Annotated in this window: 52 protein-coding genes and 1 riboswitch (1 of these 53 cut by a window edge); of the genes, 24 read left to right on the forward strand and 28 right to left on the reverse strand. The window is 64.1% G+C overall.

Going from position 1 to position 56,242, the window contains the following annotated elements; translation table 11 throughout:
- A partial coding sequence (locus WCJ41_RS06150; RefSeq protein ID WP_336904961.1) for a DUF2794 domain-containing protein occupies positions 1 to 320 on the reverse strand: 320 nt, incomplete at its 3' end.
- Between the two features lie 389 nt (positions 321 to 709).
- On the opposite strand from WCJ41_RS06150, the gene htpG reads away from it, so the two are divergent.
- On the forward strand, positions 710 to 2,593 hold the full coding sequence (gene htpG / locus WCJ41_RS06155) for a molecular chaperone HtpG (RefSeq protein WP_336904962.1): 1,884 nt from the start codon (positions 710 to 712) through the stop codon (positions 2,591 to 2,593).
- Positions 2,594 to 2,806: 213 nt separating this feature from the next.
- Here htpG and efp read toward each other — a convergent pair whose 3' ends face one another.
- Positions 2,807 to 3,379, reverse strand: coding sequence for an elongation factor P (gene efp / locus WCJ41_RS06160; RefSeq protein ID WP_336904963.1), 573 nt, complete (start codon positions 3,377 to 3,379; stop codon positions 2,807 to 2,809).
- 95 nt (positions 3,380 to 3,474) lie between these two features.
- Here efp and epmA point away from each other — a divergent pair, with 95 nt between their 5' ends.
- Positions 3,475 to 4,509, forward strand: a complete 1,035-nt coding sequence (epmA, locus tag WCJ41_RS06165; RefSeq protein WP_336904964.1) for an EF-P lysine aminoacylase EpmA — start codon at positions 3,475 to 3,477, stop codon at positions 4,507 to 4,509.
- A 167-nt stretch (positions 4,510 to 4,676) separates the two neighbouring features.
- Here the strand turns inward: epmA and WCJ41_RS06170 are convergent, their stop codons facing one another.
- Genes WCJ41_RS06170 through WCJ41_RS06180 form a run of 3 tightly spaced genes read right to left on the reverse strand, consistent with a single transcriptional unit; the run spans position 4,677 to position 7,082 of the window.
- Entirely contained in the window at positions 4,677 to 5,726 is a 1,050-nt protein-coding gene (locus WCJ41_RS06170) for a MaoC family dehydratase (protein WP_336904965.1), read from the reverse strand.
- A gap of 10 nt (positions 5,727 to 5,736) precedes the next feature.
- Positions 5,737 to 6,225: a hypothetical protein gene (locus tag WCJ41_RS06175; RefSeq protein ID WP_336904966.1), complete on the reverse strand. Its 489-nt coding sequence runs from the start codon at positions 6,223 to 6,225 to the stop codon at positions 5,737 to 5,739.
- Positions 6,222 to 7,082 carry a CoA ester lyase gene (locus WCJ41_RS06180; RefSeq protein WP_336904967.1) on the reverse strand — a complete coding sequence of 287 codons (861 nt, stop codon included), beginning with the start codon at positions 7,080 to 7,082 and terminating at the stop codon, positions 6,222 to 6,224. Before WCJ41_RS06180 ends, WCJ41_RS06175 begins: the two co-directional genes overlap by 4 nt.
- A 129-nt stretch (positions 7,083 to 7,211) precedes the next feature.
- On the opposite strand from WCJ41_RS06180, the gene WCJ41_RS06185 reads away from it, so the two are divergent.
- From WCJ41_RS06185 to WCJ41_RS06205, 5 genes are read left to right on the forward strand one after another with little or no spacing between them, the layout of a single operon-like run.
- Positions 7,212 to 8,384 carry an FAD-binding oxidoreductase gene (locus tag WCJ41_RS06185; RefSeq protein WP_336904968.1) on the forward strand — a complete coding sequence of 391 codons (1,173 nt, stop codon included), beginning with the start codon at positions 7,212 to 7,214 and terminating at the stop codon, positions 8,382 to 8,384.
- The gene (locus WCJ41_RS06190) at positions 8,384 to 9,151 is read left to right on the forward strand and encodes a PfkB family carbohydrate kinase (RefSeq protein WP_336904969.1); all 768 of its coding nucleotides are present in this window, start codon (positions 8,384 to 8,386) and stop codon (positions 9,149 to 9,151) included. The genes WCJ41_RS06185 and WCJ41_RS06190 overlap by 1 nt, the downstream gene beginning before the upstream one ends.
- Positions 9,148 to 9,849, forward strand: a complete 702-nt coding sequence (locus WCJ41_RS06195; RefSeq protein WP_336904970.1) for a DUF429 domain-containing protein — start codon at positions 9,148 to 9,150, stop codon at positions 9,847 to 9,849. Before WCJ41_RS06190 ends, WCJ41_RS06195 begins: the two co-directional genes overlap by 4 nt.
- A 33-nt stretch (positions 9,850 to 9,882) precedes the next feature.
- The gene (locus tag WCJ41_RS06200) at positions 9,883 to 10,821 is read left to right on the forward strand and encodes a bifunctional 5,10-methylenetetrahydrofolate dehydrogenase/5,10-methenyltetrahydrofolate cyclohydrolase (RefSeq protein ID WP_336904971.1); all 939 of its coding nucleotides are present in this window, start codon (positions 9,883 to 9,885) and stop codon (positions 10,819 to 10,821) included.
- Positions 10,818 to 11,750, forward strand: coding sequence for a threonine/serine dehydratase (locus WCJ41_RS06205; RefSeq protein ID WP_336904972.1), 933 nt, complete (start codon positions 10,818 to 10,820; stop codon positions 11,748 to 11,750). The genes WCJ41_RS06200 and WCJ41_RS06205 overlap by 4 nt, the downstream gene beginning before the upstream one ends.
- Here WCJ41_RS06205 and WCJ41_RS06210 read toward each other — a convergent pair.
- The 4 genes from WCJ41_RS06210 to WCJ41_RS06225 all read right to left on the reverse strand — a co-directional run bounded on the left by WCJ41_RS06210 (position 11,743) and on the right by WCJ41_RS06225 (position 15,426).
- On the reverse strand, positions 11,743 to 13,020 hold the full coding sequence (locus tag WCJ41_RS06210; protein WP_336904973.1) for an FAD-dependent oxidoreductase: 1,278 nt from the start codon (positions 13,018 to 13,020) through the stop codon (positions 11,743 to 11,745). The genes WCJ41_RS06205 and WCJ41_RS06210 overlap by 8 nt on opposite strands.
- 24 nt (positions 13,021 to 13,044) lie before the next feature.
- Entirely contained in the window at positions 13,045 to 13,239 is a 195-nt protein-coding gene (locus WCJ41_RS06215; RefSeq protein WP_336904974.1) for a hypothetical protein, read from the reverse strand.
- A 335-nt stretch (positions 13,240 to 13,574) separates the two neighbouring features.
- Complete coding sequence (locus WCJ41_RS06220) at positions 13,575 to 14,792, reverse strand: TRAM domain-containing protein (protein ID WP_336904975.1); 1,218 nt, start codon at positions 14,790 to 14,792, stop codon at positions 13,575 to 13,577.
- Entirely contained in the window at positions 14,785 to 15,426 is a 642-nt protein-coding gene (locus WCJ41_RS06225) for a thiamine diphosphokinase (RefSeq protein ID WP_336904976.1), read from the reverse strand. The genes WCJ41_RS06220 and WCJ41_RS06225 overlap by 8 nt, the downstream gene beginning before the upstream one ends.
- 57 nt (positions 15,427 to 15,483) lie before the next feature.
- A riboswitch (TPP riboswitch) is annotated at positions 15,484 to 15,590 on the forward strand.
- Positions 15,591 to 15,635: 45 nt separating this feature from the next.
- Here WCJ41_RS06225 and thiB point away from each other — a divergent pair.
- From thiB to thiQ, 3 genes are read left to right on the forward strand one after another with little or no spacing between them, the layout of a single operon-like run.
- A complete protein-coding gene (thiB, locus tag WCJ41_RS06230; protein ID WP_336904977.1) occupies positions 15,636 to 16,634 on the forward strand; it encodes a thiamine ABC transporter substrate binding subunit in 999 nt (332 codons plus the stop codon).
- 10 nt (positions 16,635 to 16,644) lie between these two features.
- A complete protein-coding gene (locus tag WCJ41_RS06235) occupies positions 16,645 to 18,174 on the forward strand; it encodes an ABC transporter permease subunit (RefSeq protein ID WP_336904978.1) in 1,530 nt (509 codons plus the stop codon).
- Entirely contained in the window at positions 18,171 to 18,869 is a 699-nt protein-coding gene (gene thiQ / locus WCJ41_RS06240; protein ID WP_336904979.1) for a thiamine ABC transporter ATP-binding protein, read from the forward strand. The genes WCJ41_RS06235 and thiQ overlap by 4 nt, the downstream gene beginning before the upstream one ends.
- A 101-nt stretch (positions 18,870 to 18,970) precedes the next feature.
- On the opposite strand, the gene WCJ41_RS06245 is transcribed toward thiQ, so the two are convergent.
- Positions 18,971 to 19,336, reverse strand: coding sequence for a hypothetical protein (locus tag WCJ41_RS06245; RefSeq protein ID WP_336904980.1), 366 nt, complete (start codon positions 19,334 to 19,336; stop codon positions 18,971 to 18,973).
- Between the two features lie 285 nt (positions 19,337 to 19,621).
- On the opposite strand from WCJ41_RS06245, the gene WCJ41_RS06250 reads away from it, so the two are divergent.
- Positions 19,622 to 21,430, forward strand: coding sequence for an ATP-binding cassette domain-containing protein (locus WCJ41_RS06250; RefSeq protein ID WP_336904981.1), 1,809 nt, complete (start codon positions 19,622 to 19,624; stop codon positions 21,428 to 21,430).
- A 140-nt stretch (positions 21,431 to 21,570) separates the two neighbouring features.
- Here WCJ41_RS06250 and WCJ41_RS06255 read toward each other — a convergent pair whose 3' ends face one another.
- Both WCJ41_RS06255 and WCJ41_RS06260 read right to left on the reverse strand, forming a co-directional pair.
- Complete coding sequence (locus WCJ41_RS06255; RefSeq protein WP_336904982.1) at positions 21,571 to 24,639, reverse strand: efflux RND transporter permease subunit; 3,069 nt, start codon at positions 24,637 to 24,639, stop codon at positions 21,571 to 21,573.
- 5 nt (positions 24,640 to 24,644) lie between these two features.
- Positions 24,645 to 25,772, reverse strand: coding sequence for an efflux RND transporter periplasmic adaptor subunit (locus WCJ41_RS06260; protein ID WP_336904983.1), 1,128 nt, complete (start codon positions 25,770 to 25,772; stop codon positions 24,645 to 24,647).
- 185 nt (positions 25,773 to 25,957) lie between these two features.
- On the opposite strand from WCJ41_RS06260, the gene WCJ41_RS06265 reads away from it, so the two are divergent.
- From WCJ41_RS06265 to WCJ41_RS06275, 3 genes are all read left to right on the forward strand, one after another.
- Positions 25,958 to 27,085 (forward strand): S-(hydroxymethyl)glutathione dehydrogenase/class III alcohol dehydrogenase, encoded by a 1,128-nt coding sequence (locus WCJ41_RS06265; RefSeq protein ID WP_336904984.1) that lies wholly within the window; start codon positions 25,958 to 25,960, stop codon positions 27,083 to 27,085.
- Positions 27,085 to 27,924, forward strand: coding sequence for an S-formylglutathione hydrolase (fghA, locus tag WCJ41_RS06270; RefSeq protein ID WP_336904985.1), 840 nt, complete (start codon positions 27,085 to 27,087; stop codon positions 27,922 to 27,924). The genes WCJ41_RS06265 and fghA overlap by 1 nt, the downstream gene beginning before the upstream one ends.
- Positions 27,925 to 28,232: 308 nt before the next feature.
- Positions 28,233 to 29,246: a LacI family DNA-binding transcriptional regulator gene (locus WCJ41_RS06275; RefSeq protein ID WP_336904986.1), complete on the forward strand. Its 1,014-nt coding sequence runs from the start codon at positions 28,233 to 28,235 to the stop codon at positions 29,244 to 29,246.
- 6 nt (positions 29,247 to 29,252) lie between these two features.
- Here the strand turns inward: WCJ41_RS06275 and WCJ41_RS06280 are convergent, their stop codons facing one another.
- A complete protein-coding gene (locus WCJ41_RS06280; RefSeq protein ID WP_336904987.1) occupies positions 29,253 to 30,731 on the reverse strand; it encodes a leucyl aminopeptidase in 1,479 nt (492 codons plus the stop codon).
- Between the two features lie 212 nt (positions 30,732 to 30,943).
- On the opposite strand from WCJ41_RS06280, the gene lptD reads away from it, so the two are divergent.
- From lptD to rsmA, 4 genes are read left to right on the forward strand one after another with little or no spacing between them, the layout of a single operon-like run.
- Entirely contained in the window at positions 30,944 to 33,244 is a 2,301-nt protein-coding gene (gene lptD, locus WCJ41_RS06285; RefSeq protein WP_336904988.1) for an LPS assembly protein LptD, read from the forward strand.
- Complete coding sequence (locus WCJ41_RS06290; RefSeq protein ID WP_336904989.1) at positions 33,244 to 34,251, forward strand: SurA N-terminal domain-containing protein; 1,008 nt, start codon at positions 33,244 to 33,246, stop codon at positions 34,249 to 34,251. Before lptD ends, WCJ41_RS06290 begins: the two co-directional genes overlap by 1 nt.
- Before the next feature lie 6 nt (positions 34,252 to 34,257).
- Complete coding sequence (gene pdxA / locus WCJ41_RS06295; protein WP_336904990.1) at positions 34,258 to 35,250, forward strand: 4-hydroxythreonine-4-phosphate dehydrogenase PdxA; 993 nt, start codon at positions 34,258 to 34,260, stop codon at positions 35,248 to 35,250.
- Positions 35,247 to 36,086: a 16S rRNA (adenine(1518)-N(6)/adenine(1519)-N(6))-dimethyltransferase RsmA gene (rsmA, locus tag WCJ41_RS06300; protein ID WP_336904991.1), complete on the forward strand. Its 840-nt coding sequence runs from the start codon at positions 35,247 to 35,249 to the stop codon at positions 36,084 to 36,086. The genes pdxA and rsmA overlap by 4 nt, the downstream gene beginning before the upstream one ends.
- 10 nt (positions 36,087 to 36,096) lie before the next feature.
- Here the strand turns inward: rsmA and gmk are convergent, their stop codons facing one another.
- From gmk to WCJ41_RS06325, 5 genes are all read right to left on the reverse strand, one after another.
- Complete coding sequence (gene gmk, locus WCJ41_RS06305; RefSeq protein WP_336904992.1) at positions 36,097 to 36,729, reverse strand: guanylate kinase; 633 nt, start codon at positions 36,727 to 36,729, stop codon at positions 36,097 to 36,099.
- 10 nt (positions 36,730 to 36,739) lie between these two features.
- Complete coding sequence (locus tag WCJ41_RS06310) at positions 36,740 to 37,627, reverse strand: YicC/YloC family endoribonuclease (RefSeq protein WP_336904993.1); 888 nt, start codon at positions 37,625 to 37,627, stop codon at positions 36,740 to 36,742.
- 65 nt (positions 37,628 to 37,692) lie between these two features.
- Positions 37,693 to 39,045, reverse strand: coding sequence for an endolytic transglycosylase MltG (gene mltG, locus WCJ41_RS06315; RefSeq protein WP_336904994.1), 1,353 nt, complete (start codon positions 39,043 to 39,045; stop codon positions 37,693 to 37,695).
- A 38-nt stretch (positions 39,046 to 39,083) separates the two neighbouring features.
- The gene (gene fabF, locus WCJ41_RS06320) at positions 39,084 to 40,349 is read right to left on the reverse strand and encodes a beta-ketoacyl-ACP synthase II (RefSeq protein WP_336904995.1); all 1,266 of its coding nucleotides are present in this window, start codon (positions 40,347 to 40,349) and stop codon (positions 39,084 to 39,086) included.
- 105 nt (positions 40,350 to 40,454) lie between these two features.
- The gene (locus tag WCJ41_RS06325; protein ID WP_111197536.1) at positions 40,455 to 40,691 is read right to left on the reverse strand and encodes an acyl carrier protein; all 237 of its coding nucleotides are present in this window, start codon (positions 40,689 to 40,691) and stop codon (positions 40,455 to 40,457) included.
- Between the two features lie 182 nt (positions 40,692 to 40,873).
- Between WCJ41_RS06325 and WCJ41_RS06330 the strand changes: the two genes are divergently transcribed.
- The gene (locus WCJ41_RS06330; RefSeq protein ID WP_336904996.1) at positions 40,874 to 41,452 is read left to right on the forward strand and encodes a DUF4893 domain-containing protein; all 579 of its coding nucleotides are present in this window, start codon (positions 40,874 to 40,876) and stop codon (positions 41,450 to 41,452) included.
- Between the two features lie 4 nt (positions 41,453 to 41,456).
- Here WCJ41_RS06330 and fabG read toward each other — a convergent pair whose 3' ends face one another.
- On the reverse strand, positions 41,457 to 42,197 hold the full coding sequence (fabG, locus tag WCJ41_RS06335) for a 3-oxoacyl-[acyl-carrier-protein] reductase (protein ID WP_336904997.1): 741 nt from the start codon (positions 42,195 to 42,197) through the stop codon (positions 41,457 to 41,459).
- Positions 42,198 to 42,202: 5 nt separating this feature from the next.
- Positions 42,203 to 43,150 carry an ACP S-malonyltransferase gene (gene fabD, locus WCJ41_RS06340; protein WP_336904998.1) on the reverse strand — a complete coding sequence of 316 codons (948 nt, stop codon included), beginning with the start codon at positions 43,148 to 43,150 and terminating at the stop codon, positions 42,203 to 42,205.
- 48 nt (positions 43,151 to 43,198) lie between these two features.
- Between fabD and WCJ41_RS06345 the strand changes: the two genes are divergently transcribed.
- Entirely contained in the window at positions 43,199 to 44,215 is a 1,017-nt protein-coding gene (locus tag WCJ41_RS06345; RefSeq protein ID WP_336904999.1) for a threonine dehydratase, read from the forward strand.
- Between the two features lie 117 nt (positions 44,216 to 44,332).
- Here WCJ41_RS06345 and WCJ41_RS06350 read toward each other — a convergent pair whose 3' ends face one another.
- The 4 genes from WCJ41_RS06350 to WCJ41_RS06365 are packed head-to-tail and all read right to left on the reverse strand — an operon-like array spanning position 44,333 to position 47,467.
- A complete protein-coding gene (locus WCJ41_RS06350; protein ID WP_336905000.1) occupies positions 44,333 to 45,073 on the reverse strand; it encodes an SDR family oxidoreductase in 741 nt (246 codons plus the stop codon).
- A 2-nt stretch (positions 45,074 to 45,075) separates the two neighbouring features.
- A complete protein-coding gene (locus tag WCJ41_RS06355) occupies positions 45,076 to 45,969 on the reverse strand; it encodes an NAD(P)-dependent oxidoreductase (RefSeq protein WP_336905001.1) in 894 nt (297 codons plus the stop codon).
- Positions 45,966 to 46,439: a GNAT family N-acetyltransferase gene (locus WCJ41_RS06360; RefSeq protein ID WP_336905002.1), complete on the reverse strand. Its 474-nt coding sequence runs from the start codon at positions 46,437 to 46,439 to the stop codon at positions 45,966 to 45,968. The genes WCJ41_RS06355 and WCJ41_RS06360 overlap by 4 nt, the downstream gene beginning before the upstream one ends.
- Positions 46,436 to 47,467 carry a histone deacetylase family protein gene (locus WCJ41_RS06365; RefSeq protein WP_336905003.1) on the reverse strand — a complete coding sequence of 344 codons (1,032 nt, stop codon included), beginning with the start codon at positions 47,465 to 47,467 and terminating at the stop codon, positions 46,436 to 46,438. The genes WCJ41_RS06360 and WCJ41_RS06365 overlap by 4 nt, the downstream gene beginning before the upstream one ends.
- Before the next feature lie 73 nt (positions 47,468 to 47,540).
- Between WCJ41_RS06365 and WCJ41_RS06370 the strand changes: the two genes are divergently transcribed.
- The gene (locus tag WCJ41_RS06370) at positions 47,541 to 48,881 is read left to right on the forward strand and encodes an aspartate aminotransferase family protein (protein ID WP_336905004.1); all 1,341 of its coding nucleotides are present in this window, start codon (positions 47,541 to 47,543) and stop codon (positions 48,879 to 48,881) included.
- A 174-nt stretch (positions 48,882 to 49,055) separates the two neighbouring features.
- Here the strand turns inward: WCJ41_RS06370 and WCJ41_RS06375 are convergent, their stop codons facing one another.
- The 4 genes from WCJ41_RS06375 to WCJ41_RS06390 all read right to left on the reverse strand — a co-directional run bounded on the left by WCJ41_RS06375 (position 49,056) and on the right by WCJ41_RS06390 (position 53,921).
- Positions 49,056 to 49,856, reverse strand: a complete 801-nt coding sequence (locus WCJ41_RS06375; protein WP_336905005.1) for a phosphodiesterase — start codon at positions 49,854 to 49,856, stop codon at positions 49,056 to 49,058.
- Between the two features lie 79 nt (positions 49,857 to 49,935).
- Positions 49,936 to 51,396: a phosphonoacetaldehyde dehydrogenase gene (gene phnY, locus WCJ41_RS06380; RefSeq protein ID WP_336905006.1), complete on the reverse strand. Its 1,461-nt coding sequence runs from the start codon at positions 51,394 to 51,396 to the stop codon at positions 49,936 to 49,938.
- 2 nt (positions 51,397 to 51,398) lie between these two features.
- Positions 51,399 to 52,637, reverse strand: coding sequence for a phosphonoacetate hydrolase (gene phnA, locus WCJ41_RS06385; protein WP_336905007.1), 1,239 nt, complete (start codon positions 52,635 to 52,637; stop codon positions 51,399 to 51,401).
- Positions 52,638 to 52,760: 123 nt separating this feature from the next.
- The gene (locus WCJ41_RS06390) at positions 52,761 to 53,921 is read right to left on the reverse strand and encodes a 2-aminoethylphosphonate--pyruvate transaminase (protein WP_336905008.1); all 1,161 of its coding nucleotides are present in this window, start codon (positions 53,919 to 53,921) and stop codon (positions 52,761 to 52,763) included.
- A gap of 94 nt (positions 53,922 to 54,015) precedes the next feature.
- On the opposite strand from WCJ41_RS06390, the gene WCJ41_RS06395 reads away from it, so the two are divergent.
- The 3 genes in view from WCJ41_RS06395 to WCJ41_RS06405 are tightly spaced (at most 33 nt apart) and all read left to right on the forward strand, a layout consistent with a single transcriptional unit that may run on beyond the window.
- Positions 54,016 to 54,873: a LysR substrate-binding domain-containing protein gene (locus WCJ41_RS06395; protein ID WP_336905009.1), complete on the forward strand. Its 858-nt coding sequence runs from the start codon at positions 54,016 to 54,018 to the stop codon at positions 54,871 to 54,873.
- The gene (locus WCJ41_RS06400; protein WP_336905010.1) at positions 54,870 to 55,712 is read left to right on the forward strand and encodes a carbon-nitrogen hydrolase family protein; all 843 of its coding nucleotides are present in this window, start codon (positions 54,870 to 54,872) and stop codon (positions 55,710 to 55,712) included. The genes WCJ41_RS06395 and WCJ41_RS06400 overlap by 4 nt, the downstream gene beginning before the upstream one ends.
- A 33-nt stretch (positions 55,713 to 55,745) precedes the next feature.
- Positions 55,746 to 56,242: the 5' portion of a LemA family protein gene (locus tag WCJ41_RS06405; protein WP_336905011.1), read on the forward strand. It continues 64 nt past the right edge of the window; the window shows 497 of its 561 coding nt (coding positions 1-497); its start codon is at positions 55,746 to 55,748; the stop codon falls past the right edge of the window.

The following is a 56,242-nucleotide window of genomic DNA, read 5'->3' on the forward strand; positions in this document are numbered from 1 at the left end:
CCGGTCTGCGCGACGACGGAATACATGCCCTGCTTCCTCGCCAGCGAGGGATCCTTGACGATCCGGTAGAGCGGCACTTCGGAGGCACGGCGGAACACCGAGAACACCGCCTTCTCGCGCCCGAAGTCCATGGCGTAATCACGCCATTCGCCCTCGGCGACCTTTATGCCATAGAAGCCCAGGATGGTTTGCAGTTCCTTGCGGTCGAAGGCAACGCGCTCTTGTGGTTTCTGCGGGTGCGAATGGCTTGAATTATTCTGTCCGGCCGGGGCATTCGCCTCCCAGGGCCGGAGTGGAATTATACCGTCCGTCTTGTCCAACTGCGTGACCCCGCAAGCTCGTGACAGGCTGATGACGAATGCGAGGATGAACCCGTTCGGCAGCCTTGGCAAGCAGCAGCCAGAAATCACTTTTTGGCCGCATTGCGATCAAGCTGCTGCCCATGTCCGAGGCCATAAAAACATCGTTGCCTCTAGCGGCCCGGCTGGTGTTGAGCTTCGGAACTCAGCCCCCCCAGCCCCCCGGATCTCTCTAAGCCAGCCGGGCCACCCCAAGTTTCAGTGTGTTGAGGCGTATTCTCAGAGAGTTTCGAAGGCCGGAGCAGACGATGCTTCGGCCTTTTCTCTTTTGTTTCCGCCTCTTGACCATTGGGCAACGGCACCCGATATCCCTCCCATCAATCACATCACATGCTTGTGAAGAGGGTGACATGGCCACTGACACAACGGCGACCAAAGACGCCACCACGACTGCAACCTCCCACCAATTCCAGGCGGAGGTGGCAAAGCTCCTCCACCTCATGGTGCACTCGGTCTATTCCGACCGCGACGTGTTCCTGCGCGAGCTGATCTCGAATGCCGCCGACGCGCTGGACAAGCTGCGCTATGAGGCGATCGCAAACCCGGCGCTGCTCGAGGGCCAGCCGGACCTCACCATCACCATCACACCGGACAAGGAGAAGAAGACGCTCACCATCACCGACACCGGCATCGGCATGACCGAGCAGGAGCTGGTCGACAATCTCGGCACCATCGCCAAGTCCGGCACCCAGGCTTTCGTGGAGCAGGTGAAGGGAAGCCAAGGCGACGTTCATCTCATCGGCCAGTTCGGCATCGGCTTTTATTCGGGCTTCATCGTCGCCTCCAAGGTGGACGTGATCTCGCGCCGTGCGGGATCGGACAAGGCTTACATGTGGTCTTCCGATGGCTCGGGCAGCTTCACCGTGACGCCAGTCGAGAACGCGCCGCGCGGCACCTCCATCGTCCTGCACCTGAAGGACGACGCGCTGGAGTTCCTCGAGGACTGGAAGATCGAGAGCGTGGTGCGAACCTATTCGGATCACATCGCGCACCCGATCATGCTGGCGGTGGGCGACGAGACGGCGAAGCAGATCAATTCCGCCAATGCCATCTGGACGCGCGCGAAGTCCGACATCACAGCCGAACAGCACAAGGAATTCTTCGGCCACATCTCGGGGAGCTATTCCGATCCTGCACTGACGCTGCATTACCGCGCCGAGGGCCGCAATGAATATACCGTGCTGCTCTATGTGCCGGGCGAGCGCCCCTTCGACGTCTACGACCCGGAGCGCCGCGGCCGCCAGAAGCTTTATGTGAAACGCGTCTATATCGCCGACGACGTGGAAATCCTTCCGGCCTACCTGCGCTTCGTGCGCGGTGTCATCGATTCCGAGGACATGCCGCTCAACATCTCGCGCGAGATGCTGCAGAACAATCCGCAGGTCGCTGCCATCCGCAAGGCTGTTACCAACAAGGTGCTCGCCGAGCTGAAGAAGCTCGCCGACACGGATGATGCCGCCTATCGCAAACTCTGGGACATCTATGGACCGGTGCTGAAGGAAGGCCTCTACGAAGACATGGAGCGCCGCGACCAGCTTTATGAGCTGGTGCGCTTCAAATCCACCAAGGGCGATTGGGTGAGCCTCAAGGACTATATCGCCGGCCTGAAGGAGAACCAGACGGCGATCTACTATCTCACCGCCGAGGATGCCGCCAAGGCCAAGGCCTCGCCGCAGCTCGAAGGCTACAAGGCGAGGGACGTCGAGGTGCTGCTGCTTACCGATCCCGTCGACTCGTTCTGGGTGCGCACGGCGCTCGGGTTTGACGGCAAGCCCTTCAAGTCGGTGACGCAAGGCTCCGCCGATCTCGACCTGATCGCGGCCAAGGATGACGCCAAGCCTGATGCGGCGGAAGATGCCGCAACGGCGGTGCTCAATGCCGCGCTGAAACAGGCACTGGGCGAGCGGGTGAAGGACGTCCGCTCCTCCAAGCGCCTCACGGAAAGTGCGGTCTGCATCGTCAACGACAGCATGATGGACCGGACGCTCGAAAAGCTGCTGTCGCGCCAGAAGGATTCCGGCATCTCGGTGTCCGCACCCATTCTCGAGGTGAACCCCGGCCACCCGCTCATCAAGGCGCTGGCTGCGCTGGTCAAGGCCAAGGGTGCGGCGTCCGTTGAAGATGCGGCCCAGCTGCTGCTCGACCAGGCCTTCATCATCGAGGGTGAGCAGGTGCCGGACCCGGCGAATTTCGCGAAGCGGCTGGCGGATGTGATGCGCAAGGCGTTCGGGTAGTCTTCGTCCTCTCCCGCAAGGCGGGAGAGGAGGGGGCCCCAACGCAGTTGGGGTAGGTGAGGGGACGTCTGGCACACATGCCTCGTGCATTTCCCCTCATCTCCCCGTTGCGTTCCGCAACGGGTCCCGTCTTCTCCCGCTGAAGGAGCGGGAGAAGACAAAAAATAGCCGGGACGAGCCCGGCCATGATGATGACGGTCGTGAGCGAGGAAATCAGTCCTTCGCGCGCTCCACGTAGGACGCATCTTCCGTCTGCACCACGATGCGGGTGCCGGATGCGATGTGCGGCGGCACCATGGTGCGCACGCCGTTGGAGAGGAGTGCCGGCTTGAACGAGGAGGACGCCGTCTGGTTCTTGATGGCGGGCTCGGTCTCGACGATTTCGAGCGTCACGCGCTGCGGCAGTTCGATGGAGATGGGCACGCCGTTGAACAGGGCGATCTGGCATTCCATGCCTTCCTGCAGGAAGGGGGCGCTGTCGCCCAGCATGTCGGCCGGAACCTGGATCTGCTCATAGTTCTCGGGGTTCATGAAGACGTAGTTGTCGTCATCCTTGTAGAGGTAGGAGTGGGTGATGGTCTCGACGAAGGCGCGCTCGAGGGGGTCCGTCGTCTTGTAGCGCACCACCGTCTTCACGCCGTCCGAGATGCGGCGCATGTCGATCGTGGTGGTGGGCGTGCCCTTGCCGGGGTGCATGGATTCGGCCTTCAGCACGACATAGAGCTTGCCGTCCTCATGCTCGATGACATTGCCCTTGCGGACACCACTTGCGATTACCTTGACCAATTTCGTCTCTCGATTTCTGAAGAATTGCCGGATTTGGTTGCGCGGGGTATTAGCAGCGGCCATCCCGGAAGCCAACCCCCCAGGAGAATCAGCCCTTGGCTGCCCAGGACTCACCGTGGTTCGACCCGGCCCGCCACGCCGACCGCCGCCCCTTCCTGCTGGCCCGCAACCGCATCGTGGCGGGGATCCGCCAGTGGTTCGCCGAGCGTGATTTCATCGAGGTGGACTGCGCCGCACTGGCCATTTCGCCCGGTAACGAGGCCCATCTCCATGCCTTTTCGACCGATCTGATCCTGCCTGACGGCTCAACCGAACGGCGCTACCTGCACACGTCCCCTGAATTCGCCGCCAAGAAGCTGCTGGCGGCAGGCGAGCAGCGCATCTTCAACCTGGGCCACGTGTGGCGGAACCGCGAGCGGACGCTGACCCATTCCCCGGAGTTCACCATGCTCGAGTGGTACCGGGTACGGGAGGATTACCAGACCATCATCGCCGATACGCTGGCGCTCGTGCAGCTGGCCGCGCACGTTGCCGGAACGCGGGAGTTTCGCTGGCGGGGGCGGGAGGCCGATCCCTTCGCCACGGCGGAGTGGCTGACCGTCAACGATGCCTTCAAGGCGCACGCCGGGGTGGACCTGCTGGCGACGCTGCGGGCTGATGGCACGGCCGACCGCGATTCACTGGCCGCCGTCTCGCCCGTGGCCTTCGGCAGGGACGAGAGCTGGTCGGATGTCTTCAGCCGCATCCTGTCGGAGAAGGTGGAGCCGCAGCTGGGCAATGGCCGCATCACGGTGCTCTATGAATATCCTTCCGTCGAGGCGGCACTCGCCCGCACCACGGCGCATGACAGGCGCGTCGCCGAGCGCTTCGAGCTCTATGCCTGCGGGGTGGAACTCGCCAACGGCTTCGGCGAGCTGACCGACCCGGAGGAGCAGCGCCGCCGCTTCGTGGCCGAGATGGACGTGAAGGAACAGGTCTATGGCGAGCGCTACCCGATCGACGAGGAGCTGCTGGCAGCGCTGGCAATGATGCCGCCTGCTTCGGGTGTGGCGCTGGGACTGGACCGGCTGGTGATGCTGGCGTCCGGTGCTACGCGGATTGACCAGGTGCTGTGGACGCCGGTGGCGTAGGGCACGTCCTCTCCCGCGTGCGGGAGAGGAGGGGGCCCCAACGAAGTTGGGGAAGGTGAGGGGCCGCGGTCGCCGAACTGATGTAATTGGCCTTCCCTCATCTCCCCGTTGCTGCGCAACGGGTCCCTTCTTCTCCCGCTGAAGAAGCGGGAGAAGACACGCTCGTTCTACCTCACCATCAGCGCCCAGTAATCCAGCTCCAGGATCACCCCCGGCTTGTCCGGCGCGCCGTCCTCCACCGGGAATTCTGCACATGGAACATCACGCGTCGCCCGCGTCACGATGCGCAGCGCGCCGACATCGCTGCGGTCCGGAAGCTCCGCCGTCTCGATGATCTCCGACCATGCGAACACCGTGCCGCCCGCAAACAGCGGTGCCACGTGACGGCCGCCGTTGATGGCGGCGATGTGGAAGGCATTGGCCAATCCGTTGAAGCTCAATGCGCGCGCCAGCGAGATGACGTGGCCGCCATAGATCAGCCTGCGGCCGAAGCGGCCCTGTGCTTCCGAATGCTGGTTGAAATGCACCTTGGCGGTGTTCTGGAAGAGGCGCGTGGCGAGCTGGTGCTCGGCCTCCTCCACCGTCATGCCATCGACGTGGTCGATCTTCTCGCCTGCCGCATAGTCGGCGAAGCGGTGCGGTGAACCAGCGAGGCCGTCATCCCACGTGGCACGGTCGATTGCCGGGCAGGCGCTTCCCAGTGCGACAAGTTCCACGCGCTTCGGCAGTTGCGGCACAACGGCTTCAGGCGCAGGGGCCTCCTCGTCGCGCTTCCTCACCATCACCCAGCGCACATAGGACAAGACCTCCTCACCGCGCTGGTTGGTGCCCACCGAGCGTACATAGACGGTGCCGGTCTTGCCGTTGGAGTTCTCCTTGAGGCCGATCACCTCGGACATGGTCGCGAGCGTGTCACCGGGATAGACCGCCTTGAGGAAACGGCAATCGGCATAGCCAAGATTGGCCACCGCATTGAGTGAAACATCCGGCACGGTCTTGCCGAAGACGACATGGAAGGTGAGCAGGTCATCAATCGGCGCCTGCGGGTAGCCCACGGCCTTCGCGAAGGCATCGGATGACTGCACGGCAAAGCGCGAACCATAAAGCGCTGTGTAGAGTGCCACGTCGCCCACCGTCACCGTGCGCGGCGTGGCGTGGCGGATGGTCTGGCCGAGACGGAAGTCCTCGAAGAAGTTTCCCGGATTAGTCTTTCGCATCTGCTGCTCGCTATTCAAAGATCAGTTCCTCAAGATGGGCCCTGAGGGGTATGACATGCATATGTAAGTGTATTTCGTAGGCCATGCGGAGTGCCGACAATGCATCCTTGCGGCCGTAGGCATTCAGGTGAGACTCGACGACAGCCAGCTCTTGTGCAATGTCTGCCAAGTCGTCGATTGCGTCGCCCGTTCCGACTTCTGGCATTTCATTCGTGATGCATGACGACAAGGCACACCAGTAAAATCCCAGATCCGGAAATCGCGGGCCTATGATGTTCCGCCAGGACTTATAGTCCTCAAGGTAGTCTGTAGGGCGGTCTGTTTCGAATTCCGGAACACAGGCGACGGAATCGCGCAGCACAAATCGAAGCGCATACATGAAGGCGTCGAGCCGTTCTGCGAGTGAGCGCATCGTCGGTGTCGTGTCATCCTTGCCGGAGATGTGGTCCAGGAGACGCTGTGCCTCCGCCAGGGGATCGAGGTCAGCAGTCCCTGTCACGAAATTGCCTCCGCAATGGCCGCCACGCGTTCCGCCATGGCAAGGTGCAGGCGTTCCACCATCTTGCCGTCCACCGTGATGACGCCCTTCGCTGCATTTTCCGGCAGCTCAAACGCCGCGATGATCTTGCGCGCCCAGGCCACTTCCTCGGGCGCCGGCGAGAACATTTCGTTGCAGGCGGCGATCTGGCCGGGGTGGATCAGCGTCTTGCCGTCCATGCCCAAAGTGCGGCCCTGTTCGCATTCGGCCCGGAAGCCCTGCTCGTCGCGGAAGTCATTGTAGACGCCGTCGATCACGTCGAGGCCATAGGCGCGCGCCGCCAGCAGCGTCATCGACAGCCATGGCAGAATGGCGAAGCGCCCGCCGCTGGCCAGCGCGCGCGATTCCTTGAGGAGATCATTGGTGCCCAGCACGAGGCAGGACAGCCTGGCCACCTGGTGCACCGAGGCGATCTCGCGCACGTTGAAGATGGCCATGGGCGTTTCCATCATCGCCCACATGCGGGTCTTTTCCGTGCCGCCCATGCCGACATGGATCTTCGAGACGTTCACGATGTCGCCGGGGCGCGCCACCTTCGGCACGAGGATGGCATCGGGGTTTGCTTCCGCTGCCATCTTCAGGTCGTCGACACCCCATGGCGTGTCCAGCCCGTTGATGCGGATGACGAGTTCGCGCCGGCCGAAGCCGCCGGCCTTCACGGTTGCCGCCACCTTGGCGCGGGCTTCGGCCTTGGCGTCGGGCGCCACCGAATCCTCGAGGTCGAGGATCAGCGAATCGGCGTCGAGGGACTTCGCCTTCTCAAGTGCGCGCTCATTGGCGCCGGGCATGTAGAGGACGCTTCGTCTGGCTCTGAACATCTTGTCTTTTCCGTCTCTTGCTGCACCGCAAGCTAGTCGCCGCAATGCGCCAAGGGAAGCCCACTTTTGGATGATCGGCATGGCTTCTGCTCTTGTGGGGGCTCCAAGCTTTGGGCAATGTCCGCCGCCATGAAAACATATGACGTCGTGATCGTGGGCGGCGGCGTGGTGGGCAGCGCCAGCGCCCATTACCTGCGGAAAAATGGCTTCACCGGCTCCATTGCGCTGGTGGAAAAGGACACGAGCTGGGCGCGAGGCTGCACCGCCCTCTCGGTGGGCGGGCTGCGCCTGCAGTTCTCGACGCCCGAAAACATCCATCTTTCGAAGTTCGGCGTCACGCTGGTCAAGAACCTGAAACAGGAGTTCGGACCCGACGCCGACATCGGCTTCAAGGAGCAGGGCTATCTGATCTGCGCCAGCCCCGAGGGCCTGCCGGTTCTCGAAGAGAACCATACGGTCCAGATCGCCAATGGCGCCGACAATGTGCTGCTGCGTGGGCAGGAGCTGGCCTCTCGCTTTCCCTGGCTGGTGACGGACGGGATCGCCGCGGGCTGCTTCGGCCTCTCGGGCGAGGGCTGGGTCGACCCCTACATGTTCGCCGCACTGTTCCGGAAATCGGCCATCGCCAAGGGCGTCGAGCTGATCCAGGACGAGGTGACGGGTGTGACGCGCGAAGGCCAGCGCATCACCGGCGTCACGCTGGCATCTGGTGAAGCCATCGCCTGCGGCACGCTGGTTAACGCGGCGGGCACCGGGGCTGGCAGGCTGGCGGAGCTGGCGGGCATCGACCTGCCGGTCGGCCCGCGCAAGCGCTACGTCTATGTGCTCGATTGCCCGGCCGCCACCGAGGCGCTGCACAAGGCGCCACTCACCGTCATTCCCGGTGGCGTCTATTTCCGCCCTGAGGGCCGCAACTTCCTTGCGGGCTTGTCACCAGAAGAGCACCAGGAGCCGGACAACCTCGACTGGGAGGTGGACCACAGCTGGTTCGAGGAACACATCTGGCCGGCATTGGCCGAGCGTGTTCCGCTGTTCGAGGCGATCAAGGTCATCAGCGCCTGGGTGGGGCATTATGACTACAACGCGCTGGACCAGAACGCGGTGATCGGCCCGCATCCGGAGGTGACCAACTTGCTCTTCGCCAATGGCTTCTCCGGCCACGGGCTGCAGCAGGGGCCTGCGGCGGGCAATGCGATTTCGGAGCTCGTCATCGATCGCAGGTACAAGACCATCGACCTCACGCGCTTTGGTTTCGAGCGCATCAGGAACAACCAGCCGCTGTTCGAGAAGAACGTCATCTGATGAAGGTGCTCAGCATTTCGAGCCAGGTCGTCTGGGGACCCGTCGGCAATTCCGCCGCCGTTCCGGCGCTGCAGGCGAAGGGCCACGAGGTGCTGGCGCTGCCCACCATCACGCTGTCGAACCACCCGGGCCACGGCGCACCTGCGGGCTTCCGCACGCAGGCCGAAGACATGGCGCGGATGTTTGCGGCACTCGAGGCATTGGGCGCGCTCGCCAATCTCGATGCCATGCTCACCGGCTACTTCGCGACAGTCGGTCAGGTGGAGGAGGTGACAGGGCTTCTTGGCCGTGTCGCCGTGCCCTATCTGCTGGTCGATCCGGTGATGGGCGATCACGGCAGGCTCTACATTCCGCAGGAGGTGGCGGAAGCGATCCGCGCACATCTCGTGCCGCGTGCCCGATGCCTCACGCCCAACGCCTTCGAGCTTTCCTGGCTGTCAGGCCATGAGGTGACGGACGAGGAGAGCGCCATCGCCGCCGCGCGTTCGCTATCACTGCCGGAAGTGCTCGCCACCTCCGTTCCATCGCATGACGGTCTCGCCACGCTGCTCATCACGCCCGACGAGGTTCACTGCATCGTCGCGCCGAAGCTCGCGACGGTGCCGAATGGCACGGGTGATTTTCTCAGCGGCCTCTACCTCGCGGGACGCCTCGGCCATGCGCCGCGCCAGGCATTCGCGGCGGCGATGAAGATGCTGGCCCGCGCCATCGCCCTCAGCTCCGGCACCACGGTGCTGAACGTGGCGGGCGCGCTGCACGGCTCATGACGCCCGTCGTCGGTGTCGACGGCTGCCCCGGCGGCTGGATCGCCGTGCGCTGGGCCGGGACCGTCTCGCATCATCTCTGCCGCAGCTTTGCCGATGTCCTTGCAATGGATGCGGCGGTGATCGCCGTCGACATGCCCATCGGCTTTCCGCATGGGTCGGGCCGCGCCGCCGAGCGCGAGGTGCGGCAGCGGCTGGGCCAGCGGCAGTCGAGCGTCTTCTCGGTTCCTTCACGCGCCGCCGTGATGTGTGCCGACTACCGGGAGGCCTGTTCGGCCAACCTCGCCAGTTCCGATCCGCCGAAGAAGGTGTCGAAGCAGATCTTCCACATCTTCCCCAAGATGCGCGAGATCGATGGCCTTATCACGCCCGCGTTGCAGGCGCGCATCGTCGAGGTCCACCCCGAACTCGCCTTCTGGGCCATGAACGGCGAGACATCATTGCCGCTGCCGAAGAAGGTGAAGGGCAGCCCGCATCCGCCCGGCCTCGAACTTCGCAAGGCGCTTCTCGTGGCGGCGGGCTTCCCGCTCGACAGCCTGCCGTCCCACACTTATCGCCGCGCCGACGTTGGCGCCGACGATCTCCTCGACGCCTGCGCCTGCGCGTGGAGTGCCAAGCGGATCGCCGAGGGCCGCGCCGTTACCTTCCCCACCAACCCGCCGCTGGATGCAAGGGGCTTGCGCATGGCGATCACGGCGTGAGAAAGAGGCGCCAATCGCAAGGAAGTGCCGACAATGACCGTCCAGACTGCCATCCGTCACAATGCCCTGCTGGGCAAGCCCGTCGCCGAGGAAATCACCCGCGCCGTCTACCAGGGGGTTGAGGAGTTGGCGTCCAAGGGCTGGCCGGTGAAGCTCGTCTCCATCACCATCGGTGATGTTCCGGCCGTCAACCTCTATGTGAGGAACCAGGCGCGCGGGGCCGAGAAGGCCGGCATCATGTTTGAGGAGCGGCACCTGCCGGCCACCGTGTCACGCGTCGAGATGCTGGCCATGCTGCAGGCCCTGAACACCGACCCCCGCGTCACTGGCGTCATCATCCAGCGCCCCGTGCCGAAGCATCTCGACATTCGCGAATTGCAGACCGCCGTCCACCCGCTGAAGGACGTGGAAGGCATGCACCCGGCCTCGATCGGCAACATCGTCTACAGCGACACCTCGCTCGCGCCCTGCACGGCAGCGGCCTCGGTCGAACTCCTCAAGCGCACCGGCCTCAGGCTCGAAGGTCTCGAAGTGGTGATGATCGGCCACTCCGAAATCGTCGGCAAACCCATTGCCTTTCTCTTGATGGCGGAAGGCGCCACCGTCACCGTCTGTCATCACATGACGCGCAATCTCGCCGTCCATTCGCGCGCCGCGGATGCGATCTTCGTGGCCGTCGGAAAGCCGCGCTTCATCACGCCCAACATGATCAAGCCGGGCTCGGCCGTCATCGATATCGGCATCAACCAGATCGAGGAGAACGGCAGGAACCTCACGGTGGGCGACGTCGACTACGAGGCCTGTGCCGAAACCGCGGGCTGGATCACCCCGGTGCCGGGCGGCGTCGGCCCCGTCACCGTCGCGATCCTGATGCGCAATGCGCTCACCGCCGCGCAGGCGCAGAAGCGCTATTACGACGATGTCTTCGGCGGCAAGTCGGATACCTTGTTCAGCGTGGCGCCCGCCGCATGATCACGCGTGACGCCATCACCCGCGCCGCAGCGCGCATTGCGAACCACGTGCGCCGCACGCCCGTCGTCTCGGTGACGGTGGAGGGCGTCGAACTCCCCGTTACGCTCAAGCTCGAATTGCTGCAGCATGCCGGCAGCTTCAAGTCGCGCGGCGCCTTCAACACGCTGCTGCAGGCGAGCGTCGGGCAGGGCGGCGTGGCCACCGCGTCTGGCGGCAACCACGGTGCCGCCGTCGCCTATGCGTCACGCCAGCTCGGCCACCGCGCCAAGATCTTCGTTCCCGAAATCTCGTCGCCCGCCAAGGTATCCCGCATCGCCTCCTATGGTGCGGACGTGGTGCAGAGGGGTGCGAATTATTCCGAGGCCCTGGCACTGTGCGAAGCCTGGATCGCGACAAGCGGCGCCACCGGCGTGCACGCCTATGATGCCGAGGCAACACTCGAAGGCCAGGGCACGCTGGGTCGCGAATTGGAGGAGCAGGCGCCGGGGCTCGATACGCTGCTCGTCGCCGTGGGCGGCGGTGGCCTCATCGGCGGCATCGCCGCGTGGTACCAGTCCGGCGTGAAGATCGTGGGCGTGGAGCCCCAGACCTGCAACACGCTGCATGCCGCCATGGCGGCGGGCGAGCGCGTTGCGGTGAAGCCTTCGGGGCTTGCCACCGACTCGCTCGGCGCCAGCACGGTGGGCAAGCTGATGTTCGAGATTGCGAAGCATCACGTGGCGCAGGTGACGCTGATTTCGGATGACGACATCCGCAACGCCCAGCGCCACCTGTGGCGCGAGATGCAGCTTGTTACCGAGCCGGGTGGTGCCGCGGCCTTCGCCGCGCTGCTGTCGGGTGCCTACAGGCCTGAGAAGGACGAGCGCGTCGGCGTCGTCGTGTGCGGCGCCAACACCTCGATGGATGTGTTCGGTCAGCTCTTCACGTGAATTTCAGCACGGCGTCTGCCGCGTCCTCGCCGGAAATCACGGCGCCCTCGAACCAGCCCGCCTGCGCGCGCGCATAGTCGGAGGAGGCAAAGGCAATGCGCCCTTCCGGCCGCCAGTTGGCGGCATCGAGGCCTGCCTCATGGCCTGCAAGTGCCGCCACCCATGTGCCGCGCGCGAAGGGATCATTCACCCAGTCGTGCCAGTCATGCGAGATGACGCGCGCATTGGGAAACAGCTTTGCAGCCTGTGACCTCACCCATGCGGGGTCGGCGGGATGGTTGCCCTCCTGCATGAGCCCGAAACCCACGATGTAGGTCGTGCCATTCTCGGCGCGCTCGGCAAAGGCGAATTCGATGCCGCTGCCATCGCCCGTCACCAGCGTGCCGACGGGAACGCCTTCCGCCCTGATCCACAGCTTGAAGGACCTTCCGCCATGGCCTGCGGCCAGTGCTGCGGTCTTGCTGTCCGACAGCCACGGCGTGAAGCCGATGCGCGGCATCTGGTTGATGCCCAGTGCAACGATGCAGGCCCGCGCCCGGTGCCGCTGCGAGCCTGCCACCACCTCCACATGCCCGGTGTCCTGCATCACCTGCGTCACCGGATCATCGAGGATCAGCTCGGCGCCGGAGCCCGCAATCATGCGCTCCGCCAGGACGCCCATGCCCGGCACCACCGTGTCGGACCAGAAGCGGATCATGCCTTCGGCAAGGCCGTTGTCATAGGAACAGCTCGCCAGGAATTCCGAGGCTGCCACCTTGTGGTGGTCGCCATTCCCTGACACCGTCCACCAGGCGGAGAACAGGTCGCGCGTCGATTTGGGGCAACCCAGCCGGTCGAGATAGGCGGCAAAGGAGACGCCCGTCAGCGCCTCGCCCTTCTCGTTTTCGGTGAGGCCCTTCTTGAGCAGGATCGAATCAACAGCCACCCGCGCGATGGCGCGTTCATGCGCCGTCACGTCATCGGGTGCGGCAGCGCCATTGCCCTGCAGCACGCCGTCACGCAGCCACAGCCGGTTGGCAATCGCGTGGCGCGGGCGCAGCGACATGCCGTGTTCGGGCACCAGTGCGCGCAGACGGTCATGCCAAGGCGTGATCCAGGCCCCGCCGAATTCCAGCTGGGGCCCGTCACCCGCATAGGCCTTGGCATAGCCGCGCCCGCCGCAGCGGTCGCGCGCCTCGATGACGCGCACCCGCTTGCCGGCTTTCGCCAGTTTGCGTGCAGCGGCCGCACCTGCAAGCCCCGCACCCACCACGATCACATCTGCATTCATTGTCCGAGGCTAGCACCTGTCCTTTCACATGAACAACCGTCCTGCAGTGACCTGGTAGCGGATGCGCTCCTGCGCTTCGCGCAGTTCCTGCTGCATGCGATGAAGCTCGCGCGGTTCGATGGGCGTGTCCTGCCGCTTCAGGTGTGTGTTGAGTTTGCGGGCTGCTGCCTTCGCCATGCCGATGCTGGGGAAGAGCAGGTCGAATTTGAGAGAGAACATGCAAAGCTCCATCGCGAGAACATGGGGCGACCCATGCGCGTGAAAGATCCGTGAGTCGGCGGCGCGATGCGCGGGCACATGGCGCAGAGCACCATGCACGGCGCGAGGCCGGCGACAGGTTCAGTGATGTGATGAAAGCGCCTGAAGCGCGAAGGATACGCTATCCGCCTGAGGCCCGAGCCTCAGTGCGGCCCGGAGATCAGCAGCGCGTAAAGCATACTCCCATGGCCGATTCTCCTCTGTTTGGTTGCGTGTGGCAGCTTGCTAGCATCAAAGCGCAACGCAGGGAAGCGCAGGCGACCAAATTGAGCACGCTGTTGCGCCGCTGCAACAGATCAGCGCGTGAACTGCGCCACGATCTCCACATGCGATGACCATTTGAACTGGTCCACCGCCGTGACCTTCCTGAGGGCATAGCCACCGGCAACGAGAATCTCGGCATCACGCGCGAAGGTGGCGGCATCGCAGGACACGGCCACGACCGTCTTCACCTTGCTGCGCGCCAGCTGCTTGGCCTGCATCTCCGCGCCTGCACGCGGCGGGTCGAAGACAACGGCGTCGAGTTCCTTCATCTCGTTCGGCACCAGCGGCTCGCGGAACAGGTCGCGCGCCTCTGCAGTGATGGGCTTCAGGCCCGATGTCACCTTGGCGGCCGCGCTCAACGCAGCCACCGCCGCGCGGTCATTGTCATAGGCTTCCACGCGCGCCCGCTCGGCGATGCGGAAGGCGAAGGGGCCGATGCCGCAGAACAGGTCTGCCACACTCTTCGACTTGCCCAGGGCTTCGATCACCAGCTGCGCCAGTGTCTCTTCGCCCAGAGCCGTGGCCTGCAGGAAGCCGCCGGGCGGCAGCGCCACGCTGGCCTTGCCGATCTCGAGCCGCGGCGGCACCGCGGTGGCGATCACCTCGCTGTTGACGGTGAGCCGCGCGAGGCTGAGGTCGCGCACGAAGCTTGCAAGCTTCGCGTGTTCGGCCTGCGCGAACTTGCGCTCGGCGCGCACGCTGACATCGAGGCCGGTCAGTGTCGATGTCACCGCCACGTCGCAGTCGGAAAGCTTCGCACCAATGGCACGGCCGATGTCGAAGACGCGCGCCATCTCGGGCGTCAGAATGGGGCAGCTGGCGATGTCCAGCAGCGTATGGGTGCGCGCTTCCATGAAGCCCGCCGTGACCACGCCGTCCTTCTTGCGCACATGCAGGCTGGCGCGACGGCGGCCCGCACCATGCGCGTCGATGATGCCGCTGATCTCGGAGGGAAGCCCGCGCGCCTTCAGCTGTTCGGAGATGAGCGAGGCCTTCCAGGCGCGGTAGGGCTCCTCGCGCCAGTGCTGCAACTGGCAGCCGCCGCAGCGGCCGTAATAGCTGCAGAAGGGCGCGACGCGGTCCGGCGAGGCACGTTCGATGGCGACGAGCGCCAGGCGGTCGCCATCGCCCACTGCCGTCACAATTTCGTCCGGCAGCGTGCCGGGTACGAAGACGGTGCGGTCATCCAGCCGTGCCACGCCTTCGCCGCGGCGGCCCATGCCCTCGATCTTCAACTCAGCGTCAGACATCGGCGGCCTGCGGCGGATAGGCGATGGCGATGCCATGGCCGGCTTTCAGTGAAATCGCCACGGGCCCCTGCGCCACATTGGACAAGGTGAGGGTCGAGCCCACGGGAACGTCGCGATTGGTCAGCGGCCACTTCACGCCCGCGAGGTCCAGCCCCTGAAGATCGGAGAACGGAATGATGCTGAGGCGCGTCTCCGCCGGAAGATCCAAATGCAGGCGGCCGGCGATCAGCGGCCAGGCCTCCTCGACGCCGCTGGTCAGCAGGCAGGCGATGCCCCGCCGCGCGATCTGGATGCTCTGGCCGAGCAGCCCCGACGTGTGGTCGGTCTGGCCGCCCAGGCCACCAAGCAGGATGATCTCGGTCGCGCCCCGCCGGATCGCCGCGTCCACTGCGATGGCACCATCGGTGGCGTCCTTTTCAGGCGGGAAGGTTTCGCGCGGCACGTCGCGATACTGCATGGTGAGCTCGGAGCCCGCGCTGTCGAAGTCCCCCACCCAGAGTTCCGGTATGATGTGCAGCGCGGCGGCATGCATCATGCCGCTGTCGGCGGCGATCACCCGGGCACCCTTGATCTGGGATTTGAGGCGCGGCGTCACCGTCAGGTCGCCGCCGAGCAGGATTGCAAAACGTGTCATGGCCCGCTTCTAGCAAAAGCTTCTTGCCAGCGCACGCGCGAAGGCTTACCTCTGAATCTGCTCTCAACGGGGTGCCGCGTAAGCGGCTGAGACGGGGTTGATACCCCGGACCCGCTGAACCTGATCCGGATCATGCCGGCGGAGGGATTGCGGGCGGACATTCCGGAAGGCCATGTCCAATCCTCCATCCAACGGCGAATGGAGGTATTATGATGAAGAAGACACTCACAGCTCTGTTCGCGCTCCTCACGCTCACCGCTCCTGCGATGGCGAAGGATACGCTCACCGTCTATACCTATGACAGCTTCGTCGCCGAATGGGGCCCCGGCCCCAAGGTGAAGGAAGCCTTCGAGAAAAGCTGCGACTGCACCGTGGAATGGGTGGCGCCGGGCGATGCGGTCGCCATGCTCAACCGGCTGAAGCTCGAGGGCAAGAACACCAGGGCCGACGTGGTGCTGGGCCTCGACACCAACCTCACCACCGAGGCGGTGAAGACCGGCCTGTTCGTCAGGCACGGCCTCGACGTGAAAGAAGCAAAGACGCCCACGCCGTGGAGGGATGAATACTTCATGCCCTTCGACTATGGCTATTTCGCCGTGGTCTATGACAGCCAGACCATGAAGGACCCACCGAAGTCGCTGGACGAACTGGTCAACGGCGACCCCACGCAGAAGATCATCCTTGAAGATCCGCGCTCCTCCACGCCGGGCCTGGGCTTCCTCTTGTGGATGAAGCAGGTCTATGGCTACAAGGCGGCCGATGCCTGGAAGAAGCTGAGCCCTCGCATCCTCACCGTGGCGCCCGGCTGGTCGGAGGCCTATGCACTGTTCACCAAGGGTGAGGCGCCGATGGTGCTGTCCTACACCACCTCGCCCGCCTATCACGTGATTGCCGAGAACACCGACCGCTACAAGGCTGCCTCCTTCGCGGAAGGCCACTACATGCAGGTGGAAGTGGGCGGCCTCGTCGAAGGCAGCCAGCACAAGGAGCTGGCGGCCACGTTCTTGAGCTTCATGATGGAGCCCGGCTTCCAGGACCAGATCCCGACCAACAACTGGATGTTCCCGGCGGGCAAGACGTCAGCACCGCTGCCCCCGGCCTTCGACCAGCTGGTGAAGCCCACAAAGACGCTGCTCTACAGCTCGGACGAGGTGGACCAGAACCGCCGCGCCTGGATCGACGAGTGGCTGAACGCCACGGCGAAATGACCGGGGCGACGTGATCACTTACCAACCATCGCGAGCGCCGGCCTATGTGGCGCTCGCCCTTCTCGGCCTGGCGCTGGCGGCGGGCTTCCTGCCCGTGCTGCGGATGGGGTTGGAGCAGGGGCTGTCCGGCCTCGATCCCTACGTCTTTCGCGTGCTGCGCTTCACGCTGCTGCAGGCCGGGCTTTCCACTCTTCTATCGCTCGCCCTTGGCCTGCCGCTGGCGTGCGCGCTGGCGCGGCAGGCATCTTTCCCGGGCCGCGCGCTGCTGCTCCGGCTTCTCAACCTGCCGCTGGCGCTTCCGGCCATCGTGGTCATCATCGGCGTCATCGAGGTCTATGGTGCGAAGGGCTGGCTCGGCGGCATCTTCGACATCTATGGCCTGCAGGGTATTCTTCTTGCGCATGTGTTCTTCAACGTACCGCTCGCCGCACGGCTGATCCTGTCGGACCTCGAGCGCATCCCGGCTGAAAGCTGGAAGCTCTCGGCACAACTGGGCTTGCGGCCGCTCGCCATCTGGCGCCTCGTCGAATGGCCCGCCATCAGAAGCGGCATTGCGGGTGCGGCCCTTCTCATCTTCCTGCTCTGTGCATCGAGCTTCGCCGTGGTGCTCACGCTGGGTGGTGGCCCCAGCGCCACCACGCTCGAAGTGGCGATCTACCAGTCGTTGCGCTCCGACTTCGATCCGCAGCGCGCCGCCATGCTGGCGCTCGTGCAGCTTGCGCTCTGCGCCACGCTGGCGCTGGTGGCACAGGCCTGGGGCGGGCTCGGCGCAAGCTGGCCGGCATTGCGCCTGCAGCCGAAGCGCCATGACGGCCATTCCACCACGGCGCGCCTCGTCGATGGCGGCATCGTGCTGCTTGCCCTGCTACTGTTGCTGCCGCCGCTCGCGGCCCTCATCGGCGCCGGCGTGCTGCACATCAACCCTTCGGCTCTTCTGCTGCAGGCACTGCTGACCAGCCTCGGGCTTGGCGCCGCCAGCGCGGCACTGGCCTTCGCCATTGTCTGGCCGCTCGCCGTTCTGGCGGTGCGCAGCGGCACGTGGCGGAAGATCGCCTCCATCGCCGTGCTCACCGCGTGGATCGTACCGCCAGCGGCACTCGCCACCGGCTGGTTCATCATCCTTATCGCCCATGCCGGTGTTTCTGGGCTTGCGGCCTTCCTGGTAATCGCCATGAATGCGCTGATGTCATTGCCATTCGTCGCCCGCGTGCTGATGCCCGCGCTCAGCCACTCGGCGGAAGCGCATGACCGGCTGTGCATCAGCCTCGGCCTCTCCGGCTGGAACCGCTTCCACCTGGTCGAGTTACCGGTGTCGAAACGCGCCATCGGCCTGTCGCTCATCATGGCGCTCATGCTGTCCCTGGGCGATCTCACCGCCATCTCGCTGTTCGGCACACAAGGATTCGTCACGCTGCCAGCACTCATCTATCGCCAGATGGGCAGCTACCGCTTCGACGAGGCCATCGGCACCGCGCTTGTGCTCAGCGCCCTGGTGCTCGCCTTCTCGACGCTCGCTGAACGCTGGAGCGACCAGCGATGATCGCGCTCGAGCATGTCACCTTCGGCTATGAAGAGATGGAGATGCGCTTTGATGCGCAATTCCCTTCGTCGTCCTTCACCGCGGTGATCGGCCCCTCGGGTGGTGGCAAGTCGACGCTGCTGAACCTGATTGCCGGTTTCGAGGCGCCCGAGAGCGGCCGCGTGCTGATCGATGGTGCTGACGTCACCGCGCTGCCGCCGGACCAGCGCCCGGTCAGCATGATCTTCCAGGACAACAACGTCTTCGCGCATCTCGACCTGTGGCAGAACGTGGCGCTCGGCATTGCGCCGTCGCTGAGGCTTGATGCCGACCAGAAGCGGCGTGTCGATTCAGCGCTGGTCGACGTGGGTTTGGGCGCCCTCATGCGCCGAAGGCCGGGTGAGGTTTCCGGTGGTGAACGCCAGCGCGTTGCCGTGGCGCGTGCCCTGTTGCGTGACCGGCCGGTGCTGCTGCTGGATGAGCCCTTCGCCGCACTTGGCCCCGCGCTCCGTCGCGACATGCTGGATCTCGTCAAGGCGATGAGCCAGGACCGGCATCTCACCACGGTGATGGTCACCCACCAGCCGGAGGATGCGCTGGCGGCGGCCAGCCATACGGCCTATCTCGAGAACGGCCACATCGTGGCACTGCGCCCCACGGCAGAGCTTTTCGCGGCGCGGGACCTGCCGGGGCTCAAGGCCTATCTGGGAACCTAGTGTGCTGCTCTCCACAGAAAGGCGAGATTGGGTATCCTTCCGTCACGCCGCCGCAGAGATGGTCGATCAGCAACACCACCGCAATTCCGGAAGGCCCCGCTTCAGCTGATCTGACTTTGACGCGGTGCTGACGCCTTCTCCAGCTCACTGCGCCGAAGGGAATTCATCTCGTGAACCTTGTTGGACAGAAGGTTCATCCTGAACTTTTCATTTTGCTCTTCAAGCATCGCAACGATGAGGTCGAGACGTCGCGCCTTCTCGTCAGAGACCACGTCATCGGCGGTCGCCGTCTTGAGAAGAGACACGACGAGCCGCAACTGCGTCTCGGCATTTGCCGCGATGTTCTCCACAGCCAGTGAAGCCAGCATGGCGATGAGTGTTGCAAAGCCTGCGGCCAGATAGGCCGTGTCGCTGTGCTGCCCCCAGAGAAAGCCAGCGGTGCCGGCACTGATGATCAGGAGGCACATGAACAAGAGCCTCAATAAGCCGCGGGACTTGATTGACATTTTGTCCTCGATTGTGTGCGGATCGGGAAACGGCACCAGGGCGGCCTGAGGCCTTCCCTTCCGCTGCGGGTGTTGAATTTGACTGTCGCATCATGTCACGGCCACGGCCTCAATGCTGGTCAAAACGATACACTCGGCTTGGGGCTTCGGTGCTCGAACCCCTTCCACAGCGATCTGCCCGCCGCCTGAGAGGGGGGAAGAACAGCAATTCCCCATTCCGCCCAAATGCTCTAGACCCTCGCCATCATGAGCAGGATCCTCCTTCACCTCCGCGGAATCGGCCTCACCTTTGGCGGCCGTCCCATTCTCGAGAATGCCGAACTTGCGGTTGCCGAGGGCGAGCGCGTGGCGCTGGTCGGGCGCAATGGTTCTGGCAAGTCGACGCTACTCAAGATCGCGGCGGGCATGATCGAGGCCGACAAGGGCGAGCGCTGGGTGCAGCCCGGCACGACGATCCGCTACCTGCCGCAGGAGCCGGATCTCTCTGCCTACAAGACCGTGCTCGAATATGTGGAATCCGGCCTCGGCCCCGCCGATGACCCGCACCGCTGCACCTATCTGCTGCGCGAGCTGGGCCTCACTGGTGACGAAGACCCGAAGCGCCTGTCGGGCGGCGAGATCCGCCGCGCGGCCATCGCCCGCACGCTGGCGCCGCAGCCTGACGTGCTGCTGCTCGACGAGCCGACGAACCATCTCGATCTTCCCGCCATCGAATGGCTCGAGGCCGAGCTCAAGTCACTGCGCTCCGCCTTCGTGCTGATCAGCCATGACCGGCGCTTCCTGCAGTCGCTCACCAACCGCACGGTCTGGCTCGATCGTGGCGCTTCGCGCCGTCTCGAGCGCGGCTTCTCTGACTTTGAAACCTGGCGTGACGAGGTGCTGGCCAAGGAAGAGGCCGAGCAGGTGCTGCTCGCCAAGCGCATCGAGGCAGAAGAGCACTGGATGCGCTATGGCGTCACCGCGAGGCGCAAGCGCAACATGCGCCGCGTCGACCTGCTCGCAACGCTCCGCACCGAGCGCAAGGAGCATGAGGGCCAGCAGGGTGCGGTGCGCATGGCCGCCACGAGCGGAGACATGTCGGGCAAGCTGGTGGCGGAAGCCAAGGCGATGTCGAAGAGCTTCGGCGAGTGGCCCATCGTTGAGAACCTCGATCTCCTGGTCATGCGCGGCGACAGGCTGGGCATCGTCGGCCCCAATGGCGCAGGCAAGACCACGCTCATCAAGCTGCTGACCGGCGCGCTCGATCCTGACAGCGGCGCCATCCGCCTTGGCACCAATCTCCAGACGGTGACGCTGGACCAGTCCCGCCAGAGCCTCGACCCCAACTCGACGCTGGCCGACGTCATCACCGATGGGCGCGGCAATTCCGTCTCGGTCAATGGCGAGACCAAGCACGTCATCAGCTACATGAAGGACTTTCTGTTTCACCCGGACAAGGCGCGAACACCGGTGAGTGTTCTGTCGGGCGGTGAGCGCGGCCGCCTCATCCTGGCGCGCGAGCTGGCCAAGCCGTCGAACCTCCTGATCCTCGACGAGCCCACCAACGATCTCGACCTCGAAACGCTCGACATGCTGCAGGAGATGCTGGCTGATTATCCCGGCACCATCCTGCTGGTCAGCCATGACCGTGACTTCCTCGACCGTGTGGCCACCTCGGTGCTGATGGCCGAGGGCGAGGGCAAGTGGATGGAATATGCTGGCGGCTATTCCGACATGATCACGCAGCGTGGGCAGGGCGTTGAAGCACGCAAGGTGAAGGCCGAGGCCGCGAAGTCTTCTTCATCATCTGCTCCTAAGGCCGAGGCCCCGCAGGCGCAACGCAAGCTCTCCTTCAAGGAGAAGCACGCGCTGGAAATATTGCCGGCGGCGATGAAGAAGCTTGAGAACGAGATCGGCACGCTGGAGGCGAAACTCGCCGATGCAGCACTGTTCTCGCGCGACCCCAAGGCCTTCGATCAGGCCGCGTCACGCCTGACGGCGGCGCGCGATGAGCTTGCCAAGGCCGAGGAGCAGTGGCTCGAGCTTGAGATGAAGCGCGAGATGCTGGAGGGGTAGCAGCGTCGTAGCCTAACGATCTCAGCTCGGTCATCATGCCCGGTTGCTTGACCCGGCGATCCAGTTTGGTTCCGCGGAAACGGATGGCCGGATCGAGCCCGGCCATGATGAACCGGAGGGAGCAATCGCACTCATGACATTCACTCAGCCGGCTGCGGCGTTCCCATTGGCTGCACCGCACCCGTCTTCGGCCGCCAGCCCATCACCGCATAGACGCAGGGAACCACGAACAGCGTGAGCAGCGTACCGAGGCTCATGCCGCCGACGATCACCCAGCCGATCTGCTGTCGGCTCTCCGCTCCTGCCCCCTTGGCGAGCGCCAGCGGAATGGCGCCGAGGATCATCGCCGCAGTGGTCATCAGGATTGGGCGCAGCCTGAGCCGCGCCGCCTCGATGATCGCCGCACGCCGCTCCATGCCTTCGCGCTGCAGCTTGTTGGCGAAGTCGACGATCAGGATGCCGTGCTTGGTGATGAGGCCGATGAGTGTCACGAGCCCGATCTGCGAATAGACGTTCAGCGTGCCGCCCGTGAAATGGAGCGCAGCCAGCGCACCCGTCATCGACAGCGGCACCGAGGCCATGATCATGACGGGATCGCGGAAGCTCTCGAACTGGGCCGACAGCACGAGATAGATGAAGGCCAGCGCCATCACGAACACCAGCGCCAGGTTCGAGCTCGCATCGCGGAACTCGCGCGCCTGTCCGGTGAGATCGGTGAGGGTTCCCTGCGGCAGCACTTCGGCCGCCGCCTGATCCACCGCCTGGATCGCCTCGCCCAGCGTATAGCCTGGTGCCAGATTGGCCTGGATGGTGATGGAGCGCAGCTGGTTGAAGCGGCGAAGGTCGCGCGGCGCAACACCCACCTTGGCCTTCACGATGTTGGAGAGCTGCACCATCTCGCCGTTCTTGCCGCGCAGGAAGATGTTGGCCAACGTTTCAGGGCTGGTGCGCTCGGCAGCGGGTAGCGCCACCGTCACGTCATACTGCTGCGAGCCGATCTGGAAGGTCGTCACGTTGCGCCCACCCAGCAATGTTTCCAGCGTGCGGCCGATCACCGAGATGTCGAGGCCAAGATCGGCAACGCGATTTCGATCGATCTCGACGTCCACTTCAGGCTTGTTGAGGCGCATGTCGGTGTCGAGGTCGGCAAGACCCGGATTGTCCTTGAGCTTCTCGACCAGCTTCTGCGCCAGCGCGTTCAGCTCCTCGTAGGAGGCCGATGACTGGATCACGAACTGGAACGGCTTGCCGAAACCGCGCACGCCCAGCGATGCGGGATTGGTGGCGAAAGCCTGAACGCCCGCGATCTTGCGCAGCTTCGGCGACAGGCCCTGCACGATCTGCTGCTGGGACTTGCTGCGCGCGTCCCAGTCCTTGAGCCGCGCGAAGGACAGGAACTGGGTGACATCGCCCGAACCCACGATCATCAGGTAGGACTGCAGCTCCGGCACCTGCGCCAGCAGCTCTTCGGCCTGGCTGGCATAGCGCTGGGTGAAGCCGAAGCTCGCCCCTTCCGGCGCATTGCCATTGATGATGATGGTTCCACGGTCCTCCGTTGGCGAAAGCTCGGATTTCATCTGGGTGAACAGCCAGCCGCCCGAAAGCCCCACGCCGAGTGCCAGCAGCAGCACCAGCCAGCGGATCTTCAGCGCGAAGGAGAGTGTGCCGCGATAGCCGCGCTCCAGCCCGTCGAGCATTCCCTCGATGATGCGCGCGAAGATATTGCGCCGCTCGGAATGCTTGAGCAGCTTCGAGCACATCATCGGCGTCAGCGTGAGGGCCACGAAACCAGACACGATGACCGCTCCTGCCAAAGTCACCGCGAATTCGAGGAACAGCCGCCCGGTGCGGCCGGGCGTGAAGGCGATGGGCGCATAGACAGCGGCCAGCGTCAGCGTCATTGCGATCACCGCGAAGCCAATCTCGCGCGCGCCCTTGATCGCCGCGTCGAAGGGCTTCATGCCCTCCTCGATGTGACGGTAAATATTCTCAAGCACCACGATTGCGTCATCGACGACAAGGCCGATTGCCAGCACCATGGCCAGCAGCGTCAGCGTGTTCACGGTGAGCCCCGCCGCATACATGATGGCGAAGGTGGCGACGAGCGACACGGGGATCGTCACGATGGGGATCACCGCCGCGCGGAATGAATGCAGGAAGAACAGGATGATCAGCAGTACCAGCCCGATCGCCTCGAGGATGGTCTTGAACACATTGTGGATCGAGCGGTCGATGAACACGGTCGAATCGAAGCCCACCGAGATCGAGGTGCCCTTCGGCAATTCCGTGTTGAGGCGCGGCAGCAGATCCTTCACCTCGCGCGCCACGTCCAGCGGATTGGCCACCGCCGTCTTGACGATGCCGATGGAGATCGCGGTCACGCCATTGTAGCGGCTCTCGCGCCTGACATCCGCCGTGCCAAGCTCCACACGCGCAACATCACCCAGCCGCACCTGAAGCCCGCCACCTTCCTTGAGCACGATGTTGGAGAATTCCTCCGGCGTGCCAAGCGAGGTCTTGGAGAGCACCGTGAACTCACGGTCCTCGCTCTCGATGCGGCCTGCCGGAATATCGGCGTTCTGGTTGCGGATGGCACTCTCGACGTCCTGCACGGTGAGGCGCTGGCCCGCCAGACGCGCGGCATCGATCCACACCCGCATGGCATAGGTGCGCTCGCCGTTGATCTGCACGTCGGCCACGCCGTCGAGGTTCTTGAAGCGGTTGACCACGAAGCGGTCGACATAGTCGGTGAGTTCGGCCGCATCCATCCTGTCCGACTGGGTGACGAGGAACATGATGGGCTGGGCATCGGCCTCCACCTTGGCGATGGTGGGCTCGGTGATCTCGTCGGGTAATTGCCGGCGCACGCGGCTCACCCTGTCGCGCACATCCGATGTCGCGGCATCGATGTTGACGGTGGAACGGAAGCGGATGGTGATGCGGCTCTGCTCGGCGCGCGAGGTGGACTCGATCGTATCGATGCCCTCGATGCCGGCGAGCGAGCCTTCCAGCACCTGTGTCACCTGTGATTCGATGATCTCGGCGGAAGCACCGGGATAGTTGGTCTGCACCGAAACCTGCGGCTCGTCGATGTTGGGGTATTCGCGGATCGTCAGCCGCGAGAACGACATCAAGCCGGCGAGCACGAGCACGAGGCTCAGCACAGTGGCGAAGACCGGGCGCCGGATGCAGAGTTCGGTGAAACTCATGAATGCTACCCGGCTGCCGCGGCGGAGGCGACGACTTCGACCTTGGCGCCGTTGGAGAGCTGGGCATTGCCCGCAGTCACCACCGTGTCACCGGCCTTGAGCCCATCAAGTACTTCGACCTTGCCCGCGACGCGCTTTCCGAGCTTCACTTTCACTTCCGTCACCGTGCCATCGGCGAAAGTGTAGATCATGGCCCCCTTGGCACGCTGCACGATGGCCGATTCCGGCACCATCACCGCCTCGCGCTCCGGCCCCTTGACGGTGACGCGGACGAGAAGGCCCGGGCGCAGCTTTCCCTGGGCGTTGTCGAACAGCGCGCGCACCTGCAGTGCACGCCCATTGACGTCGATCGCCGGGTTGAGGGCGGAGATTTGCGCGGTGAAGGTCTCGCCCGGCAGCGCATCGGCGGTGAAGCTCACGGTCTTCGCGGCTTCCACGGCCTTCTCCTGCAGTTCCGGCACCGAGAAGCTCACCTGCAGCAGGTCGGTCTTGTCGAGTTGCACCAGCGCCGTCCCGGCCGTCACATAGGCGCCCTCTGACACGGTGCGAAAGCCCAGCGTGCCGGAGAAGGGAGCGGAAATGGTCAGCTTGTCCAGCCGCACCTGCGATGCCTCGACGGTGGCGCGCGCCACGTCACGTGCCGACAAGGCCTCGTCATAGGCGCTCTGCGCCACATTGCCGGAGGAGCGGAGCTTCTGGTTGCGCGCGAAGCTCGCCTCCGCCAGCTGCAGCCGTGCCTTGGCCTCGGCGAGGTCCGACTGGGCCAGGTCTGAGTCGAACTGGAACAGCGGGGTGCCCTTCGCGACCTTGGCACCGTCCTCGAACAGGATCTTGGCCACGCGCCCACTGGTCTCGGGTGCGATGGCAACACTTTCATCCGACAGCAGCGTGCCGAGCGCCAGCACGTCGTCGCTCAACCGGGAAATGGAAGCCTGCGCCGTTTCGACGGCAGCCGGGCCGCGATTGGTCCGTCCCCCGCCCTGCCCCTTTGCCGCCTCGCCGCCTGCAGCCTCGGTCTTCACGGGGCCACCAAGCCCGGTCAGCGCCGCGAGATCGATTCCGTAGTGCCGGACGCCGAACGCGGCCGCTGCAACCACGGCGATACCAACCAACAGATAAGCGAAGGCTCTCATCCACAAACACCCAATTCCATGGCCGGGGACCCTAGGCCGAAACCTGACGCCATTCCATACGCTGGCATGGATGGCTCCGGATTAAGGACGTTGAAGCGGCCGCCGTTCCGTCTCCCCCTCTGGCCTTGGGCGTAGCACCGCGATATGTGTTTGGTCCGCAGGCCAATTAAGCAAGGATACCCCCCATGAAGACCCGTGCCGCCGTCGCCTTTCAAGCTGGAAAACCGCTCGAAATCGTCGAGCTGGACCTCGAGGGGCCGAAGGCCGGCGAAGTGCTGGTGGAGATCAAGGCAACGGGCGTCTGCCACACGGACGAGTTCACCCTGTCGGGCGCGGACCCGGAAGGCCTGTTCCCCGCGGTGCTGGGCCATGAGGGTGCAGGCGTCGTCGTCGAGGTGGGCGCCGGCGTCACCACGCTGAAGCCGGGCGACCACGTGATCCCGCTCTATACGCCCGAGTGCCGCCAGTGCCCGTCGTGCCTGTCGCGCAAGACCAACCTGTGCACGGCGATCCGCGCCACGCAGGGCCAGGGCGTGATGCCGGACGGCACCTCGCGCTTCTCCTACAAGGGCCAGAAGGTGCACCATTACATGGGCTGCTCCACCTTCTCGAACTTCACCGTGCTGCCGGAGATCGCGCTGGCCAAGGTCAACGACAAGGCGCCCTTCGACAAGATCTGCTACATCGGCTGCGGCGTCACCACCGGCGTCGGCGCTGTGCTGAACACGGCCAATGTGGAGGCCGGGGCCACGGCCATCGTCTTCGGCCTCGGCGGCATCGGCCTCAACGTCATCCAGGGCCTCAGGATGGCGGGCGCCGACATGATCATCGGCGTTGACCTCAACAACTCCAAGAAGGAGTGGGGCGAGCGCTTCGGCATGACGCATTTTGTCAATCCGTCGGAAATCACGGGAGATCTCGTCGCCCATCTCGTCAACATGACCAAGCGTGGCGCCGACCAGATCGGCGGCGCGGACTACACGTTCGATTGCACCGGCAACGTCAAGGTCATGCGGATAGCACTCGAGGCCTGCCATCGCGGCTGGGGCCAGTCGATCATCATCGGCGTTGCGGGTGCGGGCCAGGAAATCAGCACGCGGCCCTTCCAGCTGGTCACCGGCCGCACCTGGAAGGGCACGGCGTTTGGCGGCGCGCGCGGCCGCACGGACGTTCCGAAGATCGTCGACTGGTACATGTCAGGCAAGATCGAGATCGACCCGATGATCACCCACACCATGCCGCTCGAAGACATCAACAAGGCCTTCGACCTCATGCATGAGGGCAAGTCGATCCGCAGCGTGATCCTGTTCTGATGGCACTTGAAACCAAGTCGCTGTGGAAGGCCCATGGCGGGATGCAGGGCGTCTACACCCACGTGTCGGAAGCCTGCGCCTGCCCCATGACATTCGCGGTCTATGTACCTCCACATGCTGAAGGCCAGAAGCTGCCCGTTCTTTGGTACCTCTCAGGGCTCACCTGCACCCATGCCAATGTCATTGAGAAGGGTGAATACCGGAGAGCTGCGTCAGAGCTTGGTGTCATCATCGTCTGTCCCGACACCAGCCCGCGCGGCGAAGGCGTGGCGGATGTTGCCGATGACTGGAAGCTCGGCTGCGGTGCGGGCTTCTACGTCGATGCAACGCAAGCGCCGTGGTCTGCCAACTACCGGATGTATACTTATGTGACGGCGGAACTGCCCGCCGTCATCACCGCTGGCTTCCCCATGGCGGACATGGCGCGACAAGGAATCTTCGGCCATTCGATGGGCGGGCACGGCGCACTCGTCGCGGCGCTGAAAAACCCGGGCCGCTACAGGAGCTGCTCTGCCTTCGCCCCCATCGTCCATCCGATGACGGCAGACTGGTCACGGCCGGCACTTGCCGCCTACCTGGGGTCGGACGAATCCGCCTGGCGGGCGTGGGACGCAATGGCGCTGATCGAGGATGGCGCCCGGTTGCCGGAACTGCTGGTCGACCAGGGGAGCGCTGATTCGTTTCTGGCTGATGGCCTCCGCCCCTGGCTTCTGGAGGGGGCCTGCAAGGCCGCTTCAATACCCCTGATGCTGCGGATGCAGGGTGGCTACGATCATTCCTACTATTTCATCTCGACGTTCATGGCAGAGCACATCGCATGGCATGTGGCCCGTCTTTGAAACTGAGAGCGGTTTGCACAGGCTTCCCCGTTCAATCGTAAACGATGCGTTATATGTGTCCTTCTGCCGCACCATTGTTCCGGTATCGATAACGCTGGGACACATTGTTCGACATGGGTCAAAAAACCTTTACGAACATTTACTTGCAAGCCATCGGCGATCACGGCCCATCGTTTCGGATACGCAACTGAATGGGCCAATTAGAAATATTTTATAGATCCAGATAGTCGATTGACGATTTTGTCAATTTAAAACGTTTAAGTTGTCGGTTATTTTGGCGGCGTAAACCATTTCGGGTTGAAAAAAGCATGCGTCCGACCTTATCCGATGTTGCCAAGCTCGCCGGAGTGTCCGTAGCCACCGCCTCGCGGGCTCTCTCAAATCCTGATCTCGTTGCCGACGGCACCCGGCGTGCCGTGCGGGATGCCGCCGCCTCCTGTGGCTACAAGATCAATCTCGTGGCCCGTTCACTGCGCATCCAGCGCACCGACACGCTGCTGGTGCTGGCACCCTGCATCGACAATAGCTTCTATCCCGGCGTGGTGCGCAGCATCGAGGAGACGGCCCAGGCCATGGGCTATGCCATCATCGTCGGCTTCACCATGAAGACCGAAAAGCACCGGGAAGCCTATGGCGAGCTGCTGAGCGCGGGCCGCGTCGATGGCATGCTGGTGATGGACGGCGGTTCCGGCGTGGAGCGCTTCACCGGCCCGCAGCCGGACCTTCCTGTGGTGCAGGTGTTCGACCGCATTTACGGTTCGGCGGTACCGGTGGTCCGGGTGGATGAGCAGCAGGTGGCTGAACTTGCCGTGCACCAGCTGGCCTCGATGGGGCATCGGCGGATCGCCCATATCTCGGGTTCGGTTGACCATCCATCGGCTCGGCAGCGGCGCGAGGGCTACACCTCGGCCATGGCCAAGCTGGGTCTTCCTGTTGACGACCATCTGGTGAGGAGCGGCCACGGCCACCGTGACGGCGCCGCAGAAGCGATGAAGCAGCTTCTCGAGTTGCCGCAGGCGCCCACTGCCGTGTTCTGTGGCAACGACAGCATGGCCTGCGCGGCGATGGATGTATGCCGCGATCGCGGCATTCACGTGCCGGGCGACATCTCATTCATCGGGGCTGACGGCACGTGGGATGGCCAGCTTGTCTTCCCCACGCTCACCACGGTGGACGTGCCGCGCGCCGAGGCGGGTGTCCGCGCCGTCGAACAACTGGTTGGCCTCATCCGGGGCCAGGCCGTGGCCCCGGACACTGTGTTGCCGGTGGAACTTAAGCTGCGCGGCAGCTGCGCACCCACGCGCACGGCCGTTGCTGCCTGAGCCTCCTCAGCGCTCGTAGAACTGCGTCACCAGTCGGTTCAGCAATCTCACGCCCCAGCCAGAGCCCCAGCTCTGGCTGATTGCGTTGCGCGGGGCATCCATGGCGGTGCCCGCCACATCAAGGTGCACCCACGGCACGTTGTTGACGAAGCGCTGCAGGAATTGCGCTGCCGTGATCGCCCCGGCGTTGCGGCCGCCGGTGTTCTTCACGTCGGCCACTTCATGATCGATGATCTTGTCGTACTCGGGCGCCAGCGGCATGCGCCACACCTTCTCGCCCGTCGCATAGCCAACCTCCGAGAGGCGCTGCGCAAGCTCGTCGTTGTTGGAGAACAGTCCCGCATGTTCCTTGCCGAGCGCCACCATGATGGCCCCGGTGAGCGTCGCGAGATCGATCATGAAACGCGGCTTGAACTTGTCTTGGATGTACCACAGCACGTCGGCCAGCACGAGGCGTCCTTCGGCGTCGGTATTGAGCACCGCGATGGTCTGGCCCGACATGGAGGTGACCACGTCGCCCGGTCGCTGCGCCTTGCCATCTGGCATGTTTTCAACAAGCCCGATGGCGCCCACGACATTGACCTTGGCCTTGCGCTTGGCCAGCGCCATCATGAGGCCGGCGACACAGGCCGCACCGCCCATGTCGCCCTTCATGTCCTCCATGCCTGCCGCTGGCTTGATCGAGATGCCGCCGGTGTCGAAAGTAACGCCCTTGCCGATGAAGGCCAGCGGCGCCTCGTTGACCTTGCCGCCCTTCCACTCCATCACCACCATGCGTGCCTCGTGGGCTGAGCCTTGGGCAACGCCGAGGAGGGCGTTCATGCCCAGCTTCTTCATCTGGGCCGGGGTCAGGATGGAGATCTTGATGCCAAGCTTGGCGAGCGGCTTCATGCGGTTGGCGAATTCGACCGGATGCAGGTGATTCGGCGGCTCGTTCACCAGGTCGCGGGCGAGGTGCACACCTTCTGCCACCGCCTCGAGGGCGGCGAAGCGCTGCCTTGCGCCCTTGCCATCCGGGGTGAGGATCGTCACCTCCTTCAGTTCCTTGCTCTCCGGCTTCTTCGACTTGTAGAGGTTGAAGCTGTAGACCCGGAGCTTGGCGCCGGAGGCGATGAGCGCTGCCGTCTCGCCCATGGACAGTCCCGCTGCGGCCACGTCCGCTGCAATCGTTACTGATTCGGTCTTAAGAGCCTGCGAGACACCCGCCGTGGCGCCACCCAGCATTTCGAGGTCAAGCGGGCGCAGGGCGGAGGGCTTTCCAAGGCCAAACAGCACGGTCCGGCTGAATCCACCGCCGGGAGCGACAATGTCGAGGGTCGAATCCCGCCGGCCGGTGAAGCCCGAGGCCGTCATGGCTCGCCTGATCTGGCCACCCGTGCGGCGGTCTGCCTCGTTGGCAAGGTTGCCCCAGGGCTGGCCCTCTGGAAAGAGCAGGATCAACACGCCGGACTTCGGCAGAGTGGCCGGGGAGAAGCTGATTTTCATGGGATGCCTTCAAGGTGTGAAAGCCCGTTCTTAGCGGGTTTTCCAGCGCTTGGGAATTACGTGTCGGAAACTGCGGTTGACCGAATGTTAACCATGCTGTGGCAGCGTGTGGAGGTGGCCCGGTTTACCGCCTTGAAAAGCCACTCTTGGGCTTCACGCCCAACCGGAAAGCCGTTAAGACTTGCCCCCGTGAAGTGAGTTGTCGGGGTCAGGTGCCAAAACACCGTTTCAACCAGCGCTATGCACGGGTGCGGGGACTGCATGTCTGCCTCCTCGGCCTGCTGGCGGCTGCCGGTTTGGCCCTCTCCGTTGGCGGCACCCTGGCCGGCATCAACAACCAGCCAGCTTTCGTCGAACCCGAAAGCGGTACACCCCCCAAGGGCACCCGTGTCGACGTTCTTGCCGACACGCTGACCTATGACCAGAAGACCGAGATCGCCACCGCCACCGGCACGGTGCAGCTCACCTATGGTCCCTATGTGCTGACCGCCACCAAGGTGGTCTATGACATGAAGAAGAAGACCTTCTCGGCGAATGGCTCCGTCGTCCTCAAGGAGCCGAACGGCAACGTGCTCGAAGCCGATATGGCGACCATGAAGGACACCTTCGCCGAAGGCTTCGCGGAGCACGTGAGGGCGCTGCTCACAAACAACGTGACGATCACCGCGCTGTATGCTCGCCGCTACGAGAACGGCATCACCATCTACGAGCATGCGAGCTACACGGCCTGCAAGACCTGCACGTGGCCCGATGGAACGCCGGTGTGGCAGATCGTGGCCAAGGAGGCCAAGCACGACAGCAAGGAACACACCATTTACTACACGGACGCCCTGCTGAAGTTTGGCCCCGTCCCGGTGTTCTTCACGCCCTATTTCGAATACCCCGACCCGTCGGTCTCGCGGCGCACCGGCTTCCTTCTTCCCTCTTACAAATACGGTACCGTGTTCGGCCAAGGCTTGGTAACCCCCTATTTCTGGGCGATCAACCGCAGCATGGACCTGACCTTTTCGCCCATGTGGACGACGAAGAGCGGTCCACTCGGTGATCTCGAGTTCCGCCAGGCACTAGGAGCCGGTACTTACAGCCTGCATGGCTGGGGTATCTACGAACAGAACGAGGCCGCCTCGAACCCGCACGACTCGCAGTGGCGCGGCGCGGCGCGCACGCAGTCGGATTTCCGTATCAACGATAAATGGACTTGGGGCTGGGACGGCACGATCGTCAGCGACAAGCAGTTCATGTCGGACTACAGCATCGACAGCCGCAACATGCTGGCCAGCTACGTGCAGGCCACTGGCCTCGATGACCGCAACTACACCAAGGCTCAGGTCATCGGCTGGCGATCGCTCGTCAGTGGCGAGGACCAGGGCGACATGCCGATCGCCACGCCCTTCATCGCTGGCGACTATGTTCTGCCGCAGGAGCTGCTGGGTGGTGAATTCTCCTATGGCTTCAACATCTACTCGCTGGAGCGCGAGAACGCGATCAGCACCGTCAAATACAAAGGCGGCAACTCGGCCAACAACACACTCAACCTCGACCTCGGCACTGAGCAGACCCATATCGCCGCCTATGCCGACTGGAAGAAGCAGATGATCTCGCAGTCGGGCCTGATCGTCACGCCCTTCGCGCAGGCCCGGACCGACGGCTTCTATACGCAGAACGTGCCCACAGCGCAGAATGACACGGAATCAGATTTCTCGGTGACGCCGACTGCCGGTATCGATACGCGCATGCCCTTCGTCACCTCGATCGGCTCTTACCAAAGCGTGCTGACACCCGTGGTGCAGATGATTGCCTCGCCGTCCGAGCCGAACCAGAAGAACAACGGCAATGAGGACGCCATCACCCTCAACTTCGACACCTCCAACCTGTTCCTCAGCGATCGCTTTACCGGCTATGACCGCTGGGAAGGAGGCCTGCGGGCCAATGTCGGCATCAACTACACGCTGATCTCGCCCACCGGCGGCTTCATCCGCACCAGTCTCGGCGAGAGCTTTCACATCGCGGGCGAGAACAGCTATCTGGTGGGATCAGGCCTCAACGGCACGTCATCCGACATGGTGGGTGCCATCGCCCTGCAGCTCAATCCGCATGTGACGCTTGGCTACCAGGCGCGGTGGGAGGAGGATTTCTCCCGGATGAACGTTCAGGAGGCCGCGATTGGCCTCAATTTCAGCAAGTTTTCCGGCTCTATCGCCTATGCCGATGTTTCGGAGGCCGCCAATTACGGACGGCCGGACAACGAAGAGCAAATCTGGGGTGATGCCCGCTACTATCTTTCGGATGCATGGAGCGTCTTCGGCAGTGCCCGTTATGACGTCCAGAACGGCAAGCCGATGGGAGAGAGCCTTGGCGTTACCTTCGACTGCGATTGCATGAAGGCGGACCTCGTTTACTCCATGTCACATACCGACCAGTTTGGCGTTTCGGATAACGGCACCCAATACCGGATCGATCTCAGCATCGAGCTCAGGTCGATCGGCCAGCTTTCCGGCGGCTTCCAACTTTGATGGCTTTCCGTCGCCTCTCCTCCGCAGCACTGCTCGCGGCCCTGCTCGCCTGCACCCCGGCCTCGCTATCGGTTGCCCAGGCACAGCAGCCGAACATTGTCGCCGTCGTGAATGACCAACCCATCACCGAACTCGACCTCACCCAGCGCATCTCGCTGCTGGAGGTGATGGACGATGTGCCCAGGGGCGGTCTCGACAAGAAGAAGGCCCTGCGCCAGTTGATCGACCAGACGGTCAAGATGCAGGAAGCCAAGCGCTATAACCTGTTGCCCAGCGCTGCGGAGCTGAACGACCGCATCAAACGCCTCGCCCAGGGCATGAAGCTCACGCCGGATGCGCTCTATGCGAAGCTCGAGTCCAAGGGCATCAGCAAGCAGACCTTCCGCGACTATGTGAGCACCGGCATGGCTTTCCAGCGCATCATCCAGGGCAAGTACCAGCAGCAGATCAAGGCGACCGACGCAGAGGTCGACGCCAAGATGGCGGAGTTCAAGTCAAACATCAGCGCGGAAACGTCAAAGATCATGAATGATCCGCGCATGAAGCCGATCACTGTCTATTCGCTGCTGGAAATCAACCTGCCGGTGGAAGGCAATGACCAGATGCTGCTGCAGTCTCGCTTCGTCGAGGCCACGCAGGTGCTGCAGCGACTGAAAGGCTGCAATGGCTTGAAGGCTGCCTCGGAAGGAATCTTCGACGTTCGCAAGGGCAAAAGCTTCGAGGCCGACGCCACCAAGCTGCCGCCGCAAATGAAGGCCGCGCTCGACAAGGGTGGCATTGGCCGCGCCATCGGGCCGATGCGCAGCAAGGCGGGCATCCAGCTCATTGCACTGTGCGGCATCCGCAAGATCACCCCGCCCAAGCCCAACTTCACCATGCCAACCCGCGAGCAGGTGGAGCGGGCCGTGATCAACGAGAAGTATGACAAGCTGGAAGAGGACTACCTCAGCACGGCGCGCGACAAGGTCTATGTCGAATACCGCGACCCGAGCTACGCTACCCAATAGGCCGTGATGACGGCCCCCCTCATTCTCACCTCGGGAGAGCCGGCAGGCGTCGCGCCGGAGATCACCGCCGCGGCCTGGCGAGCGCTACGCGCCGAACCCACTGCGGCTTTCGCCCTGCTGGGGGATGCCGCCTACTGGCAGGCCCGCAATCCGGGCCTCGCCATCGCGGAAATCGCCTCGCCTGCCGAGGCACAGGCGGTGTTCCCGACTGCCCTTCCCGTCCTCCATCGCCCACTCGCCACACATCCTCAGCCCGGCAGCATTGCATCAGATACTGCGCCGCAGGTGATTGCCGCCATCGACGAGGCCGTGGCCATGGCATTCAGTGGTGCCATCAGCGGCATCGTCACCAACCCGATCCAGAAGGAAGCGCTCTATGGCGCGGGCTTCCGGCACCAGGGCCACACGGACTATCTCGCGCACCTCTCCGCCCGGCACGGCAAGCCGGTGCAGGAGGTGATGATGCTGGTGGCGGAAGATCTGCGCGCCATTCCCGTCACGGTGCATATTCCATTGAAGGACGTGCCCTCAAAGCTGACGCGCGAGGCGATCCTGGCGCAGGCCCGCGTCACGGCGAAGGACCTCACCCGCTACTTCGGCATCGCCCACCCGCGGCTGGCTTTCACCGGCCTCAACCCGCATGCCGGCGAGAACGGCGCCATGGGCCGCGAGGAGATCGATGTGATCCGCCCCGCCCTCGACACGCTGCGCGCCGACGGCTTCAACATCATCGGGCCGCTTTCTGCCGACACGGCCTTCCATGCCGAGGCGCGCGCCGCCTATGACGCCATCCTCTGCATGTATCATGACCAGGCGCTGATCCCGGTGAAGACGCTGGATTTCCACGGCGGCATCAACGTGAGCCTCGGCCTTCCCTTCATCCGCACCTCGCCCGACCACGGCACGGCGCTGGGCATTGCGGGCAAGGGCGTTGCAAACCCGAAGAGCCTCATCGCCGCCATTCGCCTGGCCGCACAGATGCACAGGGCCGCCACGTGAGCGAGGACGCGCTCCCGCCGCTGCGCGAGGTGATCGCTCAGCATGGCCTCGCCGCGAAGAAAGCGCTTGGCCAGAACTTCCTCTTCGACCTCAATCTCACCCGCCGCATTGCGCGCGCCGCAGGCCCGCTCGAGGGGTTCAAGGTGATCGAGATCGGCCCCGGCCCCGGTGGCCTTACCCGGGCGCTCCTGATGGAGGGCGCCACGAATGTCATCGCCATCGAGCGCGATGACCGCGCGCTGGCAGCACTGGCGGACATCTCCGCCGCCTATCCGGGCAAGCTCACCGTCATTCCCGGCGATGCGCTGGAAATGGACTATGCAAAGCTCGCAGCGGGCATGCCTACCAAGATCGTTGCCAACCTGCCCTACAACATCGCGACGCCGCTGCTCATCGGCTGGATCGCCGGTGCTGACTGGCCGCCCTTCTATGAATCGCTCACCCTGATGTTCCAGAAGGAAGTGGCCGAACGCATCGTGGCGAAGCCCGGCGGCAAGGACTTCGGGCGGCTCTCGGTACTGTGTCAATACCGCACGGGTGCGAAGAAGCTGTTCGACGTCAACCGCTCCGCCTTCACGCCGCCGCCCAAGGTGACGTCATCGATCGTGCAGCTCATTCCCAGGCCGAAGCCCGAGCCCGAATGCCGCCTCGAGGTGCTGGAGCGCGTCACCGCCGCCGCCTTCGGCCAGCGCCGCAAGATGCTGCGCGCGAGCCTGCGAAGCCTGCTGCCCGAGCCCGAGCTGCTGCTGAACGAATTGAGCATCAACCCGGAACTCCGCGCCGAGCAATTGCCGGTGGAGGCCTTCGCGCGACTGGCAGCCAAGGTCGGCGGCTAGAGGAACGCCCCTACAGCCCCTTCGTCAGTCCACGGACGAAATCGCTGAGCCCCACCCGCCGCCGGCGCTTCAGGCGCTCGGCGTGCAGGATGGCCTCGACCTCGGCATTGGCGGCGTCGAGGTCCTCGTTGACGATCACATAGTCATATTCCGGCCAGTGGCTGATCTCGTCTGCCGCCTTGGCCATGCGCTTGGCGACGGTGGAGGCTGAATCCTGGGCACGGCCGATGAGGCGGTCACGCAGCTCCTCCGCCGAAGGCGGCAGGATGAAGATGCGCACGAGGTCTTCCTCCATCGTGGCGCCAAGCTGCTGGGTGCCCTGCCAGTCGATGTCGAACAGCACGTCGCGACCCTGCTGCAACGCGTCCACCACCGGGCGCTTCGGCGTGCCATAGAAATTGCCGAACACCTCGGCATATTCCAGCAGGTCGCCACGGTCGCGCAGGCGACCGAACTCCTCATGGGCGATGAAGTGATAGTCCTTGCCATCCACCTCGCCGGGCCGCGGCGCGCGCGTGGTGACAGAGACCGACATTGTGATGTTGGGATCGGCAGCAAGCAGCCGGCGCGACAGCGTGGTCTTGCCGGCGCCCGAAGGCGACGACATCACGAGCAGCAGGCCACGGCGGGGAATGACGGTCATGGATTGTTCTTCACTCGATGTTCTGGACCTGCTCACGCAGCTGGTCGATGACGGTCTTGAGGTCGAGGCCGATTGCGGTCATCGACCGGTCATAAGCCTTGGAGCACAGCGTGTTGGCCTCGCGGTTGAACTCCTGCGCGAGGAAGTCGAACTTGCGGCCAACGGCATCGTTCGATGCGAGCAGCGCCTGTGCGGCCTCGACATGCGAGCCGAGCCGGTCGAGTTCCTCCTCAATGTCGGCGCGCGTGGCGACGAGCACAGCCTCCTGGTGCAGCCGCTCAGGGTCGAACGCGGCGCCCGTCTCCATCAGCCGGTGCACGTGCTCGGCCAGCCGCGCGCGAATGGCCTCGGGCGTGCGTGACGGGTTATGGCGCGCGGCATCGGCAAGCTCGGCGATGCGCTGCACCTGTGCCGACACCACGGCGTTGAGGCGGTCGCCTTCTTCGCGGCGCGCGCCCGCAAGCGACGTCAGGGCTTCCTGAAAGCTTTCCAGCATGGCGGCATTGCGGGCTTCGGCTTCGCCCTCTTCCTCCGGAACGCTGGCCACCTCGACCACGCCCTTGATGGAGAGCAGCACGTCGGCACGCAGCGGCTTGCCGCCGATGCGGTTGCGCAGGGTCTCTCCGGCTTCAACCAGCCGGTCGAGGATCTCCTGGTTGAGGCGCACTGTTTCGCGGCCCATCTGGCCGCTGATGGTCAGCGAGACCTGCAGGTTGCCGCGCCTGAAGGCCGCGGCGAGGGCGGCGCGCACCGGCGTTTCCAGCGCCTCGAAGCCGGGCGGCACGCGCAAGCGCACGTCCAGTGCCTTGCCGTTGACGCTCTTGATCTCCCATTGCCAGAAGAGGCCGTGGCGCTCACCCGAGGCGCGGGCAAATCCGGTCATGCTGGAAATGGGCATGCGTGGTCCTTGGCAAGTGAATCAGTCAGGAAGCTTTAGAACGTTTCCGGCGCCTGCGAAACGCCTCAGGGGCGCAGCCTGGGGATGACGGTCTTGTGGCCATCCACGATGATCACCGTGCCGGGCTTCAGCGTCACCGGAGCCGCAGTGACGGGCTTTGCAGTCACGGGCTGCGGTGGCTTCACCTGTGGCTTGGGTGTGCTCGCCGTGGCCTCCGGCTGGGCCTCGGGCACAGGGGGCTGGGCAGGCTGCTCGGCTTCGGGCTGGGGCGTCGCATCCGCCAGCGGCGCTTCAGGAGCAGCGGCGGCGGGCGGGGTTGGAACCGGCACCTCTGCAGGCGCAGCCGCAGGCGGCGTGGCCGCTGCATCTGCGCCATCGTCAGCAGCCACCGCGGCAGCGGCATTGCCGGCGATCTGCCGCCAGTTCTTCACGTTGCGATTATGCTCCTCCAGCGTCGCGGCAAAGGCGTGGCCGCCCGTGCCGTCGGCGACGAAAAAGAGCTTGTCGGTGTCCTCCGGATTCAGCACGGCTTCCAGCGCGGCGCGGCCCGGATTGGCGATGGGGCCGGGCGGCAGGCCCTTGATGCGGTAGGTGTTGTAGGGCGTCGTTTCCTCGATGTCGGCCTTGGTCAGCGACCGGTCGAGGCGGCCCTTGCCGCCGGCGATGCCATAGATGATCGTCGGGTCGGACTGCAGCCGCATGCCCTTCTCGAGGCGGTTGATGAACACCGAGGCAATCACCGGACGCTCATCCGCCTGGGCGGTTTCCTTTTCCACGATGGAGGCCAGCGTCACGGCCTGCTCCGGCGTCGCGACAACGTACACGGGCTTGCGGCTGGCCCACAATTCGGCGAGCAGCTTGGCCTGTGCCGCCTGCATGTCCTCGACCAGCTTCTGCCGCGTCATGCCGCGGCGGAACACATAGGTGTCCGGCAGGATCGAGCCTTCGGCGGGAACTGCGGCGGGATCGCCCGTCAGCACCTCGTTGGCGTTGACGCGGTCCACCGCCATCTGGCTGGTGAAGCCTTCGGGGATCGAGATCTTGTAGGCGACGGCCTTGCCGCTGGCGAGCAACGCCATCACGTCGCGCATCGTGGCACCCCGGGGGAAGGCATATTCGCCGGCCTTGAGCTTCGCGCGCTGGCCGGTGAGCTGCGCCATCAGCGCAAAGACCCGGCCGTTGGAGACGATGCCATTGTCAGCCAGCGTCTGGCCGATCTGGGTGACGGACTGGCCGGGCTCCACCATGAACACCTTGTCCTCGGCAAGAGGGCCCGGTGCCGAATAGTCGCTGTAGACAAAGAACCCGGCGATGCCGGCGATGATCACCCCGGCGAGCAGCAGGAGGAAGGTCCACTTCAGAACGCGCGAAATCGCTGAACGCCGTTGCTTGACATGGCGTGGTCCCGGCACTTTCACGCTTGGCTGCGGTGTCGGCAACCTGTCTCCTCCGGGCGTCAGGCCGCGAAGCGGCGCATGATCAGTGAAGCGTTGGTACCACCAAAACCAAATGAATTCGACAGAACTGTGTTGATCTCTTTTTTCTTCGACGCATTCGGCACGAGATCGATGCGCGTTTCAACCGAGGGGTTGTCAAGATTGATGGTGGGCGGCGCCACATTGTCGCGAATCGCAAGGATCGAGAAGATCGCTTCGACGGCACCCGCCGCACCGAGCAGATGCCCGATCGACGACTTGGTCGACGACATGGTGAGTTCCGCCGTGCGGTTGCCCATGAGCCGTTCCACTGCGCGCAGCTCGATCTCGTCGCCCAGCGGCGTCGAGGTGCCATGCGCGTTCACATAATCGATCTCATGCGCCTGAAGACCAGCGCGCTTCAGCGCGTTCACCATGCAGCGATAGGCGCCATCGCCATCGGGGGTCGGCGCAGTGACGTGGTAGGCATCGCCCGACATGCCATAGCCCACGACTTCGGCATAGATCCTGGCACCGCGCGCCTTGGCGTGTTCGAGTTCTTCAAGCACGACGACGCCCGCACCCTCGCCCATCACGAAGCCGTCACGGTCCTTATCATAGGGGCGCGAGGCCTTGGTGGGCGCGTCGTTGAATTTGGTGGCCAGCGCCTTGCAGGCAATGAAGCCCGCGATGCCGATTCGGCAGATCGCTGATTCCGCACCACCCGCCACCATGACGTCAGCATCGTCGAGCGCAATCAGGCGCGCCGCATCGCCGATGGCATGCGAACCCGTCGAGCAGGCGGTGACCACCGCATGGTTGGGGCCCTTGAGCCCGAATTCGATTGAAACAAGGCCGGACGCAAGGTTGATCAGCGAGCCCGGAATGAAGAACGGGCTGATGCGGCGCGGCCCCTTCTCGTTCATCAGCGTCGTGGTGTCAGCGATGTTGGAGAGCCCGCCGATGCCAGAGCCGATCAGCACGCCGGCGCGATATTTCTCGTCCTCGGTCTTGATCTCGACGCCGGAGTCCTTCATCGCCTGCTTGGCGGCGGCCATGGCGTAGATGATGAAGTCGTCGTAGCGGCGGATTTCCTTGGCATCCATCCACTGCTCGGCATTGAAGGTGCCGTTGGTGCCATCGCCGCGCGGAATCTCGCAGGCGATCTGGCAGGGCAGGTCGGAGGCATCGAAGCGGGTGATCTTGCCGCCGGCCGACTGTCCGGCGAGAAGCCGGGTCCAGGTCTCGTCCACGCCATTGGCGAGCGGAGAAACCATACCAAGTCCGGTGACGACGACACGGCGCATTGAATGCCCTTTCTATGCGAAAACGCGGCGGCAGGCTTGTCTCTTAGCCTGCCTCCGCGCAAAAAATCAGGTGGATCGCGCCAGAGGCCCGATCGAGCGCAGCAATCAGGCAGCGCTCTTTTCGATGAACTTGACAGCGTCGCCCACGGTCTGGATCGACTCGGCCGCATCGTCCGGAATCTCGATGCCGAACTCTTCCTCGAAGGCCATGACCAGCTCGACGGTGTCGAGGCTGTCGGCGCCGAGGTCGTCGATGAAGCTCGCTTCCGCCTTCACCTTGTCGGCGTCAACGCCGAGATGCTCGACGACGATCTTCTTCACCCGCTCAGCAACATCACTCATTGTCATTTCGTCCTTGGTTGTTTTCTCTTGTCCGGCAGGACAGCAGGATCTCCTGCAGCCCCCCACGCCGGGGGACTTGCTAGCACAATTCGCAGGCACGTCAAAAGGGGCTTGGTGGAGGATTACCAAGCCCGTTTCAGTCAGGGATTGCGTGAAACACGCCCTTTTGGCAGATTTCAGCCATGCGCAAAATCCTTTTCAGCCTGCTTGCCCTGACGGCCGCCACATCGATTGCAAACGCCGACGGCGTTCTCGACAAACGTTTGACACCATTCGACAAAGAGCGCCTTGCCAAGGTTGAGGAAACCGTAGCATCAGCGCTTGCCGAGGCCCGCGCCGGCGGCACGAAGGAGGACGTCACCATCCTCGACACCGCCCTGGCCGGAAATGCCCTGCCCCTGGCCGAGGGCTATGACCCTAACGGCACCTGGAAGTGCCGCACCATCAAGGCGGGCGGCACCCTGCCGCTCACCGTCTATCCGTGGTTCGCCTGCCGCATCAGCGAGGATGGCGCCGGCTGGCAGCTGGAAAAGCTCACCGGCTCCCAGCGCACAAAGGGCATGTTCTACACGCTCTCGGCGACCAGGCTTGCCTATCTGGGTGCGGGCTACGTGAACGGCGAGAAGCCGCGCGTCTATGGCCAGGATGCCAAGGAGAATCAGGTCGCCATCGTCGAGCGCCGGGCGAAGAACAGGCTCGTCTTCCTGTTCCCAGCACCGCAATACGAATCGAAGCTCGACATTCTGGTTATGGAGCGCTGAGCGCTCAGATCATCGCCATGCCGCCGTTCACGTGCAGCGTCTGGCCCGTCACGTAATTCGCCTCGTCCGACGCCAGATAAAGCACGGCCGCAGCAATATCATCCGGTGTGCCGAGCTTGCCTGCAGGAACGCGACCCAGGATCATTTCCTTCTGCTTGTCGTTCAGCACATCGGTCATCGGCGTAGCGATGAAGCCCGGTGCCACCGCGTTGACGGTGACGTTGCGCGCCGCGAGCTCCTGCGCCAGCGACTTGGTGAGGCCAATGACGCCGGCCTTGGAGGCCACGTAGTTCGCCTGGCCGGGATTGCCGGTCACACCCACCACCGACGTGATGTTGACGATGCGGCCCCAGCGCTTCTTCATCATGCCGCGCATCGCGGCGCGCGCGAGGCGGAAGGAAGCGGTGAGGTTCACGTCGATGACGGAGGCCCAGTCATCGTCCTTCATGCGCATCGCAAGGCCGTCCTTGGTGATGCCGGCATTGTTGACGAGAATGTCGAGCGAGCCCATGGCGGCTTCCGCTTCGGGCACCAGCTTTTCGACGGCGGCAGCATCAGACAGGTTGCACGGCAGCACGAAGATGCGCTCGCCGCCAAGCTCTGCCTTCAGTTCTTCCAGCACGTTGGCACGCGTGCCGGAGATGGCGACGGTGGCGCCCGCCTTGTGCAGCACCTTGGCAATCGCCGCACCGATGCCACCCGTGGCGCCAGTGACGAGGGCGGTCTTTCCGGTGAGGTCGAACATCTGGCTTATTCCTTGATCTGGGCCGCCGCGGCGGCAATGTCTTCGGCTGAGTTGATGGCGAAGGCCGTGGCGTCGGGCGCGTTCTTCTTGGACAGGCCCGTCAGCACCTTGCCCGCACCGATCTCGTAGAACCGCGTGACGCCTTGCGCGGCCATGTAGGCAACACACTCGCGCCAGCGCACTGTGCCGGTCACTTGGGCGACAAGGCTGGCGCGGATCGCCGCAGGATCGCTGAGCGGAGCAGCACCCACATTGGCAACGACCGGCACCACCGGTGCCTTCATGGCGACCTTGGCCAGTGCGTCAGCCATCACGTCCGCCGCAGGCTGCATCAGCGCGCAGTGGAAGGGCGCAGAAACGGCAAGCATGATCGCCCGCTTGGCGCCCTTGGCCTTGGCGATTTCCGCACAGCGCTCAACGGCGGCCTTGGAGCCGGAGACGACCACCTGCCCGTCGCTGTTGTCATTGGCCGCCTGGCAAACGTCGCCTTGTGCTGCTTCCGCTGCTGCAGCGGCCGCAGTGGCGAAATCGAGACCGAGCAATGCGGCCATGGCGCCGGTGCCGACGGGTGTGGCGCTCTGCATCGCCTGTCCGCGAATCCGGAGGAGGCGCGCCGCATCGGCCAGTGTGAAGGTCTGCGCGGCGGCGAGTGCCGAATATTCACCGAGCGAGTGGCCCGCCACGAATTTGGCCGTGTTGGCCACCGTGATGCCGTGTTCGGCCTCGAGCACACGGACCACCGCCATGGACACGGCCATCAGGGCCGGCTGGGCGTTCTCGGTCAGCGTCAGATCGGCCTCGGGGCCTTCCCACATGAGGACGGAGAGCTTCTGGCCCAGGGCCGCATCGACCTCCTCGAAGACGGCGCGGGCGGCAGCGAAATTCTCGGCGAGTGCCTTGCCCATGCCGACAGACTGGCTGCCCTGGCCGGGGAAAATGAAGGCCGTCGTCATCCTGAAACCTCGTGTGATTCCTGCAGTTGAGGGCACGAAACATGCGGCGTGAGCAGAGTCAAGGTTGACCGTTTCCCGGGAAAGCGCCTTACTGACGCCATGTACACCGCTGATGAGCTCGAACAGGCCAGCCGCATCGTCTATGCCGCCATGCCGCCCACCCCGCAATTCGCCTGGCCGCTGCTGGGGGAAGCCACCGGCTGCGAAGCCTGGGTGAAGCACGAGAACCACACGCCCACCGGCGCCTTCAAGGTGCGGGGCGGCCTCGTCCACATGAAGATGCGGAAAGACCGCGGCGAGACAGGCGGCGTCATCACCGCCACGCGCGGCAACCACGGCCAGTCGATTCCCTTCGCTGCCGCCCGCGTCGGCATCAGCTCCACCGTCGTCTGCCCGATCGGGAACTCGCCTGAAAAGAACGCCGCCATGCGCGCGCTGGGAGCCGAGCTGATCGAGACCGGCCATGACTTCGACGCGGCGCGCGAAACGGCTATGGAACTCGCCAAGGAACGCGGCCTCACCTTCATCCCCTCCTTCGGCAAGGAACTCGTCATGGGGGTGACGACCTATGCCCACGAACTGTTCCGCGCGGCGGGTGAACTCGACGCCGTCTACGTTCCCATCGGCATGGGCTCCGGCATCGTCGGCACCATCACGGCGCGTGACATGCTGGGGCTGAAGACCAAGGTGGTGGGCGTCGTGGCGGAAGGCGCCAATGCCGTGGCGCTGTCCTTCGCGGCGGGCAAGCCCATTTCGACCAACTCAGCCTCCACCTTCGCTGACGGCATGGCGGTGCGCGTGGTGAACCCGGATGCCTTTGCCCACATCCACAAGGGCATGGACCGCATCATCACCGTGAGCGACGATGAGATCGCCGGGGCCGTGCGCCTTTATTTCCGCTGCTGCCACACGGTGGCCGAGGGTGCGGGTGCCGCACCTTTGGCCGCGCTCATGCAGGAGAGAGACAGGATGAAGGGCAAGCGCGTGGGCGTTATCCTCTCCGGCGGCAACATCGACATGCCGAAATTCGCCGAAGTGCTGGAGGGAAGGACGCCGGCGACCTAAAGCCCACCTCCCCTGCCCCATCATGCCCGGGCTCGACCCGGGCATCCTCTCCCGGTCCACAAAAAGGATCGCCGGGTCAAGCCCGGCGATGATGACATTCGAGAGATTTGAGTGCCGTCACATCGTCACTGACAATCCGCCATCCACCGCCAGCACGTGGCCGTTCACATAGCCCGCTGCATCTGATGCGAGGAACACCACGGCGCCGCCGAGTTCCTCCGGCTTGGCCCAGCGCCCCGCCGGCGTGCGGCCTTCGACCCAGGCATTGAACGCCTTGTCTTCCAGCAGCGCGGTGTTCATCTCCGTTGCGAAATAGCCGGGTGCGATCGCATTGACCGTGATCCCCGTTCGCCCCAGCTCCGCCGCCATGGAGCGCGTCAACCCATGCAGGCCGGCCTTGGCTGCCACATAGGCGTGGATGGTGGGCCTGGCCAGGATGCCCGCGATCGATCCGGTATTGATGATGCGGCCAAACTTGTTGGGCAGCATGAGGCGCACGGCATCACGTGACAGCCGGAAGCAGGAGGAGAGGTTGACGTTGATCACCCGGTCGAAGTCCGCGTCCTCCCATTCTGTCACGGGCCGTCTGTGCTGGATGCCCGCATTGTTGACCAGAATGTCGAGCCTGCCATGGCGCGCCACGATGTCTTCAAGCGCCGCACGCGACGCCTTCGGGTCGGTCACGTCGAAGGCCAGCGGCTCTGCGCCGATCTTCGCGGCGGCAGTCTTCAGGTCGTCCGCGCTCCGGGCATTCACGATCACGGTCGCACCATTCTCGGCCAGCGCCTTGGCCATGGCGAATCCAAGGCCACGCGAGGCGCCTGTCACGAGGGCCGTGCGGCCCTTGAGCGAGAACATGCTCACTTCTTCACACCATTGACCTGCATCAGCACGTCGATGAGGCGCGGGATGAAGCGGTCGCCATAGCCCATGTTGTCGGCCATCACGGTGATCTGGTGCGCCGTCTCGGCGAGGAAGGAGGTGACGGGCAGCTGCTCCGTCATGTTGGTGTAGTAGCGCAGGTCCTTCCTGGCATTGCGGATGGCGAACTGCGCCGCGCTGTCGTCATCGTTGAGCGGCACGTTGATGAGGCGGCCGAACATCACGGAAGCCGCACCGCCCGCCATCACGATGTCCTTCAGCGCCTGCATGTCAACGCCCGCCTTGGCGGCAACGGTGATCGCCTCGGCAGCAACCGCCGCATGGCAGATCGACAGGAAGTTGTTGATGAGCTTCAGCTGGTGCGCCGAGCCCACCGGCCCGGCATGGACGATGGTATCGGCGAAGCAATCAAGCACCGGGCGGATCTTCGCGATCACCGCCTCCGGGCCACCGGTCATCAGGCCGAGCTTGCCGGCGGCGGCCTCCTTCGGCGTGCGTGTCATCGGCGTGTCGACGAAATGGCCGCCCTTGGCCTCCACGTCAGATGCGAGGCGTTTGGTCGAGTCGGGCTCGGCAGTCGAACAGTCGGCAATGATCAGGCCAGGGCGCACGGCATTGATGAGGCCATATTCACCATGGACGATGTGCTCGACCTGCGGGCTGCCGGTGACGCAGATGATGACGAGATCCGACTCCTTGGCAATTGCCATCGGATTGTTGCGTTCATGCGCGCCCTTGGCGATGAGGTCATCCACCGGCGCGCGGTTCTTGTGCGCCATGACGGTAAGCTCATAGCCCTTCGCCAGGATGTTCTTGCCGATGCCGTGGCCCATGAGGCCCACGCCGATGAGGCCGACGCGCTTGATGGTCATGTGTTCCCTCCCAGGAATTCGTTGAAGCGATCCTGCTCCAGAATGTGGAGCCTGTCTTCCGCCTTCTTGTTGAAACCGAGGCGCGCGTAGAAGCGCTCCGCACCCGTGTTTGTCTCGTCCACTTCGAGCTTGATGAACTGTGCACCGCGCGCCGCGAAGCGCCGGGCGGAACAGCGCAGCAGGTCCAGCCCCACGTTGCGCCCACGCGCCTCCGGCAGCACGAAGAGATCGACCACATAGAGGCCGGGCGCACCGCGCCACGTCGAGAAGGTCATGAGGCCGAGACAGGCACCGATCAGCGTTCCGCCGTCATCGGCCACCACCACGTCGATCAGGTCTGCAGCACTGCGCAGCTTGTCGCCCGTCAGCGCGGGCACGAAATCCGTGCCGATGTGGACGGCGAGGCCATGCACCATCTGGGCCACTGCTTCGGCCTCCTCAGGCTTCATCGGCCGCACGTCGATGCTCATGCAGAGAGGCCCTTGAGCAGCGATTCGAGGTTGTGCCCCAGGTTGGGCGAGGGATAGCCGCCCTCCTGCACCACCAGCATGGGGAGCCGCAGCATCTTGATGTGCCGGCCGATCTCCGCGAACTCCGCTGTCTGGATGGCGAAGCCCTGGAACGGGTCATCCACCGCAATGTCGAGCCCCGCCGCGACCACGACTACTTCGGCTCCGAAATCGGCAATGCGCTTCAACGCCGTGTCGAGTGCGGCGCGATAGGGCTTGATGGTGGTGCCGCGATCCATCGGCAGGTTGAGGTTGAAGCCCTCGCCCTCACCGCGGCCCGTCTCTTCCGGATAGCCCCAGAAGAACGGATAGAAACGCTTGGGGTGCGCGTGGAGGGAGATGGTGAGCACGTCCGGGCGGTCATAGAAGATCGCCTCCGTGCCGTTACCGTGGTGCACGTCAATGTCGAGAATGGCCGTACGCTTGCCCGCCTGCGTGAGCAGTGCGGCGGCCAGCGCCGAGTTGTTGAAATAGCAGAAACCCGCTGCCACATCGCCCGCCGCATGGTGGCCCGGCGGGCGGCACAGCGCATAGGCGATGCGCTCACCCTCCAGCACCAGCTTCGCGCCGTGTGCGGCAGTGGCAGCACTGGCCCGCGCCGATCCCCAAGTCTGGGCGGTGATCGGTGCGGAGCCGTCACCCAGGTGCCAGCCGCACTGGCCAACCACGCTGTCCGGGTAATGCGTCGGCGGCAGGCTGGGGCGGCCCAGTGCGAAGACATTGGCGGAGGGCGTTTCCGCTGCGTCCGGCAACCGCTTCCAGCGTTCCCACACGGTGGAGAGGAACTGGATGTAGCGCCGGTCATGCACCAGCGCGATGGTGTCGCCGAAGATGTCTGGCGGCGCCACGACGGGGCCACCGAGGCGGGCGACACCTTCCATCAGCATGTCGATGCGCTCGGGCCGCTCGGGGATTGGCTGCGGCTTGCCCGAAACGATGAATTCGCGGGGTGCATGGGAGCGTTGCGTATCGTCGAAGACGGTGATCACCGGTTTGCCGTGCCTCTTGTTTTGCTGCTAGGATTTTGGGCGAGCATTCACTCCAAAGCAAGGCTTCAGGCACATGTCCTCCAACCCAACCGAGCATATCCATTCCACGGGCGACCTTCCGAAGGTCGCCTGGGCCAAGGGTTCCTACGTGCATGACATCGACGGCAAGCGCTACATCGACGGCTCAGGCGGCCCGGCTGTCTACTGCATTGGCCATTCCAACGAGGAGGTGAACACGGCGATCAAGGACCAGCTCGATCGCATTGCCCACGGCTATCGCTACAACTTCTCTTCCGACGCGCTGGAGGAACTGACCGACATCATCCGCCACCGCTGCGGTGGCACCATGAACAACATGGTCTATGTGACGGGCGGATCGGAGGCGGTTGAATCATGCCTCAAACTCGCGCTTCAGTATCACGCGGCAAGGGGCGAGATGAGCCGGAGGCGGTTCATCGCGCGCGAGCGTTCCTGGCATGGCAACACGCTGGGCGCGCTGTCGGTCTCGGGCTTCCTGGAGCGCAAGCACGCCTTCGAGGGTTCGCTGCTCGACGTCTCGCACCTGTCACCCGTCAATGCCTATCGCCCGATTGCCGGCTCGACGCCGGAGACGGTGGGAGAAGCGGGTGCGAAGGAACTCGAGGACGAGATCCTTCGCGTGGGGCCGGAGAATGTCTGCGCCTTCATCTTCGAGCCTGTGGTTGGCGCGGCGGGCGGCTGCGTGCCTGCGCCCAAGGGATATGCCAAGCGCGTGCGCGAGATCTGCGACAAGTACGGCGTGATCATGATCTCCGACGAGGTCATGAGCGGTTCGGGCCGCACCGGCTTCTGGCGGGCGCTGGAGGAAGATGGCGTGGAGCCCGACGTGATGTCGATCGCCAAGGGCCTCGCCGCCGGATACCTGCCGCTGGGTGCGGCAATCTACAACGACAAGATGGCGGACACGATCCACGGCAAGCACGGCACCCCGATGACGGGCCACACCTTCACCGCACATACCGCCTGCTGTGCCGCGGGCGTGGCGGTGCAGAAGATCGTCGAGCGCGAGAAGCTGGTCGAACGAGTCCGGGAAAAGGCCCCCATGTTCCGCGCCATGCTGGCGGAGGCGACCAAGGACATCGAGGCGGTGGGCGACATTCGCGGCCGCGGCTATTTCCAGGCGCTGGAACTGGTGGCCGACCGTGAGACCAAGCAGCCCTTCAAGGCCGAGAAGAAGCTGTTCATGAAAATCCGCGCCCAGGCCTTCAAGAACGGACTGATCTGCTATCCGGTAGGTGGCAACGTCGACGGAATCAACGGCGACGTGGTGATCCTGGCGCCTCCCTACAACGCCACGGATGCGGAACTGGCGGAGATCGTGGAGAAGACCGCCGCCTCGGTGCGACAGGTGCTGCGGGATGAAGGGGTGGCCTGATTTAGCCTTCTCTACTTTAGACGACCATCATGCCCGGGCTCTACCCGGGCATCTTTTTTGGTGGCCGCGAGAAAAGGATTGCCGGGTCGAGCCTGGCCATGATGAATATTCGTTATATTCCTACTTGTCTTTTTTCCTAGCGATCCCATATCAACCACCTGCTGATTGACATCGTTAATACCAATTCCCCCGCTCCGCGTCCTTTTGCATGTTTGCAGGACTGCGGTGGAGGAAGGCGTCGGCGTGGACCACCGTCATCTCCGGCGAGATGGTCACGGCGGCGTACATGGGCGGTTCGTCGGAGTAGACAGTCTCGACCGAACCGCCGACCAGCGGCAGCTGGTGGTTGAGGCTGGGAAGGGCGGAGAAGCTGATGCCATTCCACGACCCGGAAATCATGCGGTGCGCATGGCCAAAGAAGATGTGGCGGACATCATGGCCATCGAGGAGGGCAGCGAAATCCTCGGCATCGTCGAGCTTGATCAGGTCCATAAGCGCGTGGCCGATATCGAAGGGCGGGTGATGCATGAAGAGAAAGACGGGGGCGTCGCCTGCCTCGGCGAGCCTCGCCTTCAGCCAGTTGCGGCGCGGCGCATCAAAAAGCCCGGCGGAGGATGGCGGGCCCTTCAGCGTGTCGAGGAACAGCAGGTGGCAGCCCTCGCGCGTGAGAGCATGCTGCACGTGGCCGCTCGCATCAGCACCACCGAAGACCTTGAGGTAATGGGTGCGGTCGTCATGATTGCCGAGCAGCAGGTGCGTTTCGATCGGGAAGCGAGCGAGGCGCTCTTTCAGCATCTCATAGGCGGCGATGTCGCCCTTCTCGGTGAGGTCGCCGGTGATGACGCAGAGATCGGCATCGGCGTGGTGAGCGGCGATATCGGCCAGGGCCGCATCGAAGCGGGCGAAGGGATCGAGGCCCCACAGCAATTCGCCGGGCGGCATCAGGTGAAGGTCGGTGAGGTGGATGAGCTTCATGCCGTATCCTGCCTCAGCCGGATGCGGCGGGGCAAGACCGGGACGCCGATTGCTGGGCCGGGAGGATCCGGCCCGTCCTTCACTGCGGCCAGGGCAGCGACCACGTCTTCACGTTGGTGAAGAACTTCATGGCCTCCACGACGCCTTCCTTTACGCCATTGCCTGAGTCCTTGATACCGCCGAAGGGCGACATCTCGATGCGATAACCCGGCACTTCCCAGATATTGACGGTGCCGACGTTCAGCCCCTCGATGAACTTGGTGATGCGCGAGAGGTTGTTGGTGCACACGCCGGACGAGAGGCCGAAGGGCGTGGAGTTGGAAATGCGGATCACCTCGTCATCATCATTCGGCACGCGGACGATGGGGACGATGGGGCCGAAGGTTTCCTCGAAGACCAGTTCCGACTGGTGTGGCACGAAATCGACCGTGATGGGCGGCAGGAGTGCTCCCTGGCGGCCAGGGTTGTAGAGGATCTTGGCACCCTGCTCGGCCGCCTTGTGGACGCGGTCCTCGAAGGTCTTGGCGGCCAGCTCATGCACCACGGTGCCGAGGTCGGTTGCGGGGTCCATCGGGTCGCCGAACTTGATGGCCTTGGCGCGGGCCAGCACCTTTTCGACGAACCTGTCTGCCACGCGCTCCTGCACGAGGATGCGCTTCACGGCGGTGCAGCGCTGGCCGGAGTTGCGGGTGGCGCCGGCGACGGCGAGTTCGGCGGCCTTGTCGAGGTCTGCATCCGACAGGTCATCGAGGATGATCAGCGGGTCATTGCCACCGAGCTCGAGGGCGGCGCGCTTGTAGCCCGCCTTGGCAGCGATGATCTTGCCGACGCGCACGCCACCAGTGAAGGTGATGATGTCGATGTTGTCGTTGGTCACCATCTCGTCGCCGATGTCGTCCGGCCAGCCGGTGACGACCTGGAACATCTCGGGCGGCAGGCCGGCTTCGTAGAGGATGTCGGCGAGCGCGATGCAGGTGAGCGGCGTCAGCTCCGTGGGCTTGGCCACCACGCAGTTGTTGGTGGCAATCGCCGGGGCCACCTTGTGCGACACCATGTTGAGCGGATGGTTGAAGGGCGTGATGGCGGAGATGACGCCCACCGGCTCGCGCTTGGTGAATATCTTGCGGGGCTTGCCCTGCGGGGTGAGATCGCAGGAGAAGATCTGGCCGTCATCCAGAATGCAGAGCTGGCCCGCCAGCGAATAGACGTCATAGGCACGACCTACTTCGTAGAGCGAGTCCTTCTTCGACAGGCCGAGCTCCAGCGTGATGAGGTCCGAGAGCTGGTCCTTGTGAGCCTTGATGAGCTCCGCCGTGCGGAACAGGATCTGCTGGCGCTCGTAGCGGGTGAGCTTCGGCTTGTAGTTGCGGGCGATCTCGAAGGCCTTCGCCGCGTGTTCGGCAGTGCCTGCGGGCACGGTGCCGATCACTTCGTTGGTATAGGGATAATGTACCGGCACGACGCCCTCGGCATCCACGTGTCTGCCGCCGATGCGCATCGATTCCTTGATGACGGGACGCTTGGTTGCGGCGACGTTCATGTTCAGGCCTCCACGAGATGATTGCAGCCGAGCGCGAAGGCATCGAAATTCCGAAGCGTCGCGGGTGCGTCCTTGAATTTGCGGTTGGCGATGACCGGCACTTCCTGCTCGGTGAGGCCGCCATGCGAGCGCAGCGGCTCGTTCAGCCCCGAGAGGTCGTGCTTGCTGGCCGAGGTGCCGAGCACCTTGGAGGCCTTGGGGCCACCCGAAACGACAATGATGTCGCCCATGCGGTCTTCCGGCAGTTCGAAGCGGGCGCAACCATCCTGCTTGTTCAGCACGACGTCGACGCCGGGCTGCTGCGCGATGACGGCCATGATGTCCTGCATCTCCGGGCCATAGGCATAGACGGTGGCGAAGCTGCCAAGTGCGCCGTGGTGCACCACATAAGGATCGGTGATCGGCAGGATGACCTTGGTCTTGCCCGCACCGAACTTCGCATCGAGCACGTCCTGCAGGTAGAGCACGTCCGGATCGCCGTTGGCGAGATGCTTGTCCTTCATGCCGTGGTCGGCGACGATGACGAGGTGCGCGCCGCCCGCGTCGAGCGCGCCCAGGTATTTGTCCATCATGGCGTAGAAGCGGTTCGCACCCTCCGAGCCCGGCGCATATTTGTGCTGCACGTAGTCGGTGGTGGAGAGATACATCAGGTCCGGCTTCATCGACTTGAGCAGCTTGACGCCCGCCGCGAAGACGAATTCCGAAAGCTCCGCCGAATAGACATCCGGCACGCCCATGCCGACCATGGTGCAGACATCCTCGATGCCATTGTCCTTCAGGTTCACCTTGTCGGCCTTTTCGGAGGAGAAGGCGACGGCCGTGCCGTCGAAGGCGAGGCCCTTGCCGAGCAGCAGGCGCAGCTTGTCCTTGGCTGTCACCATGGCGATCTTCGCACCGGCCTTCTGGAAGGCCTCGAAGATGGTGGGCGCGCGCAGCCACTTGGGGTCGTTCATCATCGTTTCCTGCCCGGTGGCGGGATCGATGAGATAGTTGCCGCAGATGCCGTGCACTTCCGGCGGGCGGCCGGTGACGATGGAGAGGTTGTTCGGGTTGGTGAAGCTCGGGATGACCGAGTGGCCACGGCAGTTCTCGCCCTTGGCGATGATGCGCTTGAGGTTGGGCATCACGCCCTGTTCCATGGCGATTTCCATGTAGGCGGGCTCGCTGCCATCACAGCAGATGACGACGAGCGGAGCGGAAGGCCAGTTGTAGCTGCGGCCGTTGACGGTGACGGTTTTCATGCGTGTCGAGTCCACTTCATTTCTCTTTTTTCGTCACCCCGGCGAAAGCCGGGGCCCAGCTTCGGGCGTCGTCCCAGCGGAAAGCTGGTTCCCGGCTTTCGCCGGGATGACGACAATAGAGGGTTACGCTTCGAGCGGCGTCAAATCGGTGACCTTCATTTCCGCCAACACTTCGCGGATGGCCTTGAGAACGCCGTTCATCACCGCCGCGTCCACCTTGCCGATGGTGCCGATGCGGAAGGACGGGCGCTTGGTGAGCTTGCCGGGATAGATGGCGAAGCCGCGGCGGCGCAGGTCTTCATAGAAATTCTCGAACTGGAAGTTCTTGTCGCGCGGCGTGAGGAAGGTCTGGATGATGGGACCTGCCTGGTTGTCCGACAGGAGCGTCGAGAAGCCCATGTCGCGCATGCCCTTCACGAGTATCTGCGCGTTCTTCTGGTAGCGCGCGCCACGCGCCGCAACACTGCCTTCGTCAGCGTGTTCCTTCATCGCCTGGTGGAAGGCGACGATTGCGTGGGTGGGCGGCGTGAAGCGGAACTGGCCGTTGGCCTCGAGCCCCTTCCACTGCTCGAAGAGATCGAGCACGACGGAATGGCTCATGCCCTTGGAGGCTTCGAGCATGGAGCGCTTCACCAGCACATAGGAGAAGCCGGGAACGCCCTCGATGCACTTGTTCGACGATGAGACCATGACGTCCATGCCCACGCCCATGTCGAGCGCCACGGCACCGAAGGACGACATGGCGTCGACCATGTAGGTCTTGCCGCGCGCCTTCACGGCCTGTGCGATCTCGTTGATCGGGTTGACGATGCCGGACGTCGTCTCGCAGTGGATGATCCAGACATGGCTGATCGACGGATCGGCATCGAGCGCCTTGGTCACGTCCTCGACCGTCGGTGCGGCGCTGTCGCCCTTGTCGATCTTGACCACCGGACGGCCGAGCTTGGTGAGGATCACCGCGGCACGGTCGCCATAAGCGCCGTTGGCGACGACCAGCGTCTTGGCATCGACCTTGGGACAGAAGGCGCCGAGAGCGGCCTCGATGGCGAAGGTGCCTGAGCCCTGCATGATGACGCATTCATAGCTCTCATCGCAGCCCGCGAGGCCGAGGAGGCCCTTGCGGATGTCCGAGACCACGCGGCGGAACTCGACATCGCGCGAGCCCCAGTCGGCCAGCATGGCGGATTTGACGCAACGCGAGGTGGTGAGCGGGCCGGGGGTGAGGAGATAGGGCATGTCTTCCTGGCCGGGCGGGCCGGGGAAACGGTGGAGCTGCTTGTCCATGGGGGATCCTCGTCGATTTCTGCCGTGAAAATGGGGGGCTTGACCCCTATCAGTCAAATCGTATGTTCTTATGTGCCACATAAGTTTGTTCGATATGCGACATGCCCAGCTGAGAGCCTTCCACGCCGTTGCCGTGCACAACGGCTTCTCCCGCGCCGCCGAGGCCTTGGGCCTCACCCAGCCTGCCGTTTCCGACCATGTGCGGAAGCTCGAGGAGACCTATGGCGTGCAGCTGTTCACGAGGGCCCCCTCCGGCGTGGTGCTGACCGACATGGGACGCAAGCTCTTCGCCATTGCCGAGCGCCAGTTCGAGGCCGAGACCGAGGCCATGGAACTGCTGTCGCGCGGGCGGACGCTGGAGGAAGGGCAATTGACCATCGGCGCGGATGCCGCCGTGCATATTTTGCCGGAGCTTGCCCGCTTCCGATTGAAGCACCCGAAGCTTTCGGTGCGGCTCGTCACCGGCAATTCTGCCCAGCTGGTGAAGCGGCTGGAGGATTTCTCCATCGACATCGCGATTACCGCCGAGCGCCCGCCGGAGCCGGGCTTCCTCGCCCGCAAGCTCAGGAGTGACCGGCTGGTGGCGGTGGTGCAGCGGAGTTCGAGGCTCGCCAAGCTGAAGGACATGCCCTTCGCCCAACTCCTCAAGCTGCCGCTGATCCTGCGCGAGGAAGGCTCGATGACACGCACGCTTCTGCTCGAGGAGGCGCAGAAGCGCGGGTTGACGCTGTCGGGCTCGATCGAGATCGAAAGCCGCGAGGCGGCGCGGGAGGCCGCAGCTCAAGGGCTGGGGCTCGCCATCATGTCGCAAGGCGAGCTGGTGCCCGACGGGCGGCTTGCGGTGCTCGCCATTCCGGACTGGACGACCGAGATGGAGGAGTGGATGATCTGCCTCAAATCGCGCAGTTCACTGCACGTGATCCGCTCCTTCTTCAATCCGGAGGCTTCATGAGCTTCATCGCCGCCTGCGTCCAGTCCACTGCCACACCGGACGTCCATGCGGATATCCGTGTTCTGACGGATTTCATCCGCGAAGCTGCTGCCAGGGGTGCGCGCTTCATCGCCACGCCGGAATATTGCGCAGGCCTCGACACCAAGGGCGGCAAGATGTTCCCCGTGGCCTTCACCGAATCCGAGCACCCGGTGCTGCCGGCGATGCAGGGGCTGGCGAAGGATCTGAAGGTCTGGCTGCTCATCGGTTCCATCGGCGTCAGGGCGCCTGACGGCAAGATCTTCAACCGCAGCTTCATGCTGTCACCCTCCGGCGCCATCGCGGCGCGCTATGACAAGATCCACCTCTTCGACATCGACCTCGGCGAGGGACGCGTCTATCACGAGTCCGCCACCATCGAGGCGGGCAAGGCCGCAGTGATCGCGCCCTGCGCGGAAGGCATGATCGGGCTGTCGATCTGCTACGACATCCGCTTCCCGCATCTCTATCGCGCCTATGCACAGGAAGGGGCCGAGATGATCGCGGCTCCCGCAGCATTCACGAAGGTCACCGGCGAGGCGCACTGGCTTGTGTTGCAGCGGGCGCGTGCCATCGAGAACGGCGCCTATGTGATCTCGCCCGGGCAATGCGGCACGCTGGCAGGAGGTGCCGAGTGCTATGGCCACTCGCTGATCGTCGACCCATGGGGCCGCGTGCTGGTCGATGGCGGCACGGAACCGGGCATTGTGACGGCAGAGATTGACTTGTCACATGTGGCAGAGACGCGGCGGCGCATCCCCTCGCTTCAGCATGACAAGCCCTATGCTGCCGCTTGCCTCGCAGCGTCCAAGGCCTCATAGTTCGCGCTCGGGTTGGCAGGGAGAGCGGGACACATGATCGGCTACATTATTCTGGGCGTCATCGTCCTCATCGGCATCTACCTGATGTCGGCCTACAACGGGCTGGTGAAGAACAAGAACCTCGTGGCGGAGGGTTGGAGCGGCATCGACGTGCAGCTCCGCCGCCGCGCCGACCTGATACCCAACCTGATCGAGACGGTGAAGGGCTATGCGGCCCACGAGGACAAGCTGTTCCATGACATCGCCGAGCTGCGCGCCAAGTCGATCTCGGGTGGCTCGGTTGCCGAGCAATCCGCTGTCGGCCAGGCGATGAGCCAGGCGCTGGGCAAGCTCTTCGCGGTGGCCGAGGCCTACCCAGAGCTCAAGGCCGACGCGAATTTCCGCGACCTGCAGGACAAGCTCGCCGGCATCGAAGACGAGATCCAGCTGTCGCGCCGCTACTACAATGGCGCGGTCAGGAACCTCAACACCATGATCGAGAGCTTCCCCACCAACCTGATCGCCAACCAGTTCGGCTTCACCAAGGCGGA

Origin of the sequence: Aestuariivirga sp. (genome assembly GCF_037139295.1) — a bacterium.
Classification (GTDB): Bacteria; Pseudomonadota; Alphaproteobacteria; order Rhizobiales; family Aestuariivirgaceae; genus Aestuariivirga.

Excerpts from the sequence above, each read along its gene's own strand:
- WCJ41_RS06195 (WP_336904970.1), top strand. The coding sequence starts at position 9,148 with ATGACGCCCGTCGTCGGTGTCGACGGCTGCCCCGGCGGCTGGATCGCC.
- WCJ41_RS06180 (WP_336904967.1), bottom strand. The coding sequence starts at position 7,082 with ATGTTCAGAGCCAGACGAAGCGTCCTCTACATGCCCGGCGCCAATGAG.
- WCJ41_RS06215 (WP_336904974.1), bottom strand. The coding sequence starts at position 13,239 with ATGTTCTCTCTCAAATTCGACCTGCTCTTCCCCAGCATCGGCATGGCG.
- WCJ41_RS06390 (WP_336905008.1), bottom strand. The coding sequence starts at position 53,921 with ATGGACAAGCAGCTCCACCGTTTCCCCGGCCCGCCCGGCCAGGAAGAC.
- WCJ41_RS06250 (WP_336904981.1), top strand. The coding sequence starts at position 19,622 with ATGAGCAGGATCCTCCTTCACCTCCGCGGAATCGGCCTCACCTTTGGC.
- pdxA (WP_336904990.1), top strand. The coding sequence starts at position 34,258 with ATGACGGCCCCCCTCATTCTCACCTCGGGAGAGCCGGCAGGCGTCGCG.
- WCJ41_RS06190 (WP_336904969.1), top strand. The coding sequence starts at position 8,384 with ATGAAGGTGCTCAGCATTTCGAGCCAGGTCGTCTGGGGACCCGTCGGC.
- htpG (WP_336904962.1), top strand. The coding sequence starts at position 710 with ATGGCCACTGACACAACGGCGACCAAAGACGCCACCACGACTGCAACC.
- WCJ41_RS06290 (WP_336904989.1), top strand. The coding sequence starts at position 33,244 with ATGGCTTTCCGTCGCCTCTCCTCCGCAGCACTGCTCGCGGCCCTGCTC.
- WCJ41_RS06370 (WP_336905004.1), top strand. The coding sequence starts at position 47,541 with ATGTCCTCCAACCCAACCGAGCATATCCATTCCACGGGCGACCTTCCG.
- fabG (WP_336904997.1), bottom strand. The coding sequence starts at position 42,197 with ATGTTCGACCTCACCGGAAAGACCGCCCTCGTCACTGGCGCCACGGGT.
- phnA (WP_336905007.1), bottom strand. The coding sequence starts at position 52,637 with ATGAAAACCGTCACCGTCAACGGCCGCAGCTACAACTGGCCTTCCGCT.
- WCJ41_RS06360 (WP_336905002.1), bottom strand. The coding sequence starts at position 46,439 with ATGAGCATCGACGTGCGGCCGATGAAGCCTGAGGAGGCCGAAGCAGTG.
- WCJ41_RS06325 (WP_111197536.1), bottom strand. The coding sequence starts at position 40,691 with ATGAGTGATGTTGCTGAGCGGGTGAAGAAGATCGTCGTCGAGCATCTC.
- WCJ41_RS06185 (WP_336904968.1), top strand. The coding sequence starts at position 7,212 with ATGAAAACATATGACGTCGTGATCGTGGGCGGCGGCGTGGTGGGCAGC.
- WCJ41_RS06400 (WP_336905010.1), top strand. The coding sequence starts at position 54,870 with ATGAGCTTCATCGCCGCCTGCGTCCAGTCCACTGCCACACCGGACGTC.
- WCJ41_RS06260 (WP_336904983.1), bottom strand. The coding sequence starts at position 25,772 with ATGAGAGCCTTCGCTTATCTGTTGGTTGGTATCGCCGTGGTTGCAGCG.
- WCJ41_RS06210 (WP_336904973.1), bottom strand. The coding sequence starts at position 13,020 with ATGAATGCAGATGTGATCGTGGTGGGTGCGGGGCTTGCAGGTGCGGCC.
- WCJ41_RS06200 (WP_336904971.1), top strand. The coding sequence starts at position 9,883 with ATGACCGTCCAGACTGCCATCCGTCACAATGCCCTGCTGGGCAAGCCC.
- thiQ (WP_336904979.1), top strand. The coding sequence starts at position 18,171 with ATGATCGCGCTCGAGCATGTCACCTTCGGCTATGAAGAGATGGAGATG.
- WCJ41_RS06275 (WP_336904986.1), top strand. The coding sequence starts at position 28,233 with ATGCGTCCGACCTTATCCGATGTTGCCAAGCTCGCCGGAGTGTCCGTA.
- WCJ41_RS06310 (WP_336904993.1), bottom strand. The coding sequence starts at position 37,627 with ATGCCCATTTCCAGCATGACCGGATTTGCCCGCGCCTCGGGTGAGCGC.
- WCJ41_RS06245 (WP_336904980.1), bottom strand. The coding sequence starts at position 19,336 with ATGTGCCTCCTGATCATCAGTGCCGGCACCGCTGGCTTTCTCTGGGGG.
- WCJ41_RS06255 (WP_336904982.1), bottom strand. The coding sequence starts at position 24,639 with ATGAGTTTCACCGAACTCTGCATCCGGCGCCCGGTCTTCGCCACTGTG.
- WCJ41_RS06280 (WP_336904987.1), bottom strand. The coding sequence starts at position 30,731 with ATGAAAATCAGCTTCTCCCCGGCCACTCTGCCGAAGTCCGGCGTGTTG.
- fghA (WP_336904985.1), top strand. The coding sequence starts at position 27,085 with ATGGCACTTGAAACCAAGTCGCTGTGGAAGGCCCATGGCGGGATGCAG.
- fabF (WP_336904995.1), bottom strand. The coding sequence starts at position 40,349 with ATGCGCCGTGTCGTCGTCACCGGACTTGGTATGGTTTCTCCGCTCGCC.
- WCJ41_RS06265 (WP_336904984.1), top strand. The coding sequence starts at position 25,958 with ATGAAGACCCGTGCCGCCGTCGCCTTTCAAGCTGGAAAACCGCTCGAA.
- thiB (WP_336904977.1), top strand. The coding sequence starts at position 15,636 with ATGATGAAGAAGACACTCACAGCTCTGTTCGCGCTCCTCACGCTCACC.
- WCJ41_RS06205 (WP_336904972.1), top strand. The coding sequence starts at position 10,818 with ATGATCACGCGTGACGCCATCACCCGCGCCGCAGCGCGCATTGCGAAC.
- WCJ41_RS06225 (WP_336904976.1), bottom strand. The coding sequence starts at position 15,426 with ATGACACGTTTTGCAATCCTGCTCGGCGGCGACCTGACGGTGACGCCG.
- phnY (WP_336905006.1), bottom strand. The coding sequence starts at position 51,396 with ATGAACGTCGCCGCAACCAAGCGTCCCGTCATCAAGGAATCGATGCGC.
- fabD (WP_336904998.1), bottom strand. The coding sequence starts at position 43,150 with ATGACGACGGCCTTCATTTTCCCCGGCCAGGGCAGCCAGTCTGTCGGC.
- WCJ41_RS06220 (WP_336904975.1), bottom strand. The coding sequence starts at position 14,792 with ATGTCTGACGCTGAGTTGAAGATCGAGGGCATGGGCCGCCGCGGCGAA.
- gmk (WP_336904992.1), bottom strand. The coding sequence starts at position 36,729 with ATGACCGTCATTCCCCGCCGTGGCCTGCTGCTCGTGATGTCGTCGCCT.
- WCJ41_RS06170 (WP_336904965.1), bottom strand. The coding sequence starts at position 5,726 with ATGCGAAAGACTAATCCGGGAAACTTCTTCGAGGACTTCCGTCTCGGC.
- WCJ41_RS06330 (WP_336904996.1), top strand. The coding sequence starts at position 40,874 with ATGCGCAAAATCCTTTTCAGCCTGCTTGCCCTGACGGCCGCCACATCG.
- WCJ41_RS06375 (WP_336905005.1), bottom strand. The coding sequence starts at position 49,856 with ATGAAGCTCATCCACCTCACCGACCTTCACCTGATGCCGCCCGGCGAA.
- WCJ41_RS06350 (WP_336905000.1), bottom strand. The coding sequence starts at position 45,073 with ATGTTCTCGCTCAAGGGCCGCACGGCCCTCGTGACAGGCGCCTCGCGT.
- WCJ41_RS06355 (WP_336905001.1), bottom strand. The coding sequence starts at position 45,969 with ATGACCATCAAGCGCGTCGGCCTCATCGGCGTGGGCCTCATGGGCCAC.
- WCJ41_RS06395 (WP_336905009.1), top strand. The coding sequence starts at position 54,016 with ATGCGACATGCCCAGCTGAGAGCCTTCCACGCCGTTGCCGTGCACAAC.